Raw genomic sequence first — 57,671 nt, forward strand, 5'->3', positions numbered from 1 at the left:
CGGCCAGAACCCCATCGACCAGCTCAAGGTCGTCCGGCCAGAACCCCATCGACCAGCTCAAGGTCGTCGGAAAGGCCACCGACCGGATCGACGGCAAGTACAAGACCACCGGCACCGCCCCCTACGCCTACGACTGGCACGATCCGCAGGCGAAGCTCGCCTACGGGGTCGTCGTCGGCGCCACCATCGCCAAGGGCCGGATCGCGTCGATGGATCTGGGCGCCGCCAAGGCTGCTCCGGGCGTCGTCGCCATCGTCACCGCCGAGACGGCGGGCAAGCTCGGAAAGGGCAAGCTGAACACGGCGAACCTTCTCGGCGGTCCGCAGATTCAGCATTACCATCAGGCGGTCGCCGTGGTGGTCGCCGAGACCTTCGAGCAGGCCCGCGCCGCCGCGGCCCTGGTCAAGGTCCGGTATTCCACCTCGAAAGGAGCCTTCGATCTGGCCGTGGCGAAGGCCGGGGCGACAGATCCGGGCGATGTCCAAGGCAGTCCATCCGCCACCGCCGTGGGCGATTTCACGGGCGCGTTCGCGGCCGCGCCGGTGAAGCTCGACGAGCGCTACGCCACGCCCGACCATGCCCACGCGATGATGGAGCCCTGTGCGTCCGTCGCGTCCTGGGATGGCGACAAGGTCACGGTCTGGACGTCGAACCAGATGATCGACTGGGGCGTGCGCGATCTGGCGCTGACCCTGGGCGTTCCCAAGGAGAACGTGCGCCTCGTGTCGCCCTTCATCGGCGGCGGCTTCGGCGGCAAGCTGTTCCTGCGGTGCGAGGCGCTGCTCGCGGCGCTCGGAGCCCGCGCGGCGGGACGGGCGGTGAAGGTCGCTCTGACGCGTCCGCAGATGTTCAACAACACGACGCATCGGCCGGCGACCCTCCAGCGCATCCGCATCGGTGCGACCCAGGACGGCAGGATCACGGCCATCGGTCATGAAAGCTGGTCGGGCGATCTGCCGGAAGGCGGTCCCGAGGCGGCGGTCCTGCAGACCCGCCTGCTCTACGCGGCACCGAACCGGATGACCGCCCTGCGCCTCGCCGTGCTCGATCTTCCCGAGGGCAATGCCATGCGCGCGCCGGGCGAGGCTCCCGGCCTGATGGCCCTCGAGATCGCCATGGACGAGATGGCGGAGAAGCTCGGGCTCGACCCCATCCGGTTCCGTGAGATCAACGACACCCAGGTCGATCCGGAGAAGCCGTCGCGTGCGTTTTCGCAGCGCAGCTTCGTCGAATGCCTGCGCCAGGGCGCAGAGCGCTTCGGCTGGGACAAGCGGGGCAAGCCGGGGCAAGTCCGCGACGGGCGATGGCTCGTCGGAATGGGCGTGGCCGCAGCCTTCCGCAACAACATGGTGCTGAAATCGGCCGCCCGCGTCCGGCTCGATTCGAAGGGCATGGTCACGGTCGAGACCGACATGACCGACATCGGCACCGGCAGCTACACCATCATCGCCCAGACGGCCGCCGAGATGATGGGGGTCAGCCTCGACAAGGTGATCGTCCGGCTCGGCGACTCCACCTTCCCGGTGTCCGCCGGTTCGGGCGGGCAGTTCGGCGCCAACTCCTCGACCGCCGGCGTCTACGCGGCCTGCGTGAAGCTCCGCGAGGCGGTGGCGGGCAAGCTCGGGGTCAATTCGGCCGACGCCGTGTTCGCGGACGGGCAGGTCCGTTCTGGCAACCGCGCCGTTCCACTCGCTGAGGCGGCGACCGCGGGAGATCTCGTCGCCGAGGACGCCATCGAGTTCGGCGATTTCGGCAAGACCCACCAGCAATCGACCTTCGGCTCGCATTTCGTCGAGGTCGGGGTCGACGTGGCCACGGCGGAAGTCCGGGTACGCCGGATGCTCGCGGTCTGCGCCGCCGGCCGCATCCTCAATCCGAAGACCGCCCGCAGCCAAGTGATCGGCGGGATGACCATGGGGGTCGGCGCCGCCCTGATGGAGGAACTCGCCGTCGACACGAAGCGCGGCTACTTCGTCAACCACGATCTCGCCGGCTACGAGGTCCCGGTGCACGCCGACATCCCGCATCAGGAGGTGTTCTTCCTCGATGAGGTCGATCCGATGTCGTCGCCGATGAAGGCCAAGGGCGTGGGCGAACTCGGCATCTGCGGCGTCGGCGCCGCGGTGGCCAACGCGATCCACAACGCCACGGGCATCCGCGTGCGGGACTACCCCATCACCCTCGACAAGCTCTTGAACCGCATGCCCGACGCGGCCTGAGCGCCGCGACGGGAGACAGCATCGCAACAGGCTCAGCGCAGGGTTCGGTGGCATGAAGTTCGAGACACCCGCGGGCCAGAACCCCATCGACCGGCTGGTGGTTGTGGGGAAGCCGACGGACCGGATCGACGGTCCGTTCAAGACGACGGGGACCGCCCCCTACGCCAACGACTGGTACGATCCGCAGGTGAACCTCGCGCATGGCTTCGTCGTGGGCGCCGGTATCGCCAAGGGCCGGATCCGCTCCGTCGACACGTCCCGTGCGGAGGCCGCCAGCGGTGTGCTGGCGGTCGTCACGGCGCGGAACGCCGGCCCGCTCGACCGGGGGGCGTTCTACGTCGCCCGGGCGCTCGCGGGGCTGGACATCGACCATTACCATCAGGCCGTCGCGGTCGTGGTCGCCGAGACCTTCGAGCAGGCCCGCGCGGCCGCTGCCCTCATCCGGGTCGATGCGGTCGCCACCCCGGGCCGCTTCGATCTCGCGGCGGCGAAGGAGACCGCCCCGGTGCCGAAGCCTAGCCAGTTCGGCGGGCCGACCGAGACGCAGGTCGGGGATTTCGAGGGTGCCTTCACCGCGGCGGCCTTCCGGGTCGACGAGACCTACACGACGCCCGACCAGACCCACGCGATGATGGAGCCGCATGCCTCCGTGGCGTCTTGGGACGGCGACCGCCTCACCCTGTGGACCTCGATTCAGCAGATGAACTGGGGGGTGCGCGACCTCGCCAAGACCCTGGGCATCCCGAAGGACCGGGTCAGGTTGGTCTCGCCCTACATCGGCGGGGGCTTTGGCGGCAAGGGGACGATCCTCGCCGACGCGGTCCTGGCGTCGCTCGGGGCCCGGGCGGCCGGACGCCCCGTCAAGGTCGCCCTGACGCGGCCCCTGATGGCCAACAACGTCACCCACCGTCCGGCCACGATCCAGCGCGTCCGCATCGGCGCGACCGCGGACGGGCGCATCACCGCCATCGGCCACGAGAGCTGGTCCGGCAACCTCGCAGGCGGACGCCCGGAGGCCGCCGTCGTTCCGACCCGGCTGCTCTATGCGGGCGCGGCCCGGATGACGCGCCTTCGCCTGGCGCAACTCGACCTCCCCGAGGGCAGCGCCATGCGGGCGCCGGGCGAGGCCCCCGGCATGATGGCCCTGGAGGTCGCCATGGACGAGATGGCGGAGAAGCTCGGGCTCGACCCCGTCGCTTTCCGCGTCCTGAACGACACCCAGGTCGATCCCGAGACGCCGGAGCGCGCCTTCTCGCAGCGGCAGCTGGTCGAATGCCTGCGTCAGGGCGCCGAGCGCTTCGGCTGGGACCGGCGCGTGGGCAAGCCCGGGCAGGTGCGGGACGGGCGCTGGCGCGTCGGCCTCGGCATGGCCTCGGCCATCCGCGGGGCGCCGGTGACGAAGTCCGCCGCGCGGGTTCGGCTCGATGGCCGCGGCGTGGTCACGGTCGAAACCGACATGACCGATATCGGCACCGGCACCTACACCATCATCGCCCAGACCGCGGCCGAGATGATGGGTCTGCCCCTGGACCGTGTCGTGGTTCGGCTGGGGGATTCGTCCTTTCCCGAAAGCTCTGGCTCGGGTGGTCAATGGGGGGCCGCCTCCTCGACCGCCGGCGTCTACGCGGCCTGCATGCGCCTGCGCGAGACGGTGGCGCAGCGCCTCGGCATCAATTCCGCCGACGCGGTGTTCGCGGACGGCCTCGTCCGGTCCGGCAATCTGAGCGCACCCCTCGCCGGGGCCGCGAGCGGAGGCGATCTCGTGGCCGAGGACGCCATGGAGTTCGGCGACCTGACCAAGCGATTCGCGATCCAGACCTTCGGCGCCCACTTCGTCGAGGTCGGGGTGGATGTGGACACCGCGGAGATCCGGGTCCGGCGGATGCTGGCGGTGTGCGCGGCCGGGCGCATCCTCAACCCGAAGGCGGCGCGAAGCCAGATCATCGGGGGCATGACCATGGGCATCGGGGCCGCCCTCATGGAGGAACTCGCCGTCGACACGAAGCGCGGCTTCTTCGCCAACCACGATCTGGCCGGGTACGAGGTCCCGGTCCATGCCGACATCCCGCACCTCGACGCGATCTTCCTCGACGAGGTCGATGCCGCCGCCACACCGCTGAAGGCCAAGGGCGTGGGCGAGCTCGGCATCTCGGGAGCCGCGGCGGCGGTCGCCAACGCCATCCACAACGCCACCGGCGTTCGGGTGCGGGACTATCCCATCACCCTCGACAAGCTCCTCGCGCGCCTGCCCGACGCGGCCTGAGGAGAGGCGCAAAAAACGGCGGCAGATGTCGGGACGTCGGGTTGCGATCCGGGCCGAAAGTCGACCTTTCGGACCGGGCGCCGCGGGTCATGGCCAGCGAACCGCGTGCTATCTGACAGGACCGTAACCCGAGAACAGGCGAAGGCCCGCCATGCGCCCGAGAATCATCTGTCACATGGGAAGCTCCATCGACGGCCGGCTCCACCCGAGCCGCTGGACACCGCCGGCCACGGGTATCGCGGACGGCTTGGTCCACCGATACTACGAGGAGACCGCCGCACGTCTCGGGGGCGAGGGATGGATCGTGGGCCGCACGACCATGGCGGAGATCGCCAAGGGACATCCCCGCATGCCGTCGGCCATCCCGGCCAGTCTGCGCCGGACCCATCTCGGCGACCGCAAGGGCCGCGATCTGGCCGTCGCCATCGATCCGCACGGCAAGGTCCATTACGGGCGGGACGATGCCGGCGGCGATCACGTGGTGGCGGTTCTCGGCGAGGGCGTCTCCGACGCCTACCTCGCCGAGCTTCGGGAAGACGGGGTCTCCTACCTGTTCGCGGGGCCGGAGGGCCGGGACCTGTCCGCCGCCATGGACACCCTGGGTGCGGCCTTCGGCGTACGGACCCTGCTTCTCGAGGGTGGCGGCATCATCAACGGCGCCTTCCTCAAGGCCGGCTTGATCGATGAGGTCAGCCTGCTCGTCTCGCCGGCCCTCGACGGCCTCGCGGGCGTGCCCACCATCTTCGAGTATCACGGCGAACCGGGCGAGCGACCGGCGGCCGGAAAGGCGCTCCGGCACCTGCAGACCGAGACCCTGGAAGGCGGCACCGTCTGGCTGCGCTACCGGGTCGAGGACGCCGAAGACGCCTGATCGCCGCGCTCGGGGGAAGGCCGTGCGCCTGGGCGGACGGGGCCGTCTGCGCCGCGCCAGCGGGCTCAGGCGGCACGGGCCAGCGACGGGCCCGCATCGTCTTGCAGGCAGACCTGCACGCAGGCACGGGCCAGGGCTTCGGTAGCATCCACCAGGGCCGTGCCCAGGGGACCTTCGACGGAGGCCAGCGCAACCGGAATTTCCGTGCATGCCATGACGATCCGACTGCACCCGGCCGACATCAGCGCCTCGGCCTGCCCGGCCAGGATCGTGTGCGCTTCTGCCAAGTGCCCGGCTTTTGCCGAGTGCCCGGCTTTCACGAGGCGGATCGCGCGCGTCACTTCGGCCTGTCCCGCGGCATCGGGTGCCCGGCACGTGAACCCGCGCGCGGCCAGACGCTCCCGGTAGATGCCCGCCGCGATCGTGCCACGGGTCGCCAGCACACCGATGCGATCGCCCATTCCGCCTGCGAGGGCGTCCGCCACGGCGTCGACGATGTGGAGGATGGGCAGCGACGTTTCGGCCTGCAGGGCGGCGTGCCAACGATGCGCCGTGTTGCACGGGATCGCGATCCGGCGCGCACCCGCCGCCTCGAGCCGCCGCAGGGTGTCGCGCATGGCCGGGAAGGGATCGGGCCCCTCGCCGAGGATCGCGGCCGTGCGGTCGGGGATGTCGGCCGCCGAGCAGACGATTATCCGGATATGGTCCTGATCGCAGGCGGCCGGGGTGTTGCGGACGACCTTGCCCATGAAGTCCACGGTCGCCATCGGACCCATCCCACCAAGTACACCGAGCATCGCGATCTCCCCTTGTGCGGATACGATGCGCCGCGTCGGGGCCTGGGGTCCAATGCCGTCTCGGACAGCCCTATTCCGATCCCGCATGAGGACCGGCCGGCGCAAGCTCGCGGCACCGGATGGGGGCGGGGTGGGCCGCCCCGCGATGCCCGCCCGGATCAATCCGGCTGCGAAAAGACGCTGGCGCCGATGAAGGCCATGTCGCGGTCCGGCTGCGGCGGGTCCTTCCGTGAGCCATAGGCGAAGAACAGCCGCCGGCTTCGCCCGTCCTCGCCGATGAGCGTCAGGGTGTGGTGGTCGAGGGCGTAGCGCCCGCCCTCGGGGGCACCGCGTCGGCTCATGGCCGAACCGGCACCGGAGGTCGCACCCGAATTGACGGCCCCCACGGCGCCGCCGCGCCCATACGTTCCGTCCGCACGAAACGCGTACCGGCTCGCCACGGAGATCATGACGTCGCCCCCCATGGCGCTGTTGCCGCCGCCCGACAGGCGCCGGTAAGTCCGCGCGATGGCCCGCTCCCCCGCATCGGCCGGATAGGCCTTGAAGAACGAGCCGCCCTGAAGCGTGTTGTCCTGCGGTTTCCCGTCCGCCCCGGTGAGGACGAACCGATTGCCCGAGCGGGTCCAGCGCCCGAACCGGCGGGGTTCGGCGATCCGCTCGGCCGTCAGGTCGACATCCTCCAGGGCCGCGTCGTCGATCTCGTAGCTGCTGCCGTCGCGAAACAGGATCAGCGGCTCATACTCGATGACCACCATGCCGCCGACGCCGACGCCCGTGGCGGCCCGGAAGTACACGCCCTCGACGGCGGACCAGTTCGCGGTGTGGCGCGGCTCGGCCAGGGGCGCGGGGCTAGACACAACCGCGTCGGCAGCGGGGACGGGCCGCGGCGCGGTGGCGCCGGCCCGGCCCCCGGCCGAGTCCGCATCCGGGGCTGGTCCGGCGGAACCGGGCCGGCGCCCTTTCGGAACCAGCCCCTCGTCGGTGATGGCGACGCTCCGCAGGGACGCCACCGGGATGAAGTCCTTCGACAACCCGGCCAGGAAATCGGGCACCAGCCCCAGGCGCCGGGCCGCCTGCCAGCCAGCATGATGAAGGACCGTGCGCAGCTTCACCTGTTCGGCGAAGGCGGCGCGGGTGGCGGGTCGCGACAGGGGCGGCTTGCCCGCAATCGGCTCGACCATTCGGCGCCGGATCGCCCGCAGGGCAGTGGGGCTCGGGTCGACCTCGACGTTGTTCGCCACCATCCACTGCAGGACGATGAAGGCCGTGAGCACGTCGCCGGCATCGTCTGCCCGCAGATCGGTCTGGGTGAGGAAACTGCGAAAGATCGCGTCGTAATCGTGTTTGGCCATCTCGCGTGCGACTTCGACCGCGGCGATGGGGTTCGTCGCCCGCAAGGCCTGGATGTGCCGGCCGATCGTGGCGGCCCGCAGCTCGGCGCTGGTCGTGAACGGAAGGGCCGCGCGGCGGACCGGACGTTCGGCATCCCCCCGGGGCAACCGTGCGGTGTCCTCGACAGACTGGGCGCCGATCGCCACATCGAGCCCCTGAAACTGCTGCTGCTGGAGTCCCTGCAGGATGCTCGCGCCGACATCCTGCGCGAGGGCCCCGGACGGGAGCAGCGGGAGGAGGGCGCAGACGAGGCGGATCGTAGGGGTCATGACGGGCTCCGTGTTCGAGATCGGGCGTTCCGACGTCCAATCGGCGCGTCGCCGGGCCCCGCGAGTGCCACGGGTTCGGGCGTCACGGGTTCGGGCGTCACGGCCGCCCGCGCGCGTCATCGGTGCAACGGCGCCAGGCCCGCTGGTACCCGGCGTCGCCGGGCCGCCCGTAGCACCAGCCCTCCGCGATGAGCCGTCGGTCGACGACGTCGCGCCGCGCACAGGCATCGAGGGTTCGGGGATCGTCGCCGCGCCCGCCCCGGCAGGCCGCGTTGAGGGCCGCCCAATCCTGGAGAAGCGGCGCGCGCGCATCGGCCGCCTGCCAGGCGCGGGCGTCGGCGGCACCGAGCGAGGCGATCAGGAGAACGAGCCATCTCATGGGGGCGTCCCTCTTCCTCGACGTCAATCGATTCCAGCCAAGTCGCCGAGCTCGGCCGTTCGGCGCGCATCATGCACGCGCAGGCAGGTCAGCACGGCTTGGTTGCGGCCGGTCCCACCCGTGAAGGCGACCGGGACCTCCGCCTCGCAGCGCAGGCGCGCGTAGATGCGCCAGGCGCGCTGGGTCCGCTCGAGGGTTTCACGCGCCGCGGGCCGTTCGGCGTCGGAGATCGTGGGACTGCGCGCGATGGCCGCCCGCGCCTTCGCCAGGGCCTGCCGGAGCCGCCGGGCGCTTCGCTCCGTCAGGGTCTGCAGGCAGGCGATGCGGCTCTCGGCCTCCCGGCATTGCGCCGTCGTGCCGGGGATGTCGGTGAGGTCCGCCTCTGATGCACCGGTTGCGAGGACTGCCGTTCCGAGCCACAGGAACGAGCCCGTGAGAAGGATTGCCGGACGGATCATGACGATGCTTCTCGGGTTCAGCGCACTGCGATGGACGCGGCGATGCGATCGATCCGCGCGAGAACGTCCCGCTGGTCCGCACCGGCGAGGCCGATGACCCGCAGGTACCCTGCGCCATCGAAGCGGATCGTCTGGTGCACACCCATCATCCGGCCGGACCGTGTGTCGCTGCCGGTCCCGCGCAGGCGGACCACGGCCGCACCTCCGAGGGTCGAGTTCTTCTCGTCCGTGACCGCGATGTCCCGCACCTCGCGGATGGTGCCCAGGGCCTTGCGGGCGAAGGCGCCTTCCTGGCCGGGCGCGACCGGAACCTGGCCCAGCGAGGGCGCCACGATGACGATCGCCTGCTCGCCCTCCGGATCGATGTCCTTGGGGCCGTCGGTGAGCAGAAGGGCGTTGCCCATCAGGGTGCGGATCGGGCGGAAGCCCGCCAGATCGCCGACGGAGTAGGGCAGGGCCGCGATCTGGTCGGCGACGTTGCCGGGTGCCCGGAACGCGATCGTCCCGAGTGCCGCCTCCACGGCCTTGTCGGGCACCTGCCGGCGGGCGGCCTCCGGGACCTGGACGGTGACGAGGCCGGTGCCGGCTCCGCCCCGCACCACCGCGATCCACTTGGTGTAGGCGAGGCCGTTGGCCGATTGGCTGCCGCGCAGGAGCCGGCCCTCGCCCCCTGTCACGGACAAGCCCTCGCCCGTGCCCTTCGCGACGAAGCCGGTCGGTCCGAGGGCCTCGGGCGTGAATTTGGCGACGAGCTGTCCGTAGGCCTCCGCCGGCATCTCGATGATGACGATCGAGGCGCCGGAGGGGTGCTCGAACCCAGCGAAGGCCTTGGCCGGAACCATCCCGGGCGGCGGGACGAGACCGACCGCTCCGGTGGGCGGAAACGTCGCCTCGGCGGCATGGGCGGGAGCTGCGAGAAGGCCCAGGAGGGCGAGCAGCCGCAGGACGGCGTGGCGGGAGCGCGGAAACGACATGGGCGGGACTCCGGGGCTTCAGCGCGTCGCCACACGGCTGATGACGAAGATGTTGCCCGAGAACTGCACCTGGCCCGGCGCGCTCATGTGCTCCAGCATCAGGCGCAGGTTGCGGCCGAGACGCGCCGAATCCGAACGGGTCTCGTACCAGTACTCGGCCGACGCGCCGCCGGAGCGCACCGGACGGTGGTGCTCGTAGCAGCGGAACGCCGCCATGTATTCCTCGGCCGCCTGGACCTCCTGGGCCGAGAAGCCGCTCAGCTTCACGGTGTAGGCCGTCGGCAGGCCGCCGCAGGCCTCGCCCCCCGGAACCGCCGCGGGCGCACCGCCCGCGAGGGGCGGGGCGGTGAAGGCGGGGCCGCCCGCGTCGGTGCCGCGCCGGGGCGCGACGACACCGTCGAGCTTCGCCGTCAGGGCCGCCGCGACATCGGCCGCGATGGTCTTCGCCTCGGCCCCGACCCGCTCGAGGAGGCATTCCCGGTCGCAGCCCTGAGGCAGGGGCGGCAGCTGCACGCCGGCGACCTCGAAGGCACCGAGCGACTGACCGGTCCGCACGTTGAGAAGGCGACCCGGAATGCGCACCTCCGGCCGCACGATGTCGGAGTAGGCGGACTTCGAGGCCGAGGCGTAGACCTGGAACACCGCCACCACGTCCACGGGCGGGTTCTGTACGGCGCGGGCGACCTCGATCAGCTCGGCGTCGCGCCGCCGGACACGGTTGGGCTGGGTGAAGCCCATGGCCACGGCGGTCTCGTCGTAGACGTTGTAGCCGCGCAGGTTCATCGTCTCGGACAGTTCGGTGATCACCCGCTGGAAGATGCGGTTGCCGCGCGGCACCGAATCCTCGTCGGCATCTTCGCCCATCACCACGATGTTGGGCTTTGCCTGCGCCTGGGCCGGCGTGACGAGCCCGGAGAGACCCGTCGAAAGGATCGCGGCGAAGGCGGCGGTGCGGAACACGGCGGTCCGAAGTAGCGGCATCATCTCTCTCCTGAGTCTCGGGGTCGGGGTCATTCGGAGCAGGCTGGCGGCGTCGGCGCCGCATCGAAATCGTCGAGGTCGAGAGCGACCCTGAGGCGCGGATCGGCGGGGGACGGGCCGCCGCAAGCCGTTTCGGCGACGGGCACCACGAAGCGCAGGACGCCGGTGCGAGCGGGCGCGATCAGGCTCACCTCGACGCGGCGGTTCACCCGCGCGAGCGGCGCGGTCGGGTCCTTCAGGCGGCTCGGTCCCCAGCCGTGGACGCGCAGGCGCCCCGGTGCGATGCCGTAGGTCTCGACGAGGTGGGCTTTCACCGCCCTGGCCCGGGCCAGGGAGAGACGCCGGTTGTGCGGGGCGGCCCCCGCCGCATCGGTGTGGCCGGCGATGAGAAAACCGTGACCGGCGAGATCCGGCGAACGCAGCGCCTGCCCCAGGGGTTCGAGCTGGATGCGCGCTTCGGGCGTCAGGCGCGCGCTGTCGTAGGCGAAGAATACGGTGAGATCGACCGAGCGGCCTGCATCGACACGCAGGGCCGGCCCGCCGTCATCGGGCACGACGGCCCGCACCGGGGCACCCGGGTTGCCGTCGGCGAAGGGCGCGAGGGACCGGATGATGGCGGTGGCATCGGGGTTGCGCACCGCCCCCTCCGCCCGCTCGCTGACCCCGTCACGCGGCGCCGCGTCGGGTCGGGCGCCTGGCACTTCCGTCAGCGGGTTGGCGCGGGCCGCCTGACCGAGCAGGGTGGCGAGGGTGAGGGCCAGGATCAGTCCCGCGCGTCCACAGCGCGCGCGGGCAGCGCGATCGAGGGCGGCGGCCTCGGTGAGCCGCACGGGCTCAAGGTGGCGGGCGGGCGCGTCATCGATCCGCATGGGGTCCGATCCTCTTCATATTCGGGGCCTTGCTCCCGCCCCGCACACCCTGTCCGTGGACGGACCAGAGCGGTTTTCGCCGCCCGGCCCGGTGTGATGCGTCGAATTTCCTAGCGGCGATCAACGACCGCGCAGGATCGCGTTCATCCGATCCGGATCGAGGGCGCCGTCGGCGGCGGCAGCCGGTGCCGCAGGCGGGCGAGGTGGGGTCGCGGCGGCGCTGGCCGCAGGGGTCGTGGCCGCGGGCGGACGCCCTTGCGTGGCGGCGATCTCCGCCAGGATGCGACTCTTCCCGAGGATCGCCGAGAGGCGCGTGGCGTTGTTGAAGCTCGACGGGTCCTTCGGGTCGAGCCCGCCTTCCTTGTGCAGCGCGACGCCCGCCACGGAGGCGTCGAACATCAGCGAGCCCGAGGAGCCCCCGAGTGTGTCGCAGCTGTGGCGCAGATCGGGTCCCTCGCCCTGATCCTTCACGGCGAAGCAGCGAAAGCGGCTCATCACCTTCGGCCGCCCGAGGGGATGATGGATGACGAGCATGGACCGGTTGCCCGACACCGCCGCACCGGAGAGCCGGGCGGAGCCGTAGATGGCGGTCGGGTTGCCGGCGACGCGGGCGAGGGCGAAATCGAGGCGCGGGTCGAATTCCAGGGGCTTCGGATCGAGGTCGAAGCGCCGCGAGCCCTGCCCGTCCAGGGTCAGGTAATCCATGAGGATCGACGCCTTCACCGGGGTCAGGTCGCCCGCCTGCGGCAGGCAATGGTGGTTCGTGAGCACGTAGTCGCCGGGCAGCAGCGTGCCCGTGCAGGAGGCGCCGACGGTCTGGCCGCTGCGGGTGTTGCGCAGGACGATGTCCACCCGGCCGATCGGGCGGGCAAGCGCCGCGAGCGCGTCCTTGGGGTCGAGTTCGGCGATGGGCTCGAACGCGCCCTTGTTGCGGTCGACGTAGGAGGCCGCATCGCCGGTGGTCTGTCGCAGAGGTAGCTGGGCGCGCCCATAATCGGCGGGATCGAACCCGACGCTCTGGGCTTGCGCGCCCTCGGCGACGGCGAACGTCAGGATCAGGCAGGTTCCCCGCAGGATCGAGCGGCGCGTTCGGCGGCTCTCGGCCATCCCTGTTCTCCTCTCGGCGACGGCGTTATGCCCGCCGTCCGACGCTGCGTCAAAAAGCGACGGCTGCGACCGGTGATTGCAGCATCACCGTCGCAACGCGTGTTCGAGACGATCCGACGCGCTCGGCGCGCCCGCTTCCGATAGGGCTTGGACCACGTAGACGAGGTTCTGGCGGCTGCCCTCCCGCAGGAAGTAGGCCTGCGCCCCGTCGGGAAGGCGCACCGGCGGCAGGGCGGCGGCGGCCAAGGCCGGGTCGACCGCGAGGCGGGCGCCGGGTCGCACGAGGCGGAAGGCGAGGCCGCACAGGTCCGGGGCGAGCCGGCTCGCGCGCAGGCGTCCGCTCGCTTCCGACGGAACGGCGCGACGCTCGGGCGGATCGGCACCGAACGCTACGCGCCGGCACGAGGAGCCCGCCGGCGCGACGAGTTCCTCGACCTCCACGCCTGGCGGCGGCGCGCCGCCATCCGGCAGGGTGGCCGGTCGAGCCTTGACCGCGTCGACCTCGGCAAGGGCCGGGGGGGCCTCCGGTCGCTCCTTCGTCGGATGGCCGTCGAGCGCCATGAGGATCGCGACCAAGGCCGTCGCGATCACGATACCGGCCGCGACGGCAGGCGGCGCACGACGACGCCGGCCAGCGGTGGCAACGGTCGGCAGGGTGCCGCGCACGAGCGCAGCGAGGGCGGCCGGGATCGATGCGGACGGCAGGATCGCCGAAGGACGCGCCCTCGGGAGAGCGCGGAAGATCCGTTCGGCCTGCGCGGCTTCGGGACCGCTGGGGAGAAGGACGTAGAGGTCGGCCCGCGCCGCCTCGGTCATCAGGTCGCGGGAGCGCTCGATCTTGTCGAGGAGCGCATAATCGGCGGCCAGGACAGCGAGGTCGAGATCGACGGCGCCGGTCGCCCAGACCACGAGATCCGCCTCGGACGGCTCGGGGGTCAATCGAAAGCCGTGTGCGACGAGGCCGTGGGCGAGGCAAACGGGCACCTCCCACGAGCGCCCGGCGTCGAACGACCCGCTGAGGCGCAGTTCGTAGGGCCCGGCGGTGATGCCGGGTAGGCGGGACAACGGGCCGCCTTCGGCCGCGAGCCGCGCGTAATCCCCGGACCAGGGCAGGGGGCGGTAATCGCCCACCGCGAAGGCGGCTGAAGTCGGCAGGCCGGGGCGCGCAGTCAAGCCGCGCAGCACAAGCGGGCCGCCGGTCGTCGGCACAACCACGAGAACCGAGGCCTGCGTCATGCCGGGGCGCCGATCATGCCGGGGCGCCGATCATGTGCGCGACATCATAGGAGGAAGGCCGCACAGGCCGGATCCCGCAGCATCTCCCCGAGGCGAACCGCCTCCGGGACCGCCGGATCGAGGGCGAGGAGGATCGCGCCCTCGATGGGGGGCGGCAGCGCGACCCGTAGGGTCTCGTCTCCCAGGATCACCTCGATGAGGCGTGGCGACCGGGCTTCGCTGCCCCGGAGGATCAGGAGCGGCGGAGCATCCTCCGTCGCGGCCAGGATTTCGAGGGTGAAGGCTCCGATGCGGCGCGACGCGACGGGGCCGTCCGAGGCCGCGACGGCGAAGGGGGCGTGCGCCATCGCTTGGCTGGCGAGGAGCGCGCGGTAGCGTCGGGCCGTCCCGGGGTCCGCCCGGATCGCCCGGACCGTCGCGAGATCGACCGGGCCGCCCGGATCGCGGGTGGCGTGAGCCCAGAGGGCGGCGACGCCCGGCCGGGTGGCGGGCGTCGCAGCGCGCGCCAAGGCACGCGCCAAGGCACGCGCGGCGTGGATTTCGGCGAGCAGCCGGGCCGCTTCGTCGTTCATGCCGTCGCTTCCGCCACGTAGGCTTGCGCGAAGGTTTTCGCGAAGATGTCCCGGTCTGCCGTGAAAGCCGGCTCCAGGGGACGGTGGCGCACCAATCCGGCGATCGCGCGCTGGAACCGGTCGATCTCTCCGGCGAGCCGCACGAGGGCCGAATCGGCGGCGGCGAAGCCTTCGGCCAGACGGGCGGGATCGTCGAACCCGGCGCGCCGGACCCGCCGGATATCGGCCCGAGCGGCGGCCAGCGCGTCACGCGTTTCCGGTGCGAGCCCTTCCGCCTCCGCCGGGACCCGGAGTGCCGCCGCGATGCGCAGCATCCGGTCGAGATGCGCCGCCAGCGCAGCGACCCTCTCCGCCAGGACCGAATAGGTCTCGGCCGCCGTGCAGGCGACCCGCTCGGCGAGATCGAGGCCGCCACCACCACGCCGCAGACGGTTGGACAGGCCCGCCTGGACCCGCCCGAAGCTCGTGGCCCGCAGCGCGGTGAGCGGACGGGTGCGGTGGAACGGCTCCAGGCGCAGGAGATCGGCGAGATCGTCGCGCTCGGCCCCCGTCAGGATCTTGGGGCCTTCCGCCAGGCCGGCGAGAAGATCGACCAGGGTCTCGGCCGGGTCGCCCGCGACGAGGTCGGCCAACGACGCATCGAGGCGCTCCTCCCACCCCACATGCGCTTCGAGGGAATCGGCCGCCGTCAGGTTGTCGAGGCCGTTGCGCAGGCCTGCCGCGGCCTCGAAGGTGACGAAGTGCTCGGCGATGGTGCGGAAGCCCGGCCGTTCGCCCTGTTCCATCTCGCTGCACCAGAACGCGAGGATGTCGTCGTCGTCGAACTCCGCTCGCCCGCGCAGGTAACCGAGGAGCCCGCGGAAGCGTCGCTCCAGGGGCGCGAGCGGCAGATGGGCGTTGCGGTAGGCGGCGAGGTGGCGGCCTAGGCGCTTGCCCAACAGGGGGGCCGCGTCGCCATCGGGCGTCTCGGCGAGCTCCCCGAACCAGCCGGACAGGAGAGCGAACTGCCCGAGATCCTCCGCCGTCAGCAGGAACTCGGCCAGCGCCAGCAGGCGTGCGAGCCCGGCCCAGGTGGTGCGCCAACCCGCGCCGTCGGCGAAAACGAGGCCGCGTTCGTCGGCGCAAACCCCGTCCGCTCGCGCCTCGCCGAAGCGCGCGGCGATGGCGTTCGGCCTGGCGAGACCCGGATCGAGGGCGAGGGAGACGAGGTCGCGTCCGTCCCGGGCGGACGTGAGCCGGGCGAGGGCACATAACGCGTGGGCGAGGTCCCAGAGCGGCTTGTCGCGGTTCGGCCGCACGGCGCCGGTCACGACGCGCGCGAGCCAGGCCCGATCCTCCCGGGACAGGTCGCGCCCCTCGCACACGTTGGCGAGGTCGGCCGCGCATCGCTCGTCGTATCCGCCGGTCATGTCCCCGCCCGATCCCTTCCGCGATGTCCCGGACGGTGCAGCGATACCGCCCACGCGTTCGGCCGTCATCCCCGTCAACGCACGCCCGTCAACGCACGCCCGTCAGCGCACGACGATGCGTGCCGCCGCCTCGGTCACGCCGGGTGTCGCCCGGATCCTGTCCACGAGATCGAGCACCTCGGGTGCCTGTAGGAGCCTGGCGTCGGATTCCGTGCCGGGGGCAACGGCCAGCCAGCGCGCCTCCAGTTCCGGCGGCAGGCCGCCCGAGACCCCGAAGCAGGCGAACAGGTTCTCGAACGGCGCACCCGCGACGATCTCGTCGAGCCCGTAGCCGCGTGGGTAGCGCCGGACGTCGCCGGCCTTGAGAGGAACGGAGGAGGCGGGATTGCCGCGCACCGGCAGGGCGACGAAGGCGGTCTCGTCGGGGGCGACGACCCAGCAATAGAGGCTCTGAGCGGCCTTCGATTCGATGCGCATCTCCAGGCGCTGCCCCGTCGAGAACGGCGTGGCGGTGGCGGAGACCGCGAGGCGTCCGCCGTCGGTCCGGGCCGTCGCCGCCAGATGGTCGAGGAAGGGGCGGGGGGTCGGGTCGCAGCCGAGCCCCTCGGTGCCGATGCGCCGTCGCCCGGTGGGCGCCAGTACGGCGTCGTCGCGCTGGAACTCCAGCTCCATCCAGGCACGGGCATTGCCGCCGGCGTCGCGATCCTGGGAGAAGCGCCCGCGGGCGGTGACCGGGCCCTCGCAGGTCGTCCCCGGCGGATTGCGGCGGACATCGAGGCGGGCGCCCTTCAGGATGCGGTTGGCCGAGCGGGCCTCGGCGTCCAGGGCGATGACGAGGCGGTCGGTCAGCGCGCCCGCGCAGGTCGAATGGCCGCCCTCGGCCACGAAGGGACAGATCGCGACGGCGCCGGCATTCGGCGCTGCCTGCGCGAAGGCCCGGACCGCCAGCTCCATCACCGCATCGATATCCGCGACGCCTGCGCCGACCCGGATCGGTACGACGACGGGCTCGCTGGTGGCCTTGCAGGTGGCGCTCCGGGTGATGGCCTGGAGTCGGAACGCGGCTGTCTCGCCGGCCCGGCGGGGCTCCACCAGGAACACGCTGGCGTCGCCCGCGAAGGCCTCGCGGATCTGCGCCTCGGCCTCGGCGCCGGAGAGACCGGTGGTGCCCTCGCGCAGGGCCTTGATCCGCACCACGTCGGCCGCCGCCGCGAGGCGCACCCGGCCCGTCGCCTGGAGCCGACTCTCCACGGCGAGGCGCACCTCCTCGGCCTGCTCGCGGGAAAGCGCGGTCTGGCCGGGCTCGACGCCGACCACGGCCAGCCGGAGGTCGGCCCGGCCGGCGCAGGCGGCGACGGCATCGAGGAACGGCGCCAGGGCGGCGGTGCCCGGATCGGCGGCGGCGGGCGTGCCGACCAGGGCCGCGAGGAGCCCGAACGCGCGAGCGCGTCTCATTCCGCCTCGTTCGCCTTGGCGTATTGGTCGAGGGCGCGCACGAAGACCGGGTTGAAGCGTCCGTCGAGGGCGCCCGAATAGTAGTCGGCCTCCTTGATGGCGCGCTGGACGGCGCGGATCGTCTCGGGCTTCAGCTTCTGGGCGCCCGTGTCGGTGGCCGAAACCGAGGCCGCGCCGAGTTCGCCGCGCTTGAGCGCCCGCAGCACCAGGCCGGAGGCGCTGACCCCCGGGAAGTACCGGCCGAAACCGTTGTCGATCAGGGCCGCCATGGTCGCCATGGCGACGGGATCGCCCTTGTCGGCGGCTTGCCGGAACAGGTCGAAGCCTTGTCGCAGATCCTTCGGAAACCCGTGGGCGCCGGTGGCGTAGTGCGGCACGAGCTTCGAGATGGAGGCGACGTCGCCGGCTTCCGCCGCGCGCTTGTAGAGCGCCACGGCCTGAGCCTCGTTCTTCGGAATGCCGTTGCCGTATTCGAGCATGCGGGCGGCGTTGGCGAGGGCGACCCGGTTGCCGCCCTCGCCGGCCTGCCGGTAGAGGCGGAACGCCTCCGCCTGCGCGCGCTTCACGCCCTGGCCGTTCTCGTAGAGCGTGGCGAGGTTGTTCATCGCCGAGACGCTGCCGGCCTTGGCCGCGCCGTCATAGGCCGCGAAGGCCTCCTTGTAGCGGTCGGACTTGTCGTAGGCGCGGCCGAGCTGGTAGGCGAGGCGGCGCAGGGTCGGGTACGAAGCGGCGGCGGCGCGACAGGCCTCGATGGCCGCGCTGGCCTCGATCCGCCCGAGCTTCACCCCCGTCACGCCCTTGGGTCGGTCGGGGTCGTCGGTGCCGGCGGCGAGGTCGTCGCAGCGCTTCACGCGCGGATCGCCGTTCGGGTCCGAGCCGCCGAGATAGCCCTCCGCGAGGCTGCGGTAGGCACAGACCTCGCCGCAGGAATCGAGATAGGCCTGGTACTGCCGCTGCTGGCCGAACCGAGCCCAGTTCTCCTGGTCGATGGCTGCCGCGTCCCTGCGCTTACCGGAGAGCAGCCTTTCCATGGCCTGGGGCCTGTGGGCGCAGACCTCGCCGCAGGTGCCCACATAGGCCTCGACGGCCTCGCGGGTGCCGAGGGTCTCGGCACGGCGCCACGCCGCCTCGTCGCGGACCGCCGCGACGCCCTTGGCGACGGCCTCGACGGGCAGGGAGGCCTTCAGCACGATGGGCGCATCGTCGATCTCCGGCACCTGCTCGCGGCCGCTGGCGCGGCGCGCGGCCTCCTCGACCTCCGTGCGCAGGTAGCGCTTCAGCTCGGGCCATTGCACCTGCCCGTCGCCGTTGCCCTGCCGATCCGTCGCGTCGGCCAGCCCAGAGACGCCCATGAGGAAGCGGCTGGTGAGGAGGCCGAGCCGGTTCGCCTCGTCCCAGTTGGCCGGCGTCGCACTGGATGTGGCGACCATTCGCACGATTCCGGTCTCGGCCTTCGGCCGGGACGGGGCGAAGCCGGGTGCCGAGACGGCGAGCAGGCTTTCGCCCTTGCGGCCGGTCTCACCGGTGAAGCAGGCATCGACCATCACCACGAGCTGGCGCTCGGCGCCGATCTTGCGCTTCACGAGGTCGAGGTTGCGGTAGAGGGTCTCCAGGCTGTAGCCGCTCTCGCCCTGGTTGGGGTTGCCGTCCTCCGGCAGCAGGAAGGGCTGTTTCGTGGCCAGATCCGGTACGCCGTGGCCCGAGTAATACACGAAGACGTTCGAGCGGCCCTCGCGCACGCTGCGCCAAAGCCGGCCCGATTGCGGGTTCCGCTCGGTGCCGAAGGCCTGATTGAACTCGTTGAGAGTCGCGTCCTTGAGGACGAACACGTTGGTGTCGCGGTAACCGAGCCGCTGGACGAGGTAGGCCCGCATCGCCTCGGCATCGTTGTGCGCGAAGTCGACCGGCACCGTCTGCTTGTAGCTGCGGTTGCCAATCACGACGGCGACGGAATCGGCATTGTCGGAGAAGATGGCGGGATCGGGCGCGGCCCGGACCGGCTCGACGGCACCGGCGAGGAGCGTGATCTGGGCGAGAACCCCCACGAGCCAGCGGGTGGCGCGAGCCCGCGCATTCCGGACCGTTATGTTGTTCCTCATGCACGGGCTCTCCTTGCCACATGGAAGAAGACGGGTTCCGACGAACGCTCGGTGGGTATCCGACCGGACGTCGAGGGCAAATTCGGCCGGAGCATGGCGCGCCGGGCCATTACCTTGCAACCAGCGCGATGGCGAGGCTGAGGACCGCCAAGTGAAGAGGCGAGAGGGCGATCAGCATGATGGCGCTCCCTACGGCAGGTAGAGACCGCGTCCGCACCGGCGCATGCGGCGCGCCTCGACATAACCGGTGATGCGGTCGAACACCTCGACCGTCCGGTAGACGCAGTACCGTCCCGAGTTGCGGCCGTTGTAGTAGACCCCGCCATTGTCGAGATCGACGCCGAGGAACTCCTGATTGCCGCCTCCGCTGGCAGCCCTGTCGGTCCCCTGGGCGAGAACCGGAGCCGCGCCGCCGAGCAGGCCGACGAGGACGAGAATCGAGATCGAGCGCATGTGACGTCTCCCTGGTTGGGCGGCGCCGGCCGCCCTCCCCGGGCTCATGGGTCGGCCAGACCCGGTTTTGCGCGGCGGCCGGCCCGGACGATCGACTTTCATGTCCCCACGATGGTCCACGGGCGGCCTCAGCGAAGCCCACATCCGCATCGCGAAGCGATCAACCGGTATGACGCGCTACGGTCCCGATGCCTTGACATATATCTAATTCGCATCTTAGTTATACGCAGATTAAATATATGGTGATGCCATGTCTGAGCACGCGTTCCTCGCAGCGTACGATCCGAACGCCTTCGCGCGCCCGGCGCTCACCGTCGATCTCGTGCTGATGAGTATTAATGCCGACCGCCCGGCGGCCCTGCTGCTGAAGCGGACCGAGCACCCCCATGCCGATCGCTGGGCGCTGCCCGGCGGTTTCGTCGGGATGGACGAGACCCTCGACGCGGCCGCCGAACGCGTCCTCCGCGCCAAGGCCGGCATCGCCGGGCCGCACCTCGAGCAGCTCTACACCTTCGGTGCCCTCGACCGGGACCCGCGCATGCGCATCGTCTCCGTGGCCTATCTCGCGCTCCTGCCGGAAGCCGCGTTCCGGCAGGCCCTGGACGGCGCGGCGGAGCTGTCGGCGGCCATCGTCGAGGTGCCGTGGGCCGGCGAGACCGGCGGCCCCGTCACGGCATTCTCCGCACAGGATCGGGAACGGCGGACCCCGCTGTCCCTCGCCTTCGACCACGCCGACATCCTGGCCCTCGCGATCCTGCGGCTGCGGGGCAAGCTCGACTATTCCGGGATCGGCTTCGCCCTGCTGCCGGAGCACTTCACCCTGCGCCAATTGCAGGACGTGCACGAGGCGATCCTCGGCATCCCCCTCAACAAGCCCGCCTTCCGCCGCCGGATGCTCGACCGCGGCTGGCTGGCACCGACGGGGGCCCGCGAGGCCGGCACCTCGTTCCGCCCCGCCGAACTCTACCGCGTTCGGAAACCGCTCTGAATCCGCGTCCATCCTGGAGGAAGATTCCATGGCCACGATCCGCAATTTCGGCCCGATCGCGCAATTGAAGAGCGAGGCGAGCAGCCACGTCATCCGCTACCGCAACGGCCGCGTCCGGCAGAGCGGCCGGGGGCTCGTCTTCTGGTTCCGGCCGGAGACCGCGAGCATCAGCGAGGTGCCGATGGACGACCGCGAGATGACCTTGTTCGTGCGCGGCCGCAGCCGCGACTTTCAGACCGTCGTGGTCCAGGGGACTATCGGTTGGCGCGTCGTCGATCCGGACCTGCTCGCCGGCCGCGTCGATTTCTCCCTCGGACTGCACACCGGCAAGCCGCGCGGCGAACCCATCGAGCGCATCGAGGCGCGCCTCAGCGGCATCGCCGGCCAGGCGGTCCTGCAGGAGATCGGCGGAAACCCCGTCGGCGCGCTGCTGGACGCCGGCCCCGAACCCCTGCGCATCGCCCTCGAGTCAGTGCTGGGAGCGGCCCCCTCCCTCGCCGAGATCGGCGTCGCCGTGGTCTCGGTGCGGCTCACCAACCTCGCGCCCACGAGCGAACTGGAGCGCGCCCTGCAGACGCCGACTTTCGAGTCGCTTCAGCAGAAGGCGGACGCGGCGACCTTTGCCCGCCGCGCCCTCGCCGTCGAGAAGGAGCGCGCCATCGCAGAGAACGAGCTGGAGACCCGCACGGAACTCGCTCGGCGCGAGACGGTGCTCATCGCGCGCGAGGCGGAAAATGCCCGCGACCGCGCGGCCGGCCTGGCCGAGGCCCACGGGCTGGAGGCGGCGGCCGAGGCCGAGCGCATCCGCCTCGTCGAGGGTGCCAGGGCCGAGGCCGAGCAGCGGCGCGCGGCCATCTATCGCGACCTTCCGCCCGCCGTGCTGCTCGGGCTGGCCGCCCGTGAACTCGCGGGCAAGCTCGAGACCATCGAGCACGTCAACGTCACGCCCGACCTTCTCGCGGCCGTCCTGGGCGAGTTCCGCAAGCCGGGCCCATTGGTGGCGCCGCCGGCCTTCCCGCGCTGAGGACACCATGTCCGTCGTCCCCCCGCGCGCCGTTTTCGTGATCCGCGACACCGACTACGAAGCCCTCCTGGCCCGGCACGCCACCCGTGGCCAGGCCCGGTTCTTCCTGGCGAGCCGCGGCCAGAACCTCGCGGAGATGGAAGCGCGGCACGCCCGCTTCCACGCGGTACTCGGCCAGGCGCGCGCCGCCGTGCCGGGGGCGTGGCGGCAGGCTCTGGCACGGCGCGGCGACCTCGACCGGTTCCTGTTCGCCCCCGATGACGTGATCGTCGCGGTCGGACAGGATGGCTTGGTCGCCAACGTGGCGAAGTACCTGCGCGACCAGCCGGTGATCGGCGTCAATCCGGCGCCCGATCTCCACGACGGCGTGCTGGCCAGCGTCGCGGTGGAGCGCCTGGGGCCCTTGCTCGCGGCCAACGTCGCCGGGGCGGCGCAGATCGAGCGACGGACCATGGTGCGGGCGGTGCTCGACGACGGGCAGACGCTACTCGCGCTCAACGAGATCTTCGTCGGCCACCGCAGCCACCAATCCGCGCGCTATCGGATCGAGGCGGACGGTGTTTCGGAGGACCAGTCGTCGAGCGGTCTCATCGTCGCCTCGGGCACCGGTCTGACCGGCTGGGCCCGCTCCATCGGCGAGGCGACCCATCTCACCCTACGGATCGGCGTCGAGGAGGCGGCGGTGGGCTACTGGGTGCGCGAGCCGTTCCCCAGCGTGACGAGCACCACGGAGCTCCGCGCGGGCAAGCTCACCGGGGCGTCCCTCGCGGTCACGTCGCGGATGAACGACGGCGGCGTGGTGTTCGCGGACGGGATAGAGCAGGATTTCATCGCCTTCGAATGGGGCCGGCGCGTGCAGCTCGCGCCGGCCACCCACGCCCTCAACCTCGTGGTCGCGTAGGGTGGCGGCTCGGGCGCGCGTTCACGGACGGGGGTTTACGTAACACCCTCGCGATCGCGCGCCCTTGAGAAACCGCCCTGGACCGGGGCAGTCTTCGGCCGGGTGAGGCGGCACTGCGGTGCACCTCGGCGGGGGAGGCGGCATGGCGAAGGTCGAACGAGCGAGGACGGACGGCGAAACCCGCCAGCGGCCCCCGGCGGAGGTCGTGCACGCGGCAGAGCTCACACGGCTGCGAGCGGAGGATACGGCACCGCGCCCGCCCGGCTGGCAGCTCTCGCTCCAGGGCGTGAAGCGATTCATCTGCGGCGATGGGGCAGGGGAGCCGAAGGTCGTGTGCTCGCCGGCCCTGGTCGAGCGTGCCATGGTCACCCTGGCGACGTCGCGGGCCTTGCTGCTCATCGGCGAGCCCGGCACCGCGAAGAGCCTGCTGTCGGAGCTGCTCGCCGCCGCGATCAGCGGCGGCTCGACCCTGACGATCCAGGGCGGCGCCTCGCTCACCGAAGACCAGATCCGCTACGGCTGGAATTACGCGCTCCTCGTCGCGGAAGGGCCGAGCGAACGCGCCCTGGTGCCGGGGGCACTCCATACCGGGATGCGCGCGGGTCGCATCGTGCGGTTCGAGGAGATCACCCGCTGTCCGTTGGAGGTGCAGGACAGCCTGCTGTCCGTGCTCTCCGACCGCGTGCTCGCGGTGCCGGAACTGACGGGCGATGCCGGCATGGTCTATGCCCGCGAGGGCTTCAACCTCATCGCGACGGCCAACACCCGCGACCGGGGGGTCAACGAGATGTCGGCGGCCCTCAAGCGCCGCTTCGGCTTCGAGACGGTGTTTCCCATCGCGGACGCGGCGGCCGAACTCGCGCTGGTGCGCCGGGAAGCCACCGCACTCCTCGTCCGGTCCGGCGTGCCGCGCGCGCCCGACCCCGAAATCCTCGAACTCCTCGTGACCTGCTTCCGGGAATTGCGCGAGGCCGTGGATCACGAGGGCACCGGCCTGGAGCGGCTCTCCTCGGTGATGAGCACGGCGGAGGCCGTCAGCGTCGCCCACGCCATCGGCGTCAAGGCGCATTTCCTGCGCGGCGACGCGGGACGGCCGGAGGACATCGTCGCCTGCCTCGCCGGAACCGCCGCCAAGGACGATGCCGAGGATCTGGCGCGCCTGCGCCGCTACCTCGAACAGCGCGTCGGCCGCCGCGACGGCGCGGCGTGGCGCGCGCTCTACGCCGCCCGTCACCTCCTCACCCCGCAATGAACGGCCCCGAGACCGGCGAGCCGCTCACGGTCGTCGGCGTGCGTCACCATTCGCCGGCCTGCGCGCGCCTTGTGCGCCGTACCATCGAGACGGTTCGCCCAGCCCTCGTGCTCATCGAGGGGCCGTCGGACTTCAACCCGCACCTCGCCGACCTCGCCCTCGACCACGCCCTGCCGGTGGCGATCTTCTCGTTCCGGGCCACGGAGCACGCCAGCCACGCCTCCTACACGCCGTTCTGCGCCTTCTCGCCGGAATGGCAGGCCCTCGTCTCGGGCCGGGCCGTCGGCGCCGAGACCCTGTTCTGCGACCTGCCGGCCTGGGATCCGGCCTTCGGCCAGCGGAGAAACCGCTACGCCGACCCGCACGGCCCCCGGGCCGAAGCCGCCGAACGGGCGCTCGCCTCCGCCCTCGGCGCCGAGGATCAGGACGCCCTCTGGGACATGCTGGCCGAAGCCGCCCCGAAGCACGAGCTGCCGGACCGGCTCGCGCGCTACTTGGCCCTCCTGCGCCCGCCCGGCACGGACGATCCGGCCGAGGAGGCGCGCGAGCGCTTCATGGGCGCCCACGCGGCCTGGGCCCTACGCGCGGCCGGGGGAAAGCCGGTGGTGCTGGTCTGCGGTGGCTGGCACGCGGAAGCCATCCGACGCTACGCGGCTCGGGCCGACGGCGCCCGGCCCGAACCGGCACCGCCGGATCAGGGCGAGCGGACCGGCAGCTACCTGGTGCCCTATTCCTATGCCCGCCTCGACCGGTTCTCCGGCTACAGCGCCGGCATGCCCTCACCGGGCTACTACGAACACGTCGCCGCCGAGGGGCTCGACCCGGCGGCGGATTGGGCCGCCGGCACCATCGCGACCGCCCTGCGCGAGGCCGGGCAGGTGGTCTCGACCGCCGACCGCATCGCCTGGGCGGCGCATGCGGGTGCGCTCGCGCGCCTGCGCGCCCACCCCGCGATCCTGCGCGCCGACCTGATCGATGCGGCCCTGGCCACCCTGGTCAAGGACGCCCTCGATGCGCCGCCCGCCTGGACGGCGTCCGCCGCCGCCCCACGCCACGCGGCCCTGGCCGCGATGCTGCGGGCCCTGGCCGGCCACCGCGAGGGACGGCTCGCCCCGGGCACCCGACAGCCGCCCCTCGTCGCTGATGTGGAGGAGCGACTGCGCGCCGCCGACCTGGAACCCGGTCCGTTACGCCGACGCGTGCCGATCGACTGGGCCGAGCCCGCCGACCGCGCGCGGGCGCACCTGCTCCACCAGACCGTCGTCCTGGGACTTCCGGGCATCGGCCGCGAAGAGGGCCCCGACCTCGCCGAACCAGGACTGCCCCGCGAAAGCTTCGCGATCGCACGGCATCCCGACTGGCCCGGCGCCCTGATCGAAGCCTCGCTCTGGGGCGGCACGCTCGCCATGGCCGCCACGGCTCGGCTCGCCGCGCGGATCGAGGCCGACCCGGACAGCCTGCACGTGCTGGCCCTCGCTCTCTCCGACGCGCTCTTCGCCGGCCTCCCCATCGAGGGTGACCTGCTCGGGCGGTTGAGCCGGGGCATCGCCACGGCGCACGCTGTTGCCGACCTCGGAGGTACCGGGCGCCGGCTCGTGCGCCTCCACCGCTTCGGCGCGGCCTTCGGGGAAACGGCGGCCCCGGCCCTCGCCCAACTCTGCGTCGCCCTGGGGGAGCGCGCGCTGCCGCTCATCGAGACCATCGTGGATGCCCGCGAAGGGCTCGGTGCCATCGAACTCGTCCTCGCCTGCCGCGACCTGTTCCGCGATTGCCGGGACACCGTGCCGGGCCTCGCACCGTTGCGCCCGCCCTTCGTCGCCATGCTGGGGCGGCGGCTGGCCGACCCGGACGCACCGCCTGCACTCGCGGGGGCGGCCCTCGGGTTCCTGGTCGCCTGCGGCGAGATCGGAGCGGGGCCGGACGAAGCCGCGCGCCGGCTACGCCGCTTCGGCCTGCCCGATACCCTCGGCGATTTCCTCGCCGGCCTGTTCGCCCTCGCCCGGGAAGAGGTCGCGCAGGATGCGACGCTGGCGGCCGTCGAAGCACTGGTCAGCGCCTGGGACGACGCGGATTTCCTGCGGGCATTGCCCGCGCTGCGCATGGCCTTCGCATGGTTTCCACCGCGCGAGCGCGAGCGCATCGCTGCCGCGATCCTACGACGGGGCGGTATCGGCCCCGCCCAGGCAGAGGCCGAAGCGCTGGCCTGGATGCGGCAGGGCGCGATGCCCATCGACCAGGCCAAGGCCCTCGCGCAGGAGGCGAGGGTCGCGGACAGACTCGCGCGGTACGGGTTGACCTAGATCAGTGCGACGGGGTCTATCTCTGCGCGGAAGGGGGGGAACGGTATGCAGCGTTACGAACTGACCGAAGGATCGTCGTCCAAGTTCTGGGACGTGGGCGTCGAGGGATGCGACCTCACCGTCCGGTTCGGGCGGATCGGGACCAAGGGTCAGTCCAAGGTCAAACCTTTCCCGGAGGCCGACGGTGCGCGGCAGGAACGTGACCGGTTGATCCTGGAAAAGACCCGCAAGGGGTATCGCCCCACGACCGGTGAGACCGACGCGACACCCGCCCCGGCGGCGATCGAGGTCCCACCGGAGGCCGGTCCCGTCTCCGCGAGCGCCATGCCCGAGGCAGTGCAGGCCGATCGGGCGATCTTCTCCGGCACGTCCCTGCCGACCCGAACCCGGCCCGGCCCGGCCCTCGATCCCGCGGCCGACTGGGCCGCTTTCGTCGCGGCGATCCGCGACCTGCTGGACTCTGCGCCGGAGAGCGCCGAAGCTGAGGCCCTCGCGGCTCGTCTCGACCGCGAGCCGCCGGCCCTCGACGCGGCGCAGGCGCGCGATTGGTTGAATCTGCTTCGTGCCGCCTGTCCGACGATGGACCAACGGTTCTGGGGCCGGAAGCTCGGCCCCCGGGGTCCGGCGACTCCGGCCGCGTTCATGCATTTCGCCCGCTGGCTCGTGGCACGCTCCGGCATCGCCCCCCTGGTGAGCCTCTTCGACCAGCTTCGTCCCCGTCCGACCAGCAAGTACGGTACGATGCCGGCGTCGGTCTGGGACATCCCGAACAGCCTCGGGGTGCGCTCCGCCTTCACGGCGGCACCGGACGCGGATTTCGACGCCGCACTCGCCGCCTGCCTCCGGCTTCACGCGGAGGACCCGGATCCACATCTCGGCTTCTGGCTCACGTCTGTCCTGGCCGACGACCGCGCCGGGGCCGACCATGCGCTACGCGCCGCCGCCATGCTGGACCGTCACGGGACATCGCGCCTGTTCGTCCGCCAGGGTTACAGCGCCATGCCGTTCATCGTCGATCTACCGCCGTCGCAGGCCGCCTCGTGGCAGGCCGATCCCATGCACAAGGCAATCCTCGCAACCCGTGACGTGACCGCCGCCGAGGTTGCCGCGACAATGATCGCCGTGGCGCACGCGGCAGGCGAATCGGCAACGACCAGCCTCGTGTGGCTCCTGCGCGACGCCATCGGCGTCGACCGGACCATCGTGGCGAAGGCCCTCCTCGACACCGGTGCCGAAGAGGGCCTGATGGCGCTCCTGCCCTTCACCGGCGCGAAGCTCGTCCGCGATGCCCTGGACGCGGCGGACATCGCCTTCCCCGACCGCATGCTCCCCGCCTATCTGGAGGCGATGGAGGGCAAGGGACAGGCGAAGGGCGGCCCGGCCTACGCGCCCCGCGCCATTGCCCTGGTCGGCCGTCACGGCGCGGAGGCGGCACGAGCCTGGGCCGCCTCCGGCGGCGGCAAGCTCTCCGGACGGCTCGACCGATTGCTCGCGGATGACCGGCCGCCCGCGCCGCGCGAGGCATGGCCGAGCATCCTGCGCGATCCCCCCTGGCGGCGCGGGGCCGCAGCGCGCGGGCGCATCGCTCTTAACCTGGCGCCGATCCCGACACCCTTCGCGCACGAATTCGACGCCGCGGAGGCGATGGATGACGCGACTTACGGCTACCGGGCGGGCTTCATCGTCGAGGGCATGGACCGCTTGGTGGAGCGGATTCGCGAGACCGAGGCCGAGGGCGAGGCGAAGTACACAAGGCCGATCCCGCCGCCCGTCACACCGGTCCCGGCGGTCGGAACTTCCCCGGAGGCCGCCCTGGAATGGCTCGACCGCCGGCTCGATCGGGACGGGTTCGGCGGATTTTTCTGCTACATCTACGATTCCTGGTTCACCGGCGTCACCTGGCAACCGGAACCGCTGGCGCTCATCCTCTGGGAGAAGACAGTCCCCCTGCTGGCACTCTCCGGGGTCCGGCACGACCAGACTGCCGCGATGGTCGTCCGCTTCGGCGAACGCGCCCTGCCGGGCCTCGTCGCCATCGTGGCGGCCGAGCCGGAGGATAAGCTTCCGCATGTGCTCAAGGTGGATGCGGCCGCCCTCACGCCCATCGCCGCGCGGGCCTTTCATCGGACCAAGCGGGCGCGGCCAGCGGCAGTGGCGTGGCTGCGCGCCCATCCCCGCACCGCCGCCCTGCGGCTCCTGCCCGATGCCCTCGGCGCCCCGGGCCCGGAACGCGACGCGGCCGATGCGGCGCTGCGCTTCCTCGCCTCCGAGCCCGCGGGCCGGGCGGCTTTCGACGCGGCGGTGGCGGCCTATGCGGCGATCGATCCGCGCGTGCCCGAGGCGGTGGTATCCGGCGTCGACAGCGATCCGCTGGATCAGGTGCCGGTCAAGCCCCCGAAGCTGCCGCCCTGGCTCGTACCCGCAGCCCTTCCGCGTCCGGTCCTACTCGCGGGCGGTACGCTGCCCGATGCGGCGATAACGGCGTTCTGCGAGATGCTCGCCTTCTCGTCCCCCCTGACCCCGTATGCGGGGATCGCGCCCGTGCGGGCGGCCTGCACGCCGGAGAGCCTCGACGCCTTCGCCCTCGCGGTGTTCCAGTCTTGGCTCGCGGCCGGCGCCAACGTGGCCGGCGAATGGGCGATGCGGACCCTCGCGCTCATCGGCGGCGACGCCTGCGCCCGCGATCTCACCCGTCAGATCCGTGCCTGGGGCCAAGCGGGCCTCAAACCCCGGGGCAAGGCCGGCATCGCCGTCCTCGCCGGCATCGGCAGCGACGCGGCCCTCATGAACCTCAGCGCGTTGGCCGAGAAGAACCCGCTGCTGCAGCTGCGCGAGGCGGCGCGCGACGCCATCGCGGACGCCGCCGAGACGCGCGGGCTCGATGCTGTCGAACTCGCCGACCGGCTCTCCCCCGATCTCGGCCTGGACGCACGCGGCGGCCTCGACCTGTCCTTCGGCACACGTCACTTCCGTGTCGGCTTCGACGAGACTCTGAGGCCCTGGCTACGGAATGCGGACGGCCAGCGGCTTCCCGCCCTGCCGCGCGCGACCAAGACCGACGACCCCGAACTGGCCAAGCAGGCGTCCAGGCTGTGGGCAGGGCTGAAGAAAGACGCGGAGGATGCGGGCCGGCTCCAGATCTCCCGGCTCGAGACCATGCTGGCGACGGGGCGGCGCATCGGGCCGGACGTGTTCCAGCCGTTCTTCGCGGGGCATCCGCTGATCCGCCATCTCGCCGGCCGCCTCGTCTGGGGACTCTACGAAGACCGGCTGGCAACGACCGCGCCGCGGGTCGCCTTCCGGCTGGCCGAAGACCTGACCGCAACCGATGCGGAGGATGCCGGACTCGACCTCGACCTCGCAGCCCTCGACGGCGTGGTCGGCCTCGTCCACCCGCTGCACCTGACCCCCGGCACCCTGGCGGCCTGGACCGCGCTGTTCGCCGATTACGAGATCGCCCAGCCGTTTCCCCAGCTCGCACGGGAGATTTACGCCTTCACGCCGGCCGAGGCGGCGGCCTCCGCCACGGATCGCTTCGACGGCGTGCGGGTCGCCGGGCGGCGCCTGCGCGGTCTGCGGTCTCAGGGCTGGTCGTCGGATACGGCAAGCGAGCATGTCTGTTCGGTGCAACGGCCTACCCCTCTCGGCGGAGCCGACCTCTTCGCCGTGCTCCGCTTCGAGGACGGTCTGTGGCATCGGTCCGGGCCGGACGGCGACGAAGTCCAGACCCTGAGGGCGCTGACCCTGACCGAGACGGGCTGGGGTGCATCCACCGCGCATCGTTTCGGTGATCTCGATCCGGTGACCGCGAGCGAAATCCTGCGCACGCCCAGCCTGCTCGCGGCGACGGGCGGAGAATAGGGAGGGGAACCGACATGGACCGTTACGAACTGGTCGAGGGCTCGTCCGCCAAGTTCTGGGAAGCCGATGTCACCGGGACGACGCTGACCGTGCGCTTCGGACGCCTCGGCACCCAGGGTCAGAGCAAGGACAAGACCTTTCCGGACGAAGCCGCCGCCGTGAAGGAGAAGGACAAGCTCGTCCGCGAGAAGGCGGCGAAAGGTTATGCCCGGGTCGGTGCGGCACCGGCCGCGGCGGTCGAGCAGGCCGCGCCGGCCAGTGCTACGGCCGGCAAAACGACGGCCAGTAAGGCGACGACCGGCAAAATGACGACCGGTAAGGCGACTCCGAAGGCTTCGAAGGTCGCGCCGCCCGAGGAAGCGCCTCCCGAACCGCCGGGCGATCCGGTCTCGCTGGCTGCCGAGCCGGAAGCCGCATCCGTGGCGAAGGCCGCAGCGGGCCCTTCGGCCCCGACGCCGTCAGGTGCGGTGTTCGACGGCACTCCGCTGCCGACACGGCTCAGGCCCGGCCGACACCTGACCGGCGAGGAGGCGTTGCGGGCGGTCCGCGCGACCCTGCCCGCCCTCGTGGGCGACACGGAAAGCCTCCGTCTCATCGAAACGATGCCCACACCGGACGGCATGGGCGACTGGATCCGATCCATCTGGGATCTGGCCGAGGACGAGACCGAACATCGGAGCTTCCGCGCAGGCACCCATCACGCTGCCGACCTCCTCAGGTTCATGGATGCGGCTCTGCGCTTCCTCGTGGAAAGCGGGGGGGCGATGGAGGCGGCACGGTTCGCCGACCGGATGCGGCCCGGCACGCGCAGGCAGGGCCACTATCAGAACCTCGCCTGGGCGGCGCCACTTCAGCTTGCGACGCGCGCGGCCCTCGTCCACGCAACGGACGCGGATTACGACGCGGCGGTCGCCTTCCTGAACGACCGGATCGCCGAGACGCCGGACTGGCCGACGGCGGCCGCCTTCGCCTTCATCCTCGCGGACGACCGGCCAGCGAGGCACGGCCTGCAGCCCCTCGCCGTGCTGGAAGCCGCCACGGCGGCCGGCATCGATGTCGCCGCGGACAGGAACTTCCTGCCCCTCGTGGCGGATTCCGATCCGGCCGCGGCGGCGCCCTGGCGCACGAAGCGCAGCTATCACATGTATTTCGGCGACGGCGTCAATGAGTCGGACGCCGCCGCCACGCTGATCGCGGTGGCCCGCTCCACCGGGCAGCCGGCCCTGCCGGGGCTCGACTGGATCCTGCACTACGCCCTCGACGAGCAGCGGACGGCGGTCGCGCGGGCGATGCTGTCGACGGGCGAGCCCGGTGCCCTGGCCACCCTGCTGCCACACCTGTACGAGAAGCCGATCGCGGCCGCCCTCGACGCGGCCCTGGCGGCAGACCCGGCCGTGATCGTCCCCCGCTGCCTCGCGGTCCTGGCCGGCGGCCGGGCCGAGCCGGCGCTCCGCGCCCGCGCGGTGCGCGCCCTCGACACCCACGGCCCCGACACGATCCGGGGCTGGATCGGGGACACCGACGGGCGCGCCGCGCGCTTCCTCGACGGGCTCGTGCAGGCCCGGGCCGTTCCCCTCGCGGAGCGGGCCGCGTGGCCCCGTGTGCTGCGCGATCCGCCGTGGCGGGCCCGGATGCGGGGTGCGGACGATCTCGTCCTCGACCTCGCGCCGCTACCGACGCCGTTCGCCTTCGAGGCGATGGAGGTACCGGACAATCACTGGCGCGCCTATCGCGCCCGCATCCTCAACGACATGAGCGAACTCCCCGCCTTCATCGAGGCGGCCGAGACGTCTAAACCGGAGCAGGACTGGGTCCGGATCCCGCCGGCACTGTCCCCACCGCCGCTCGACGATCCCAACGCCCTGCTCGAATGGCTCGCCGCGCGTCTGCGGCAGATCGATCAGAGCTGCCGTTACTGGGTGTCGTCGCCGTATCATGGGCTGGTCGGAAGCACGGAGAAGCAGCCGGCCCCCCTGGCTCTCAAGCTGTGGTCGCTCACCGGAATCCGCGTGGGTCACAGCCACATCTCGCTCTGGCCGGAGATCGTCACGAGGATGCTGTCGCGGTTCGGCGAGACGGCGATGCCGGGCCTCATCGCCCTGATCGAAGCCGATCCCGTCGGATTGCTGCCCACCGTCCTCGCCATCGATGCGGAGGGCCTGGCTCCGCCCGCGGCGCGCGCCCTCGTGAAGCTCAAGAAGGCCCGTACCCCGGCACTGGCCTGGCTGCGTCGGCACCGCAGCACGGCGATCACCCGCCTCGTGCCCGACGCCGTCGGCAAGCCCGGGGCGACCCGCGACGCCGCCGAACACGCCCTGCGGGTCTTCGTATCCGACCGCCCGGACGGGCGTGCCGCCATCGAAGCGGTGGTCGCAGCCTATGCGGACCGCGAGCCGCGCGTCGCCACGGCGGTAGCCCAGGTGCTCGATCGCGACCCCCTCGGCCGCGTGCCGGCCAAGGTCGGCAAGCCGCCGGCCTGGGTCGTGCCGGGAGCGCTGGCGAAACCCTGCCTGCGCGCGGGCGGGGCGCTCCCGGACGAGGCCGTGGGGACGCTTTGCGAAATGCTGTACTTCACCAACCCCGATGCCGTCTATGCCGGGGTGCCGATGGTGCGCGAGGCCTGCACGCCCGAGAGTCTCGCGGCCTTCGCCTGGGATCTCTTCTCCGCCTGGACCGCCGCCGGCACGCCCTCGAAGGACGGCTGGGCCCTGCGCACCCTGGGCTGGTTCGGGGACGACGGCACGGCGCGCGACCTCACGCGCCTCATCCGGCGCTGGCCGGGCGAGGCGGCCCATGCCCGCGCGGTCACGGGCCTCGACGTGCTCGTCGACATCGGCTCGGACGTGGCGCTGATGAACCTCAACGGCATCGCCGAGAAGCTCAAGTTCAAGGGCCTTCAGGAAAAGGCACGCGAGAAGATCGCGCAGCTCGCCGAGGCACGGGGCCTCTCACCGGAGGAATTGTCCGACCGGCTCGCCCCGGACCTCGACCTCGACGAGCGCGGCGGCCTCGTCCTCGATTTCGGTACCCGGCGGTTCCGCGCCGGCTTCGACGAGGTGCTGAAGCCCTGGGTGCGGGATGCGGCGGGCGCACGGCTCAAGGACCTGCCGAAACCGATCAAGTCCGACGACGCCGAGAAGGCGGCAGCGGCCAACGCCCGCTGGAGCGCCCTGAAGAAGGATGCCCGCGCGGTGGCGAGCCTGCAGGTGGCACGGCTGGAGGCGATGCTCGTCACCTCGCGCCGGGTCCGGCCGGAGGTGTTCGGCCCGTTCTTCTCCGCTCATCCCCTGGTCCGCCACCTCACCCAGCGCCTCGTCTGGGGGACCTTCGCCGACGCCGACCCGCGGACTCTGCCCACCGCGACGTTTCGCGTCGCCGAGGACCTGAGCTTCACGGACGGGGTGGACGCACCGGCCGAGATCGACCTCGCGCCCGAGGCGGCGGGCCTCATCGGCCTCGTCCACCCGCTGCATCTCGACCCCGACGTGCTGACCGCCTGGGGCACGCTGTTCGGCGACTACGAGATCGCGCAGCCCTTCCCGCAGCTCGGCCGCGAGACGTTCGCCTTCACCGAAGCCGAACGGGGCGCGGCCAAGACGAAGCGGTTCGAGGGTGTGGTCGTCGAATCGAAACGCCTGCGCGGCATGCCGGCGCGCGGCTGGCGCCTCGGCGATCCGCAGGACGGCGGCGGCATCTGGTGGATCGAGCACGCCTTCCTGTTCTCCGGTGGGGCACCGGGCAAGGCGTCGCTGACTTTCGCCGACGGCCTGTTCACCGGGGCGCCCGAGTTCGAGGAAGCCTCGCAGACCCTGGGCGAACTGACCCTGGAAAGCCCATGGGGGGCGCCGTCCACGGGAGCGAACCAGCGCGGCTTCGGTGATCTCGACCCGGTCACCGCGAGCGAGTTGCTGCGGAGTCCGAGCCTGCTGGCCGAGACGCGCCTGCGATGAGCCTCGATCCGGCCACGCGCTGGCGCCTGATCCTCGGCGAGGCGGCGGAGTCCGCCTGCGCCGGCGCAGGCTGCCGCCTCTCCGGCCGGGCGGCGGCCATGGACCGCGCACTCGACTGGCTCTACGGCCGCGATGGCGGCGGCGCGGAACGAGGCGAGCGCCGACAAGGCGGCCGCGAGGGCTCGGCCCTCACCGTGCCGGACTGGATCAACGCGGTCCACACTCTGTTCCCGCAAGAGACCATCGAGCGGTTGGAGCGCGACGCCATCGAACTCTACGCCATCGACGACGTGATCACGAACCCCGAGGTGCTCGCCCGCGCCGAACCCAACGAGACCCTGCTCAAGGCGGTCCTGCGCACCAAGCACCTCATGGCGCCGGACGTGCTGGTGATGGCGCGCCGGCTCGTGCAGGAGGTGGTGCGCCGCCTCATGGAACAGCTCGCCCGCGATCTCGCGGTCGCCTTCGGCGGCGTCCTCGACCGGCGCCGCCACACCCGGCTCCCCGGCGCCCGGGACCTCGACATCAATCGCACCATCCGGGACAACCTGCGCCACTACGACCCCGAGCGACGGCGCATCACGGTCGAGCGCCTGCACTTCTTCGCCCGCAACCGGCGCCGGATGCAGCCCTGGCAGGTGATCCTTCTCGTGGACCAGAGCGGGTCGATGCTCGATTCGGTCATCCACGCCTCGGTGATGGCGGCCTGCCTGTGGAAGCTGCCGGGTATCGAGACCCATCTCGTCGCCTTCGACACCGCCTTGGTCGACCTGACCCGCGACTGCGACGACGCCTGCGCATTGCTCATGAAGGTCCAGCTCGGCGGCGGCACCGATATCGGCGGCGCCGTCGGCTACGCGGCCGGGCTGATCACCGCTCCCGAGCGCGCCATCGTCATCGTGGTCTCGGATTTCTACGAGGGTGCGAGCGAGGCCGTGCTCGTCGCCCGGGTGCGGGCCCTCACAGGCCAGCGCACCAAGGTGCTCGGGCTCGCCGCCCTCGATTCGCAGGCGCGGCCGGCCTACGACCGGGCCATGGCGCAGCGTCTGGTCGAGGCCGGGGCCGAAATCGCCGCGATGACGCCGGGCGAACTGGCCGGCTGGCTCGCCCACGTCATCCGGAGCTAGCGGCGGATGGCGCGCGCCGACCTCCTGGCACTCACCGACGCGAGCCTGACCCAGCTTTCCAACGCAGGCCTCGTGAAACGGGCGGTGCGCGAGGTCACGGCCGGGCAGGGACCGGTCCTCGCGGAGGCGCCGGACGGCACCGTCGAAGCCCGCTTCGCCGACGGAACGCTGACCCGCCTCGACCCCGGCCAGCCACCGGGGCAGGCGACCTGCACCTGCCCGGCGAGCGGAATGTGCCGCCACCGCGTCGCCCTCGTCGTCGCCTACCGCGCCAGCGCGAATGCGGGCGCACCCGCTTCGCGGGCGGATGGGGAAGCGGGACCTTGGGACCCCGGCACCCTGGACGGCCAGGCATTCGAGGCCGGCCTCAGCTCCGCTGCCGCAGCCGAGCTGAAGCGCCTGCTTTCCGCTGGCGTGACCGTGGGGCTCGATCATGGGGCGGTCCCGGCGGCGCGTCTGCCCACGGCGAGCGTGCGCTTCCTTGTTCCCGACGCCGTCGGCTACGCGCGCTGCGATTGTGCGGCCGGCGGCGGCTGCGCCCATGTGGCGGTGGCGATCCGGGCCTTCCGTGAGGCCGGGGGCGGGGCGGAGGTGCGGCTCGGGGACGACAGAGTTCCCCTCGATCACGGAACGGACGACCTCGCGGACGCCGTGGGCGAACTCGTCGCCGGACTTCTCGACGCCGGGGTCACGGCCGGGCCGGAGGCCCATGCGGCGGCCCTCGGACGGCTGCGTCGGGCCGCACAGGCGCGGGGGGCCACGCAAATCCTGCTGGCGGAAGCCGACCTCACCGCGCAGATCGCAGCTTACGCGACCCGCAATGCAACGCACGACGAGGTCAGGGTGCTGCAGCTCGTGACCGAACTCCTGGCGCGGGTCCGGGTGGGCGGTGCCGCCGCCCTCGGCCTCGGCCAGCCGTACGAAACGCCCATGGCCAAGACGCGCCTCGTCTCCCTCGGCGCCCGGCTGGAGACGCGAGGGCGCGAAGTCCTGGCGCGGGTGGCACTCGCCGACACGGATACGGGTGCGACCCTCGCGCTGGAACGCACCTACGCGCCGGCCGAAGACGAGACGGACTTCGTCACGCATCTGCCTGGGCGCGCCCTCACGCCGGGCCTGTCGCTCGGCGGCCTCGGCCGGGGTCAGATTCTCACCAGCGTGGCCCGGCGGCGGGCCGATGGCCTGTTGGCGCTCGGCCAGGGCGCGCGCGGGCGGACGGCACTCCTGCCGCGCGAGCCCTTGCTGCGCCTGCCCGCTCCCCTCGCGGCGACCCGGACGGGTGAGATCCTGCGCCGCCTCGCCCAGCGCCCACCGGGCTTCCTGCGGCCGCGCGACCGGCTCGATGCCTTCCACGTCTTCGACGTGGCGGAGGTCGTGGGCCAAGCGTGGTCGGCGGGCGCGCAGATCTGGCAGGCGGCGGTCGATCTTCCCCATGGTGGCGGTACGCTGCGCCTCGCGCGCACCTACGACCGAACCGCGCCCGGCGCCCTCGACACCCTCGCGGGCGCCTTTTCCGAACGGTGGGGCCCCGTACGGCAGGTCGCCGGCCCCGTATGGATCGTGGACGGCGCCCTGGTCTGCGATCCTTGGTCCATCGGAACCGATCGACTCCTGGTGCCCGACCTTGCGGCTCCGGACGCCGCCGGAACAGCGTTCGTGCCCGGCGCGATTGCAGGCGCTCAGACCATCCTCGAAGAGGCCGCGGCCCTGCTTGCCGGCGCGCTCCACGGTGGGCGGCGCAGCTTCGCGGCAGTCGCCGGGGCGAGCGCCCCCCGCCTCGTGGCGCGGTTGCGAGACGGCGGCCATGCGATGACAGCGGTACGCCTCTCGGAAATCATGGGGTCGCGAGGGGAGGGCGGTGCGGCGTTCGGCCGGGCCGCCCTGTGGATCGCCGCGATGCTGGAGGATTCCGGACCGTACGAGGCCGACGCCTGACCGGGGTCCCGGTGAGCATGTCCCCCGGGGCTCGCCCCGCGCGAACGCCTCCATGAATACCGAGATCGAGGATCGCAGGGCTTGCGCATAGGGGCCGGTCTCGGTGCGAGCGACCGCGTCGCGTCCTCGGCGCGGCCTGTCACACCATCCTCGTCCGTGCCTCTGTGGAAAAGCGGGGCAAAAGGATTCCGGTCCAACATCGAGGGCTTTCCGAGGGCACTTCACCTCCAATCGACGCTCTATAAAGATAATGCTTTCGTTGACCCAAGAACAACGACTGTGCAGACTCAATCTTCTTCGCAAGGCAACATTGCGAAGAAGATTCGATCGAAAAAGGCGCGGACGATGACAAAGCAACGCGGCGCGCTCTCGCGTCGGAACGCCGTGGGACTGGCCGCAAGCCTTGCGCTGTCCCTGGCGAGCTTCGGCGGGGCGAGGGCGGACGAGGGCCAGCTGCGCATCGCCAAGCAGTTCGGTGTCGTCTATCTGCTCCTCAACGTCGCCGAGGATCAGAAGCTCATCGAGAAGCACGGCAAGCAAGCCGGTCTCGACATCAAGGTGGACTATGTCCAGCTGTCGGGCGGCTCTGCCGTGAACGACGCCCTGCTGTCGGGCAACATCGAGATCGCCGGCGCGGGCGTCGGCCCCCTCTTCACCCTGTGGGATCGCACGAAGGGACGGCAGAACGTCAAGGGCGTCGCCTCGCTCGGGAACTTTCCCTACTACCTCGTGACCAACAATCCCGCCGTCACGAGCATCGGTGACTTCACCGAGAAGGATCGGATCGCGGTGCCGGCGGTGGGCGTCTCGGTGCAGTCGCGCATCCTGCAGATGGCCTCCGCCAAGCAGTGGGGCGACAAGGACTACGCCCGGCTCGACAAGATCAGCGTCGCCATTCCCCATCCGGAGGCGGCGGCCGCCATCATCAAGGGGGGCACGGAGATCTCGGGCCATTTCGGCAACCCGCCGTTCCAGGATCAGGAACTCGCCGAAAATCCGAAGGCCCGGATCGTCCTGAACTCCTACGCGGTCCAGGGCGGCCCGGCCTCGTCCACGGTGCTCTACGCGACCGAGAAATTCTACAAGACCAGTCCGAAGACCTACAAGGCCTTCCTCGACGCCCTCGACGAGGCGGCCAAGTTCATCACCACGCAGCCCGAAAAGGCCGCCGAGATCTATCTCAAGACCACCGGCAGCAAGATCGATCGCGACCTGCTGGTGAAGATCATCAAGAACCCGGAAGTGACCTTCAAGGTGGCGCCGGAGAACACCATCGGTCTCGGCAAGTTCATGCACCGGGTCGGAGCGATCAAGACCGAGCCCAACGCCATCGGCGACTACTTCTTCGCCGATCCGCGCATCGACACCGGCAGCTGAAGGCGGCGCGCACCATGACGTTCGCCGCCACACGATCGGACCTTGCTCTTCTCGAGCGGGAACCGGCTCGCCCCGTCGCCCACGGGACGCGCGCGATATCGCCGCCGCAGGCACGCCCGGAGCCGGACCCGTCGCCCCTCCTGCGCCTCGCCGGAGTCACCCTGGAATACCGGACGCCGGAGCGAGTGGTGCGCGCGACGCACCGCATCGATCTCGATGTCTACGAAGCGGACCGTTTCGTGCTGCTCGGCCCATCGGGCTGCGGCAAGTCCACCCTCCTCAAGGCGGCGGCCGGCTTCATCCGTCCCGTCGAGGGTGAGATCGCCCTCGACGGGGTGCCGGTGCGCGAGCCCGGTCCAGACCGCATCGTCGTCTTCCAGGAATTCGATCAGCTGCCCCCGTGGAAGACCGTGGCCCAGAACGTCGCGTTCCCCTTGCGGGCGACCCGTCTGCTGAGCCGACGGGAGGCCGGGGAACGTGCCCGGCACTACATCGACAAGGTCGGATTGTCGCGCTTCGCCGACAGCTACCCGCACCAGCTCTCGGGCGGCATGAAGCAGCGCGTCGCCATCGCGCGGGCGCTCGCCATGCAGCCGAAGGTGCTGATGATGGACGAGCCGTTCGCGGCCCTCGACGCCCTGACGCGCCGCCGGATGCAGGAGGAGTTGCTGAACCTGTGGGACGAGGCCCGCTTCACGCTGCTGTTCGTGACCCATTCCATCGAGGAGGCCCTGGTGGTCGGCAACCGCGTGGCCCTGCTCTCCCCCCATCCCGGTCGCGTCCGGGGCGAGTTCAACAGTCACGCGTTCGATCTCGGCAGCCTCGGCAGCCGCGAATTCCAGTCTGCGGTGCAGGGGCTGCACGCACGTCTGTTCGAGACGGACCCCGCATCCGCACCGGCGGTCGCATGATGGGCCGGACGCTCACGCCGCCCATTCGCCCGGAATACGACCGGGTCCTGCCGCCGTTCGTCGAGGCACCGGTGGAGCGCCTGCTGCCGCTGTCCACGCGTCTTTGGCAGCAGGACTGGCTGCGCAAGGGTCTCATCATCGCCGTGCTCGCCGTGGTCTGGGAGGGGCTGGCGCGCTGGCAGGACAACGACCTGCTGCTCCCCGGCTTCGTCGCCACCCTGTCGGCCCTGATTGAGGGCCTGATCGACGGCGAGTTGCTCGACCGGGTGTGGATCTCCCTCTCCCTCCTGGTGCAGGGCTACGTCTGCGGGATCGTGCTCGCCTTCGGGCTGACGACGCTGGCCGTCTCGACGCAGTTCGGCCGAGACCTGCTCTCGACCCTGACGGCGATGTTCAATCCGCTTCCGGCGATCGCGCTCCTGCCGCTGGCCCTGCTGTGGTTCGGCCTCGGTTCCGGCAGCCTGATCTTCGTGCTGATCCACTCCGTGCTGTGGCCGATGGCCCTCAACACCTATTCGGGCTTTCAAGGCGTGCCCGAGACCCTGCGCATGGCGGGGCGCAATTACGGCCTGCGCGGTCCGTCCTACGTGCTGCAGATCCTGATCCCGGCCGCCTTGCCGGCGATCCTGTCCGGGCTGAAGATCGGCTGGGCCTTCGCGTGGCGCACCCTGATCGCGGCGGAACTCGTCTTCGGCGCCGCGTCGGGACGCGGCGGGCTCGGCTGGTACATCTTCCAGAACCGCAACGAGCTCTACACCGACCGCGTCTTCGCGGGCCTCGTTCTCGTGGTGCTCATCGGCCTGTTCGTGGAGAACGTCGTCTTCGCGACCCTCGAACGCTTCACCGTTCGCCGCTGGGGCATGGCGCGCTGATCCATCCGGCGTGACGCCCCTGAAGGCCCGACGCACTGGTGTTCGGCGCCCCGCAGAACCGCACGGCTTCCCCCGTATTCCGTATCCTCGTGCAGGCGCCCTCGGGGGAAGCGGAGCAATGGCATGAGCAAAACAGACGATCTATCTTGGACATTGCCTGAAATCGGGATACAATAAAGACCTATACAGAATAAATACTACAAATCCATAAGACTAAAGCAAAACAAACTCCGGACAGACGCCGAAACGAAAAAAAGTATCACACCCCGGATTTCGCTTCGCCGAATCGGGGCCAGGGAGACGACACCATGACTCAGGGCGATCAGGTTGTTTTCGCACGGCTCGACGTGGCGGAGGCGCTGGGCATCTGGCGCCACGCCACGGGCCGGGTCATTGGCATCCATCCGGCGCCGGGCGAGGCCTTGGCCGTCGACGTCGAGTTCGCCGGGCACGGCGTCCTCGTCGGCTACAGCGCGTCCCTGTTCACACGCATCGCCTGATCCGGCGCACGTCTCGTCCGGTCGCGGCTCCATCCCCACCGCAGGATCACATCGAATGACGAGCGCCCTCCAAGCCGGCATCGCCCGCGCCGGCTTCACGCGGCCGCCCCTACGCAGCGTCAGCCACACCGATGCGGAATCCGAGGTCTGGCGGGCCATGCGGAGCGAGGCCGAGGCGGCGATCGTCGAGGAACCGCTCTATGCCGGCATCATCCAGGCGACGATCCTGGACCAGCCGAGCCTGTCCCACGCCTTCGCGTATCGTCTCGCCCACCGCCTCGGCGACGGCGACCTCGCGCGCCTGTCCATGCGCGACCTCTGCCTCTCGGCCTTCGAGGCGGATCCGCATGCCGGAGCACACGCCGTGCGCGACCTCGTGGCCATCCGCGAGCGCGACCCGACCTGCCGGCGCTACCTCGATCCGTTCCTGTTCTACAAGGGATTGGCCGCACTCGAGGGCTACCGGGTCGCCCATTGGCTCTGGCACCAGGGCCGGGCGACCCTGAGCCTGCACGTTCAGAGCCGGATCTCCGAGGTGTTCGGCGCCGACATCCATCCCGCCGCGCGGATCGGCTCGGGGGTGTTCATCGACCACGCCACCGGCGTCGTCATCGGAGAGACCACGGTGATCGCCGACGACGTCTCGATCCTGCAATCGGTGACGCTCGGCGGCAACGGCAAGGAGAGCGGCGACCGCCACCCCAAGATCGAGCGCGGCGTGCTCCTCAGCGTCGGCGCCAAGGTGCTCGGCAACATCCGAGTCGGGGAGGGGGCGAAGGTCGCCGCGGCGGCCGTGGTGCTGCACGACGTGCCCGCCCACACCACGGTGGCAGGGGTGCCGGCCCGGGTGGTGTCGCGGCTCAAGACAGCCGAAGTCCCTGCCATGAGCATGGATCAGTTCTTCGGGGACGGGATTTAAAAAAATTCTTTCAGTCCAGCTGTTCTACGCGAGACAGCAACACGAGATGATTTTTTTGCCCATCCCTTGCTGCCTAGCCAGTTCTATCTACGAGACACCAATGTACAATGCATTGAACTCCTTCAGTGCCAATATATAGAAGAACGTTTTGTTGACCTTTGTTAATCGCGAAAGCTAAACCGAAATCGCTCCCGCACCGAAGCCGTTCGAGCGGCGGGCCGCAAACATAACCACCGAGAGCGGGCACGTCAGGCGCGGTTCCGATGCGATTCCATTCGCGTCGCGCGCATTCCCATGCCTCTGCCCGAAATACGGAGACGACCCCTAATGAGTGGACCCGGTCTGAGCGTGAGCGCTTCTGCGGCACGCAATCTCGCCACCGCGACCGTCACCTCGGTCCAGAACGCGGCCAACACTCCGCGCTGGTTCCATCGCCTGCTGCCCTTCGTCGATGTCGCCGGCGGCGTCTACCGGGTCAACCGCCGCGCCGTGGTGCTGGCGAAGCCCGGTCGGATCGAGCTGTCCAACGACGACGGTGCCCGCCTGGTGCGCCCGGCCTCCCTGCGCCGCATCCCCCTGTTCAGCCGGCTCGGCGACGCCGAGCTCTCGGCCCTGGCCTCCCGGTTCACGGCCTCCCAGCACAAGGCCGGCGACGTCATCGCCGAGGAAGGCTCGTCGGACCGCAGCCTGACCGTGGTGGCCGAGGGCACCGTCGAACTCACCCTGTCGGGACCGTTCAAGGGGCGCCTGCGCCAGGGGCTGGCCACCGGTGGCGACTATTTCGGTGACGGCGACCTCGTCGGCGAGAACACGCCCGCGCCGGCCGTGAAGGCGCTCTCGGCGGTGACGCTCCTGACCCTCGACCGGGCCGCCATCGAGGACGAGGGCATCCGCTCGCGCATCACCCAGTACGTGGAGGAGCGCGACCGCCTCAAGGGGCACACCAATTCCCACGGCGAGCAGGGCATCGAGCTTCTGGCGGTGCATACCGGCGAGCCGCGCCTGCCCACCACCTTCGTCGACTACGAGATCGATCCGCGCGAGTACCACCTCTCCACGATCCAGACGATCCTCCACACCCACACCCGCGTCACCGACCTCTACTCCAACGAGATCGACCAGCTGCGCGAGCAGATCCGCCTCACGGTCGACGCCGTGAAGGAGCGCGAGGAGTGGGAACTCTTCAACAATTCCGAGTTCGGCCTGCTGCACGAAGTCAGCCAGCGCCAGCGCATCCCGACCCGCGGCGGCCCGCCCACCCCGGACGACCTCGACGAGTTGCTGACCCTGGTCTGGAAGAAGCCCGCCTTCTTCGTGGCCCATCCCCGCGCCATCGCGGCCTTCGGCCGGGAAGCCACCCGGCGCGGCGTGCCCCCGGTGGTGATCCACCTGTTCGGCTCGCCCTTCCTCACCTGGCGTGGCGTGCCGATCGTGCCGAGCGACAAGCTGCCCATCGACCGCGATCCGGTGACCGGCGCCCAGACCACCTCGATCCTGCTCCTGCGCGTCGGCGAGCACGAACAGGGCGTCGTCGGCCTGCAGAAGTCCGGGGTCACCGGTGAGATCGAGACCGGCCTGTCGGTGCGCTACATGGGCACCAACGACCACTCCATCGCCTCGCACCTCGTGACCCGCTACTTCTCGGCCGCCGTCCTGGTCGAGGATGCCATCGCGCGCCTCGATAACGTGCTCCTGGGCAACTACCATGACTACGCCTGACGCGCCGTCCGCCGGTCTTCCCACGGGCAGTCTCCCCACGGGCGTGTTCGGCGATGCGGTGCATTCGGATCTCGTCGGGCGCCTCGCCCGCGAGATCTACGGTCAGGGGCAGGCCGCAAGCGCGCCCCTGACCCCGAACCTGCCGCAGACCCCGCAAGCCCCGCAGGCTCTGGAGAATCTTCCCCAGGGCTTCGGCCACCCCCAGGCCCCGAAGGCGGATCTGGGCACGCCCTCGATCCCGTCCGGCTCGGGTCCGTCGGGCCTGCAGCCCGATGTCTCGACGCTGGGGGCGCGCGCGTTCGGCACGCCACCGGTCGGCCTGCCGGGCCTGTCCGGGCCGGGTTTCGCCCAGCCGTCGGCATTTCCGTCGGTCCACCCCGAGGCGCAGGGCCCGGGGCGGGCCTTGCCGGAGTTCTTCGTGCCGAGCGTGCCCGAGGTGGCCGCCACCTTGCCCGGTGGCGTCGACCTCCACCGCACCGTCGCCAAGGACCATCCGCGCGCCAACGGCTTCGCCCACGGCCTCGCCCCGTCCCTGGTTCCGGCAGCGCCCGGCAGCCACGGCAAGGACGAGGCCCAGGAGACGTTCTCGCGCACCGGCCGGCTCTCGCCGGAGCCGGCCGGCCGGGAGTCGCCCCATAAGGTCGAGATCGGCGACGAGCCGTTCTCGCAGGGCGAGTACTACTTCCTCGCCGACCGCAGCCGGCCGGGCAGCGCGTCGCCGCGGGTGCAGCCGGGCCGTGGGCGGGGTCACGGGCATGCGCCGCATGTCTCGACCCAAGGGGCGAGCCCCGTCGCCGCGCCGTTCGACGTGGAGCGCGTCCGCAAGGACTTCCCGGCGCTGCACCAGAGCATCAACGGCCATCCCCTGATCTGGCTCGACAACGCGGCCACCACGCACAAGCCGCAGAGCGTCATCGACGCCACGTCGGAGTTCTACGCCCGCCACAACTCCAACATCCACCGGGCCGCCCACACCCTGGCGGCCCGCTCCACGGATCTGTTCGAAGGGGGCCGCGAGAAGGTGCGGCGCTTCCTCAATGCGCCCTCCAAGGACGACATCGTCTTCCTGCGCGGCACCACGGAGGCGATCAACCTCGTGGCCAATTCCTACGGCCGCGCCAATGTCGGTCCGGGTGACGAGATCATCGTCTCCCAGATCGAGCACCATGCCAACATCGTGCCCTGGCAACTCCTGACCCAGGCCACCGGCGCCACCCTGCGGGTGATACCGGTCAACGACCGCGGCGAGATCATCTTCGAGCAGTTCGCCGCCCTGCTGTCGGGCCGCACCAAGATCGTGTCGGTGACCCACGTCGCCAACGCGCTCGGGACCATCAACCCGGTGGCGGAGATCATCGCGCTCTCCCACGCCTACGGGGTACCGGTGCTGGTCGACGCGGCCCAATCCTCGCCGCACATCCCCCTCGACGTGCAGGCGCTGGATGCGGACTTCCTCGTGTTCTCCGGCCACAAGGTGTTCGGCCCAACGGGCATCGGCGCCCTCTACGGCAAGAAGCACCTGCTCGAGGCGATGCCCCCGTGGCAGGGCGGCGGCCACATGATCGAAGACGTCACCTTCGCGCGGACCGTCTACAAGGGCGCGCCGGAGAAGTTCGAGGCGGGCACGCCCGACATCGCCGGGGCCGTGGGTCTCGGCGCGGCGCTGGACTACCTCGAAAGCGTCGGACTGCCGGGCATCGCCGCCTACGAGCACGACCTGCTCGAGTACGCCCAAGCGGGCATCGCCGAGGTGAAGGGCCTGCGCCTCATCGGTACGGCCCGGCAGAAAGCCAGCGTCATGTCCTTCGTCGTCGACGGGCACGAGAACGAGGCGGTGGCCCACCACCTCGACGCACGCGGCATCGCCGTGCGGTCGGGGCATCACTGCGCCCTGCCGGCCCTGCGCCGGTTCGGCGTCGATCAGTCGGTGCGCGCGTCGCTCGCCTTCTACAACACCCGCCACGACGTCGACGTGCTCCTGAAGGCGCTGCACTCCCTGCCGCGCCGCTAGACTCCCCAACCGGCGGCGGCCCACGGGCCGCCGCGATGAACGAGCGAGCCTCCCATGCGTCACCTCAAAGCCGTTCCACGCCGCACGCTTCTCGCCATGGCCTGCGGCGCCCTCGCGCTCCTGGCGGCCCCGTGCCTGGCGCTGGCGGCCGAGGTGAAGGAGGTCCGCCTCGACTGGGCGACCTACAATCCGGTGAGCCTCGTCCTGAAAGAGAAGGGCTTCCTCGAGGAAGCCTTGAAGCAGAAGGGCATCGGAGTGCGCTGGGTGCAGTCGCTCGGCTCCAACAAGGCGCTGGAATTCCTCAATGGCGGCGCCATCGATTTCGGCTCCTCGGCCGGGGCCGCCGCCCTGCTCGCGCGGATCAACGGCAACCCGGTGAAGGCGATCTACGCTTTCTCGCAGCCCGAATGGACCGCCCTCGTCACCCGAAAGGACAGCGGCATCGCCAAACCCGCCGACCTCAAGGGCAAGCGCATCGCGGTCACCCGCGGCACCGATCCGCACATCTTCCTCATCCGCGCCCTCCAGGGCGCCGGCCTCACGGAGAAAGACGCCAAGCTCGTCCTGCTGCAGCATGCCGACGGACGTACCGCCCTGGAGCGCGGCGACGTCGATGCCTGGGCCGGCCTCGACCCGATGATGGCGGCGGCCGAGATCGAGGGCGGCAGCGTACTGTTCTTCCGCGATGCTTCGGCCAACACCTGGGGCGTCCTCGACGTGCGCGAGGATTTCGCGAAGGATCATCCCGACCTCGTGGCCACGGTGATCGCCGCCTACGAGCGCGCCCGCACCTACGCGCTGGCCAATCCGGCCGCCGTGCAGGCAGCGCTGATCGCGGCGACCAAGCTGCCCGAGGCCGTCATCGCCCGGCAACTGACCCGCACCGATCTGAGCCAGCCCGCGATCGGACCGGTCCAGGCGGCGAGCATCCGCGCCGCCGGCCTCGCCCTGCAGCAGGCGGGCGTCATCCCGGCCGAAACGGATGTGGCTGCGGCCGTCGACGGCCTCATCGACACTCGCTTCTCGCCCGCAACGGCCCAGCGCTGAGCATGGCTGCGGGGCTGACCGACACGGCGGAGGCGGATGGTCGGGAGGCGCCCGCCTCGGGGCTCCCGCTCCGTGGCGATCGCGTGGGCCGCGCGGTGCTGGGGTTGCTCCTCCCGCTCGGTCTGGCGATCGGGTGGGAGATCGCCGTCCGGGGCGGCCTGGCGCAGGGGCGCCTCGTTCCGCCGCCGAGCCGGGTTCTCGCCACCCTGTCGGACCTCGCCGCCTCGGGCGAGCTGTGGCTGCACGTCCAGGCCACCCTCGTGCGCGTCGCCTCTGGCTTCGTCCTCGGGGCAGGCCTCGGCATCGCCCTCGGCGCGGTGACCGGCACCCTGCCACTGGCGCGCCACCTCCTCGATCCGGCGTTCCAGGCCCTGCGGGCGGTGCCGTCGCTGGCCTGGGTGCCCCTGTTCATCCTGTGGCTCGGTATCCTGGAGACGCCCAAGGTGGTTCTCATCGGCGTCGGCGTGTTCTTTCCGGTCTATGTCGGCGTATCGGGGGCCATCGCCTCCGTCGACCGCAAGCTGGTAGAGGTCGGGCGCATCTTCCGGCTGTCGAAACCGGCGCTGGCCCGCCGCATTCTGCTCCCGGCGGTCCTGCCCGCCACCATCGTCGCGCTCCGCACGGGCCTCGGCCTCGGCTTCCTGTTCGTGGTGGCGGCCGAGCTGATGGGCGCGTCCGAGGGGCTCGGCTACCTCCTCGTGGACGGCCAGCAATTCGGCAAGCCCGAGCAGATCCTCGCCGCGATCCTGACCTTCGCGCTGCTGGGCAAGGCGGCCGACACGATCCTCGTCGTCCTGACCCGACCGCTCCTGCGCTGGCAGGACGTGGCGCGCGACATCCTCTAGGGGCGGATGTGCTCACCTTCCGGAACGTCTCCAAGACCTACGCCGACGGGACGCGGGCGCTCGCGGGCATTTCCGTCGAGGTGGCGCGTGGCGAAATTCTCGCCCTGGTCGGCGGCTCGGGCTGCGGGAAGACCACGCTCCTGCGCCTCGCCGCCGGCCTCGATACGGCAAGCGGCGGAACGATCCGCCTCGACGGCGAGGTGCTCGACCGGCCCCATCCCGGCGTCGGACTCGTGTTCCAGGAGCCGCGCCTGCTGCCCTGGCTCACCATCGCGCAGAATGTCGGCTTCGGCCTCGCCGATCTTTCCGCACCGGAGCGGGGCAGGCGGGTCGCCCATGCCCTCGAGCGGGTCGGCCTCGCCGAGCACGCGGACCGTTGGCCGCGCGACCTCTCCGGCGGTCAACAGCAGCGGACCGCCATCGCCCGAGCCTTCGTGGCGCAGCCTAAGGTTCTCCTCCTCGACGAGCCGTTCTCGGCCCTCGACGCGGTGACGCGCCAGGATCTGCACGGCCACCTTCTCGGCCTCTGGGCCGAGACGCGCCCGACCATCGTCCTCGTCACCCACGATGTCGGTGAGGCCGCCGTGCTGGCCGATCGGGCCGTGGTGCTCCGCCCGAAGCCCGGCCGCACCCACGAGATCTTCGCGATCGCCACGCCCCGGCCGGGCGATCCGGATGCCAATGCGTCCACCACCCGCCAGCTCAGGGCAATCCTCGGCGCCTCGCTGCGGGCGAGCGGGTGAGGCTCACGCTTTACGGGTCGGGGGGTGCGTCGGCGTTGCCCTCGGCCCGGTCGCGGTAGGTGGCAGCGCGGCCGAGCAGGATCAGGGTGACGGGCGTAGTCACGGTGAGGAACAGCCCGATCAGGAGATCGCGCAGGACCAAATGCCCCTCTGCTACCGAGAAGTACAGCACGGAGCCCGTGACGATCAGGGCCATGCCGAGGGTCGCCCCGAGGGTCGGCGCATGCACGCGCTCGTAGAATGTCCGCAGGCGGATCAGGCCGACGGCGCCGGTGAGCGAGAAGCCGGCCCCGGCGAGCGCCAGGGCGACCACGAGCCAGGCGGCCCAGGCGGGCAGGTCGGCGCCGGTCACTGGATCACCTCGCCCTGCATCAGGAACTTCGCCAGTGCCAGGGTGGCGGCAAAGCCGAGCAAGCCGATGATCAGCGCCGCCTCGAAGTAGAGCCCGCTGCCGGTGCGCAGGCCGTGCACCACGATGGCGAGCATGCCGTTGAGGTAGACCGTGTCGAGGCCGAGCACGCGGTCCTGCGCTCGGGGACCGCGCAGGACGCGCCAGGCGGCGAGCACCATCGCGAGGACCAGCATCGCCTGCGCCAGCCCCAGGCCGTAGGTGAGGACGAGGGTCGGGCTCACGGAAAGATCTCCATCAATGGGCGCTCGTAGCGATCCTTGACCCTGCGGACCCATTCGTCGCCCTCGACGAAGTCGAGAACGTGAAGGAGCAGGCGCCCGGTGTTGGAATCGTACTGGATCCACAGGGTGCCGGGCGTCGCCGTGAGGATGATCGCCAGCACCGCGAGGCCGTAGGGGCTGCGCAGGTCGAGGGGAATCGACACGAAGCCGGTGTGGCGCGTGCCGCGGCGCAGGCCCAGGATCACCTTCGCGACGTCGATGTTGGATCGCACCACGTCGCCGAGAACGCGCCCCGCCAGCCCGAGGATCGTGCCCGGCGCACGCACGCGCACGGCCTCGGGCCGCAGGGCCCGCATGACGAAGGGCACGAGCCATCCGACGACGACGCTAAGAAATGCCGTCGCGACGGTCAGCGGCGGGTTCAACAGCAGCCACGTCGCGACAAGTGCGAGGGAGAGCAGGGGATAGGGCAGGAACCGGTTCATGGCGCGCCCCCGGGGAGGACCGCGCGGACATAGGCGGTGGGGTCGGCGAGCCACGCCACCGTGCGATCGGTGTAGGCGAGCCCGAGCCCGCCCCAGAGTGTGAGGCCGAGGCAGACGGTCATCAGTCCGGCCAGGGCCGCGAATTCGAGCCGCCCGATCACCGGATCGGGACCGTCGTGCGGCACCCAGAAGCCCTGGATGCCGAGGCGCACCAGGGGCATCAGGGTCCCGAGGCTGGAGACCGTCAGGACGAGTATGAAGCTCCAGGCCATGGGCGCCATCGCACCGCCCGCGAGGCCTGTGAACATCGCGAGCTTGCCGATGAAGCCGGCCAGCGGAGGCAACCCGGCGAGCATCAGGGTGCAGAGCAGGAACCCGCCGCCGACGATGGCCACGGCCGCCGGGATCGCCCGGCCGGTCTCGGTGGCACCGTCGTCGTCGAAGGGATCGTGGTACTCGTCGGCGAACACGGCCAGGGACGCCGCGGCCGGGTCGCGGCCGCGCTGGAGGATCTCGGCCAGCAGAAACAGCGCCCCCGCCGCCAGGGTCGAGCCGACGAGGTAGAACAGGGCGCCCGACAGGGCGGCCCGGCTTCCGGTTCCGAGGGCGGCCAGCACCGTGCCGGACGAGATCATCACCGCGTAGGCCGCCGCCCGCGTGAGGTCGCGCGCGGCGAGGATCCCGATGGTGCCGTACGCGATGGTGGCGAGGCCGCCGGCGAACAGCCAACCCTGGCCGAACCCCGCAGAGGCGCCGGTGCCGAACAGCAGCAGGCTCAGGCGCACGACGACGTAGATGCCGACCTTGCTCAGGATCGCCAGGATGGCGGCGGCGGGCGCGCTCGCGGCGGAGTAGGTCGGGGCCAGCCAGAACCCGAGGGGCCAGGCGCTGCACTTGATCAGGAAGGCGACGCCGAGCACCGCGCAGCCGGCCTCGAACAGCCCGGCCTCGGCTCCAGCCGGCCCCGACAGGCGGCGGGCGAGGTCGGCCATGTTGAGGGTCCCCATGGTGCCGTAGATCAGGCTGACGCCGACGAGGAAGAACAGCGACGCGATGAGGTTGACGGCGATGTAGGTGAGCCCGGCCCTGATCCGCGTCTCGCCCGAGCCGTGCAGCACGAGGCCGTAGGACGCGGCCAGCATCACCTCGAAGAACACGAACAGGTTGAACAGGTCGCCGGTGAGGAAGGCGCCGTTCACCCCCATCAGCAGCAGCAGGAACAGGGCGTGGAAGCGCGGCCCCGCCCGGTCCCAGCGGGCGACGGCGAAGACCAGGGCCGCGAGGCCGAGGATTCCCGTCAGCACCAGCATCATCGCCGCGAGCCGGTCGGCGACGAGAACGATGCCGTAGGGGGCGGCCCAGTTTCCGAGGCGGTAGACCTGGGGAGCCTCCAGCGTGCCCCAGGCCAGGATGAGGGCGGTGGCCAGCAGGACCGTGGTCGTCGCGAGGCTGATCGCCGCCTTAAGGCGGCTGCGCCGCTCGTCGAGGAGCAGCATCAGGCCCGACGCGGCGATGGGCAGCACGATGGGCAGGACGACGAGGTGATCGCTCGGTGCGCTCATGCGCCGGGCTCGCGGCCATCGACATGATCGCTGCCGGTGATGCCCCGTGCGGCGAGCAGGACGACGAGGAACAGCGCCGTGAGGGCGAAGCTGATGACGAGGGCGGTGAGCACCAGGGCCTGGGGCACCGGATCGGCGATCCGCGCCGCATCGGCGCCGGCTTCGAGAACCGGCGGGGCGCCGATCGTCAGGCGGCCCATGGCGAAGATGAACAGGTTCACCGCGTAGGTGAGCAGCGACAACCCGAGAACCACCTGGAAGGTGCGCGGCCGCAGGAGCAGCCATACGCCCGAGGCGGCGAACAGGCCGATCCCCAGGGATAGAACGATCTCCATCAGGCGTCGGTCTCCAGGTCGGCGGCCGCTTCGCGGGCGCGGCGCAGGGATTGCCGCGCCAGGGCGACGAGCATGAGCACGCTGGCCCCCACCACGAGCACGACGACGCCGAGATCGAAGGCAACGGCGCTGGCCAGGGGAATTTTCCCCAGGACCGGCACGTCGGCGTACTGGAAGGCGGCGGTGAGGAAGGGGCGGCCGAACAGCCAGGGCACCGCCCCCGCCAGAACGGCGACGAGGAGCCCGAAGCCGATCCAGGCGATCGGGCGGATGCGCAGGCGCTCCTCCACCCATTGCGCCCCGTGGGCCATGTACTGGAGCACGAACGCGATGGTGAGCGCGATGCCCGCCGCGAAACCGCCGCCGGGCCAATCGTGCCCGCGCAGGAAGAGGTGAAGGGCCAGCACGGACACGAACGGGAACAGCCAGGTGATCACCACGGAGGGGATCAGCAGGGCGTCGGACGCGGTGTCGCCGACGCTGCGCTCCGCGTGGGCGAGGTCGGCGGCCTCCTGCCTGAGCTGCTGCTTCGGCCGCTCCAGGCTGTCGGCGGCCGGACGGAAGCGGCGCAGGAGGGCGAAGACCGTGAGACCGACGATTCCGAGCACGCAGATCTCGCCCATGGTGTCGAAGGCGCGGAAATCCACCAGCAGGACGTTGACGACGTTGCGACCGCCGGCTTGGGGATAGGCCTCCTCGACGAACCAGCGGGCGATGCCCTCGGGCGACGGACGGGTCATCACCGCGTAGGCGAGGCCGGCGAGAGCGATGCCGACGGCGCCCGCGACGACGAAGTCGGTGACCCGGCGGCGCCGGGCGCGGCGGTTCTCGGCCGCCGGTGCCAAGATGGCCTCATCGCGCTTGGGCAGCCAGCGCAGGCCGAGGAGGAGCAACACCGTCGTCACGATTTCGATGAGCAGTTGGGTGACGGCGAGGTCGGGTGCCGACAGCCAGACGAAGGTGAGGCTGCTGACGAGGCCCGCCCCACCGGTGAGGATCACGGCCGACAGGCGATGGTACTTGGCGCGCTCGGCGGCCCCCACGGCACAGGCGCCGCCCACCAGCCACAGGAGCGCGAAGGCGGGATCGATCCCGGAGGGATCGGGGACGGGCAGGGCGGGCAGGCCGCGCGCGAGCACGGCCGACAGGCCCGCGATGAGGGCCACGAGGAACAGGGCGCGCAATTGCACCTGTACGCGCGTCGCCCCGAGCGCCCGTTCGAGCCCGCGGGCCGCATGCACGAGGCCGGTCATGGCGCGCTCGAACATCCAGCCGCCGTCGAGGCGGTGCATGAGCCAGGGGCCGCCGCGGGGGTTGGTGTTGATGCGCCGGCCGAACGCCAAATAGAGGCCGACACCGCCGGCGAGCGCCCCCATGCTGAGGGCGAGGGGTGCGTTGAAGCCGTGCCAGATCGCGAGGTCGTAGGCTGGGCCGGCCTCGCCGAACACCGAACGCGAAGCGGTCTCCAGGGCCGGCCCGATGGTGAGGTTGGGCACGAGTCCGACACTGATGCAGGCCAGCACCAGGACCTCGATGGGCAGGCGCACCCAGCGCTCCGGCTCGTGCGGCGCCTTCGGCAGATCGTGCGGCGGTGCCCCGAAGAAGGTCTGGCGGATGAAGCGCAGGGAATAGAGCACCGTGAAGGCGGAGGCCAAGGTCGCCAGAACCGGCAGGGCGAGTTGGAGCGGATGGTCGCCGACGTTGTCGACGGCCTCCGACAGGAACATCTCCTTCGACAGGAAGCCGTTCAGCAGCGGCACGCCCGCCATGGCGGCGGCGGCGACCATGGCGAGGGTCGCGGTGTAGGGCATGGCCCGCCACAGGCCGCTGAGGCGGCGCATGTCGCGCGTGCCGGTCTCGTGGTCGATGATGCCGGCGGCCATGAACAGCGACGCCTTGAAGGTGGCGTGGTTCACCGTGTGGAAGATCGCCGCGACGACGGCCAGCGGTGAGTTGAGGCCGAGAAGCAGGGTGATCAGCCCGAGATGGCTGATGGTGGAGTAGGCGAGCAGGCCCTTGAGGTCGTGCTGGAAGATCGCGCTCCAGGCACCGATCAGCATCGTCGCCATGCCGGCGGTGCCGACGATCCAGTACCAGGCGTCGGTCTCGGCCAGCACCGGCCAGAAGCGGATCATCAGGAAGATGCCGGCCTTCACCATGGTGGCCGAGTGCAAATAGGCGCTGATCGGCGTGGGTGCCGCCATCGCCCGGGGCAGCCAGATGTGGAACGGGAACTGCGCCGATTTCGTCAGCGCCGCCGCCAGGATCAGCACGAGGGCGGGCAGGTAGAGCGGGCTCGTCCGGATGGCATCCCCCGACGCGAGCACCACGGCGAGATCGTAGCTGCCGACGATCCGCCCGACGATCACCATGCCGACGAGGAGACACAGGCCGCCGAGGGCCGTGATGGTGAGGGCCATGCGCGCGCCGTCCCGCGCCGCGCGGTTGTCGTACCAGTAGCCGATGAGCAGGAACGAGAAGACGCTCGTCAGTTCCCAGAACACCACGAGCTGGATCAGGTTGCCCGCGAGCACGATGCCGAGCATCGCGCCGACGAAGGCGAGGAAGAACGAGAACAACCGCGGCACCGGGTCCTGCGCCGACATGTAGTAACGCGCGTAGAGCACCACGAGGGCGCCGATGGCGAGGACGAGGACGGCGAACAGCCAGGCGAGGCCATCCAGTCGCAGCACCAGTGCGACCCCGAGGGAGGGCAGCCAGTCGAGGGTCTGCACCACCGGCGCCCCGCCGATGCGGGGATACAGCGCTCCGATACAGGCGAGACTTGCGAGTGTGACGAACCCCGCGAGAAGGGCCGCGGCGTTGCGCGCGTCGCGGGGCAGCAGGGCCGCCGCCACGCTGCCGAGGAAGGGCAGGAGCGCGGCCGCGACGAGGAGGGGCTCGGCAGGCATCAGGGGCAGGGGCCTCGAAAGCGGGGTCCGGCTGGGTGCTCTGGACGATTTTTCGTGGTTTGTCGCCCCGGCACCCGGAATGGAACCGCGATGAACCGGACCGCACGCCCGCGCATTGAGACCGTGAAGCCCGTGTCCCGGCGCCTGGAGTCAGCCATGAAATCGTATCGGTGGAGCGCCGTACTCCTTGCCGCCATCCTGTGCGGACCCGGCGCCCTGACCCTGAACGCACCCGCACGCGCCGCCGATGAGGCGAGTGCCGCGAAGCCGGCTCAGTTCCGGACCGCACCGGCCCCAGGCACCATGCGGGTTTCGAAGGTGATCGGGGTCGGCGTCGTCGGGATGGATCACGTCCGGGTCGGTACCATCGAGGATGTGCTGCTCGCAGCGGACGGCCGGATCGAGACCGTCGTGATCGGCGTCGGCGGCTTCCTGGGGATCGGTGAGAAGTACGTCGCGGTCCCCTTCGAACTGCTGGCCTGGAACGTCGGCGACGTGCCACTCACCTCGGGGCCGACCTCGGTCGCCACCCCCCAGAATGCCGCGTCGACGGCCGAGGCCGCCCAGGCCGGGCCGCAGACGATGCCAGGGAGCGACACCACCCGCGACGTCCTCGGCGCCGTCGAGGACAAGCACAGCGGGCGGGTCACCGACGCAACGGGTTCCACGGGCGCGCAGACGCCCACGGGGGAACGCGCGACCGTGCTCGCAGGCGCCTCCGGCAACGCACCCGTCCGGGCGGAGCTGCGGCTGACGAAGGCCGAGCTCGCCGCTGCGCCGGCTTTCACATTCGACGGTACGGCCGGACGGCAACCGTGAGGATCGAGCGATGAACCGGATACTTTCCGTACCGATTTTGCTCGGCGCCGTGGGCGAGGCCGTCGCACAGTCGATGAACCCGGCCCCGCCGATCCCGGAGACCGGGCCGGCGGGCTCCAACTCCAGCGCCAACACCCTGGCGGCGATGGATTTCAATTGGGTTTGGGTAAGCCTCGTGGCGATCGTGCTCGGGGCCGCCCTCTGGTACGTCGTGCGCCAGCGTCAGTCGCGCTGAGGGTCACGGCGCGCGAACGGTCCCGGCGCTCGGGAAGAACAGCTGCTCGCCGCCGATCCGATACGCTGCGATGGAGTCTTGGCCCTGGGGCGAGACGAGCCAGTCGATGAAGACCTGCCCCTCCTTCGCCTTCACGGTGGGATGCTTGTCCGGGTCGACCAGCATCACGCCGTAGGGGTTGAACAGGCGCTTGTCGCCCTCGACCAGGATCGCGAGATCACCCCGGTTCTTGAACGCGAGCCACGTTCCGCGATCGGCCAGGATGTAGGCGCCGAGGGCGGAGGCCGTGTTCAAGGCCGGTCCCATGCCCTGGCCGACATCGCGGTACCACTCGCCCTTCACCGCGGGCAGATCGATCCCGGCCTCCTTCCAGCTCCGCAGCTCGGCGCTGTGGGTTCCCGAACGATCACCGCGCGAGACGAAGGGCGCCTTGGCCGCGGCGATCTTCCGGAGGGCGGCGGTGATGTCGGTACCCTTCGTGCCGGCCGGGTCGCCCTTCGGCCCCACCAGTACGAAGTCGTTGTACATCACGTCGAACCGCGCCTTGGCGAAGCCCTGCGCCACGAAGGCGTCCTCCGCCGCCCGGTCGTGGACGAGAACCACGTCGGCGTCACCCCGGCGCGCCGCGTCGAGGGCCTGACCGGTGCCGAGCGCCACCACCTTCACAGTGATGCCGGTCTTCGCCGCGAAGGCGGGGAGGATGTGCTTGAACAGGCCGGACTGCTCCGTCGAGGTGGTCGAGGCCACGACGATGGAGGCCGGCTCGGCGCTCGCGGGGAAAGCCCCCAGGGGGGAAGCCCCCAGGGGGGAAGCCCCCAGGAGTGCGAGCAGACCGAGGGTCAGGACGCTGCGGCGAGGGAAGTCCAAGGCAGTTCTCCATCGAAATAGGCGCGCGCTTCGGGCGTGCGCGGGGACAGGAGGGTGGTCCGGGTCGGGCCGTGCTCGACGGCGCGGCCCCGGGCGAGGACGATCACGTCGGCGGCGAGCCGCGCGACCTGTGCGAGATTGTGGGAGACGAGCACCACCTTGGTGCCTTCCGCCGCCATCTCGGCGATGAGGGCTTCCACGAGCTCGGTGGCACTGGGATCGAGGTTCGCCGTCGGCTCGTCGAGGAGGAGGAGGTCGGGCCGGGCCGCCCAGGCGCGGGCGAGGGCGAGGCGCTGCTGCTCGCCGCCGGAGAAGCGGGTGGCCGGGTCGCCGGCCCGGTGTGCGAGGCCGACGCGGGCGAGCGCCGCGCGGGTGCGCTCCCGGCGCTCGGGCCGAGACAGGCTCAGGGGCACGAGGCCGAGGGCGACGTTGGCGGCGGCACTCGCCCGGATGAGGGCCGGCTTCTGGAACACGAAGGCCCGGCGCGCCGCACCCGGCACCCGCAGGCTGCCACCCGTCGGAACCAACAGCCCGTCGATCACCCGCAGGGTCGCGCTCTTGCCCGCCCCGTTGGGGCCGACGAGGGCGGTGATGCCGGAGGGCGGGATCGCGAGGCTCAGGCTGTCGAGGATCGTGGTGCGATTGAGGACGAGGCGGATGTCCGTGAGGGTGATGCCCGCCATCGCGCTCACCCGTAGGCGCGGGCGGCGTGGCCGCGCAGGAGGGCCGCCACCGCGTTCACCGTGACCACGAGTCCGATGAGGACGAGGCCCAGCGCCAGGGCGAGGCTGAGATCGCCCTTCTGGGTCTCCAGGGAGATCGCCGTCGTCATGGTGCGGGTGTGACCGTCGATGTTGCCGCCCACCACCAGCACGGCGCCGATCTCCGAGATCGCCCTTCCGAATGCCGCGAGTGCCGTGGTCACGAGGGAGAAGCGGGTGTCGTGGATGAGTACGCCCGCGCGGCGCGGAGCGGAGAGACCGAGTGAGCGCAACTGCTCGCCGAGATGGTCCTCGGCGTCGGCGATCACTTGGCGGGTCAGGGCCGCGACGAGGGGGGTCGCCAGGACCGCCTGCGCCGCCACCATGGCGCCCGGGGTGAACAGCAGGCCGAGCGACCCGAACGGTCCCGAGCGTGACAGGACGAGGTAGAGCACGAGCCCGACGATCACCGGCGGCAGCCCCATGAACGCGTTGAGCAGCCCGACGAGCGCGGACCGGCCCCGAAACCGTGTCACGGCAAGGAACGCACCCAAGGGAATGCCCATAACGAGGCCGATGGCCACGGCCGACAGGCTGACGCGCAAGGACAGCCACGCGATGGCGACGACGTCGCGATCGAGGGTGGCCAGCCGTGCGAACGTCTCGTGAAGGGTCTCGGTCATGCGCGCCGGAAGCAGGGGTTCGGCTGCGATGCAACGCCCGGGCGGACGAGCGCAATAAGAAGTTCTCTTCCGATGCAGAGCGGCGTCTTATCCCCGACCGTAACTGATCGGGGACGCGCTACCAGAGTACGGCGTGGGGATAGAACGCGACGGTGTCGCCGGGCGCGACGCCGATGACGTCGTCCGGAAGTTCGGCGAGGCCATCGCTTTGGGTCAACGACGTGAGAAGGCCTGCGCCCTCACGGGGGAACTTGTGTACCTCCATCACCCCGTCGGGGCCGGGTGCCAGGGTCACCCGGACGAACTCGCGGCGTCCCGACTTCTTGCGATAGGCGAAGGCGGCGCGGACCTTCT

At 71.1% G+C, this 57,671-nt stretch carries 48 protein-coding genes (1 of these 48 running past the window's edge); 24 read left to right on the forward strand and 24 right to left on the reverse strand.

Annotation, left to right across the window (positions count from 1 at the left end):
• Positions 1-47 precede the first annotated feature (47 nt).
• The 3 genes from paoC (ASF27_RS05300) to ASF27_RS05310 all read left to right on the forward strand — a co-directional run bounded on the left by paoC (ASF27_RS05300) (position 48) and on the right by ASF27_RS05310 (position 5,353).
• Positions 48-2,219 (forward strand): aldehyde oxidoreductase molybdenum-binding subunit PaoC, encoded by a 2,172-nt coding sequence (gene paoC / locus ASF27_RS05300; protein WP_056358442.1) that lies wholly within the window; start codon positions 48-50, stop codon positions 2,217-2,219.
• 52 nt (positions 2,220-2,271) lie between these two features.
• Complete coding sequence (paoC, locus tag ASF27_RS05305; protein WP_056358311.1) at positions 2,272-4,482, forward strand: aldehyde oxidoreductase molybdenum-binding subunit PaoC; 2,211 nt, start codon at positions 2,272-2,274, stop codon at positions 4,480-4,482.
• A 151-nt stretch (positions 4,483-4,633) separates the two neighbouring features.
• Positions 4,634-5,353, forward strand: coding sequence for a RibD family protein (locus ASF27_RS05310; RefSeq protein ID WP_082478835.1), 720 nt, complete (start codon positions 4,634-4,636; stop codon positions 5,351-5,353).
• A 65-nt stretch (positions 5,354-5,418) separates the two neighbouring features.
• On the opposite strand, the gene ASF27_RS05315 is transcribed toward ASF27_RS05310, so the two are convergent.
• The 14 genes from ASF27_RS05315 to ASF27_RS05380 all read right to left on the reverse strand — a co-directional run bounded on the left by ASF27_RS05315 (position 5,419) and on the right by ASF27_RS05380 (position 19,803).
• Positions 5,419-6,150, reverse strand: coding sequence for an amino acid racemase (locus ASF27_RS05315; RefSeq protein WP_056267524.1), 732 nt, complete (start codon positions 6,148-6,150; stop codon positions 5,419-5,421).
• A gap of 158 nt (positions 6,151-6,308) precedes the next feature.
• Positions 6,309-7,811, reverse strand: a complete 1,503-nt coding sequence (locus tag ASF27_RS05320) for a hypothetical protein (RefSeq protein ID WP_244480932.1) — start codon at positions 7,809-7,811, stop codon at positions 6,309-6,311.
• A gap of 97 nt (positions 7,812-7,908) precedes the next feature.
• A complete protein-coding gene (locus ASF27_RS05325) occupies positions 7,909-8,190 on the reverse strand; it encodes a hypothetical protein (RefSeq protein ID WP_056358314.1) in 282 nt (93 codons plus the stop codon).
• Between the two features lie 23 nt (positions 8,191-8,213).
• Positions 8,214-8,648, reverse strand: coding sequence for a lysozyme inhibitor LprI family protein (locus tag ASF27_RS05330; RefSeq protein ID WP_056167029.1), 435 nt, complete (start codon positions 8,646-8,648; stop codon positions 8,214-8,216).
• A gap of 17 nt (positions 8,649-8,665) precedes the next feature.
• The gene (locus ASF27_RS05335) at positions 8,666-9,622 is read right to left on the reverse strand and encodes a hypothetical protein (protein ID WP_056358317.1); all 957 of its coding nucleotides are present in this window, start codon (positions 9,620-9,622) and stop codon (positions 8,666-8,668) included.
• 18 nt (positions 9,623-9,640) lie between these two features.
• Positions 9,641-10,603, reverse strand: a complete 963-nt coding sequence (locus ASF27_RS05340) for a hypothetical protein (RefSeq protein WP_056358446.1) — start codon at positions 10,601-10,603, stop codon at positions 9,641-9,643.
• A gap of 29 nt (positions 10,604-10,632) precedes the next feature.
• Positions 10,633-11,472 (reverse strand): OmpA family protein, encoded by an 840-nt coding sequence (locus tag ASF27_RS05345; RefSeq protein WP_082478836.1) that lies wholly within the window; start codon positions 11,470-11,472, stop codon positions 10,633-10,635.
• Positions 11,473-11,592: 120 nt separating this feature from the next.
• The gene (locus tag ASF27_RS05350) at positions 11,593-12,579 is read right to left on the reverse strand and encodes a serine protease (RefSeq protein WP_056358321.1); all 987 of its coding nucleotides are present in this window, start codon (positions 12,577-12,579) and stop codon (positions 11,593-11,595) included.
• Positions 12,580-12,663: 84 nt separating this feature from the next.
• Positions 12,664-13,815, reverse strand: coding sequence for a hypothetical protein (locus ASF27_RS05355; protein ID WP_056358324.1), 1,152 nt, complete (start codon positions 13,813-13,815; stop codon positions 12,664-12,666).
• A gap of 44 nt (positions 13,816-13,859) precedes the next feature.
• Entirely contained in the window at positions 13,860-14,387 is a 528-nt protein-coding gene (locus ASF27_RS05360; RefSeq protein ID WP_056306522.1) for a hypothetical protein, read from the reverse strand.
• Complete coding sequence (locus tag ASF27_RS05365; protein ID WP_056358327.1) at positions 14,384-15,796, reverse strand: hypothetical protein; 1,413 nt, start codon at positions 15,794-15,796, stop codon at positions 14,384-14,386. Before ASF27_RS05365 ends, ASF27_RS05360 begins: the two co-directional genes overlap by 4 nt.
• Positions 15,797-15,898: 102 nt before the next feature.
• On the reverse strand, positions 15,899-17,251 hold the full coding sequence (locus ASF27_RS05370) for a hypothetical protein (protein ID WP_056358330.1): 1,353 nt from the start codon (positions 17,249-17,251) through the stop codon (positions 15,899-15,901).
• The gene (locus ASF27_RS05375) at positions 17,248-19,350 is read right to left on the reverse strand and encodes a caspase family protein (protein WP_056358331.1); all 2,103 of its coding nucleotides are present in this window, start codon (positions 19,348-19,350) and stop codon (positions 17,248-17,250) included. Before ASF27_RS05375 ends, ASF27_RS05370 begins: the two co-directional genes overlap by 4 nt.
• A 189-nt stretch (positions 19,351-19,539) precedes the next feature.
• On the reverse strand, positions 19,540-19,803 hold the full coding sequence (locus ASF27_RS05380; RefSeq protein ID WP_056358336.1) for a hypothetical protein: 264 nt from the start codon (positions 19,801-19,803) through the stop codon (positions 19,540-19,542).
• 250 nt (positions 19,804-20,053) lie between these two features.
• Between ASF27_RS05380 and ASF27_RS05385 the strand changes: the two genes are divergently transcribed.
• The 19 genes from ASF27_RS05385 (at position 20,054) to ASF27_RS05475 (ending at position 48,085) form a co-directional block, all read left to right on the forward strand.
• Entirely contained in the window at positions 20,054-20,791 is a 738-nt protein-coding gene (locus tag ASF27_RS05385) for an NUDIX domain-containing protein (RefSeq protein ID WP_056358339.1), read from the forward strand.
• A 28-nt stretch (positions 20,792-20,819) separates the two neighbouring features.
• Complete coding sequence (locus ASF27_RS05390) at positions 20,820-21,815, forward strand: SPFH domain-containing protein (RefSeq protein ID WP_056358342.1); 996 nt, start codon at positions 20,820-20,822, stop codon at positions 21,813-21,815.
• A gap of 7 nt (positions 21,816-21,822) precedes the next feature.
• Positions 21,823-22,716, forward strand: coding sequence for an NAD(+)/NADH kinase (locus tag ASF27_RS05395; protein ID WP_056358344.1), 894 nt, complete (start codon positions 21,823-21,825; stop codon positions 22,714-22,716).
• Between the two features lie 142 nt (positions 22,717-22,858).
• Positions 22,859-23,968, forward strand: coding sequence for an AAA family ATPase (locus ASF27_RS05400; protein WP_056167072.1), 1,110 nt, complete (start codon positions 22,859-22,861; stop codon positions 23,966-23,968).
• Positions 23,965-26,268: a DUF5682 family protein gene (locus tag ASF27_RS05405; RefSeq protein ID WP_056358347.1), complete on the forward strand. Its 2,304-nt coding sequence runs from the start codon at positions 23,965-23,967 to the stop codon at positions 26,266-26,268. The genes ASF27_RS05400 and ASF27_RS05405 overlap by 4 nt, the downstream gene beginning before the upstream one ends.
• A gap of 45 nt (positions 26,269-26,313) precedes the next feature.
• A complete protein-coding gene (locus tag ASF27_RS05410; RefSeq protein WP_056358349.1) occupies positions 26,314-30,129 on the forward strand; it encodes a DUF4132 domain-containing protein in 3,816 nt (1,271 codons plus the stop codon).
• 14 nt (positions 30,130-30,143) lie between these two features.
• Positions 30,144-34,079, forward strand: coding sequence for a DUF4132 domain-containing protein (locus tag ASF27_RS05415; RefSeq protein WP_056358351.1), 3,936 nt, complete (start codon positions 30,144-30,146; stop codon positions 34,077-34,079).
• A complete protein-coding gene (locus ASF27_RS05420) occupies positions 34,076-35,206 on the forward strand; it encodes a VWA domain-containing protein (RefSeq protein ID WP_056358355.1) in 1,131 nt (376 codons plus the stop codon). The genes ASF27_RS05415 and ASF27_RS05420 overlap by 4 nt, the downstream gene beginning before the upstream one ends.
• A gap of 6 nt (positions 35,207-35,212) precedes the next feature.
• Positions 35,213-37,141 carry an SWIM zinc finger family protein gene (locus tag ASF27_RS05425; protein WP_056358358.1) on the forward strand — a complete coding sequence of 643 codons (1,929 nt, stop codon included), beginning with the start codon at positions 35,213-35,215 and terminating at the stop codon, positions 37,139-37,141.
• A 345-nt stretch (positions 37,142-37,486) separates the two neighbouring features.
• Positions 37,487-38,518 carry an ABC transporter substrate-binding protein gene (locus tag ASF27_RS05430; protein ID WP_056306535.1) on the forward strand — a complete coding sequence of 344 codons (1,032 nt, stop codon included), beginning with the start codon at positions 37,487-37,489 and terminating at the stop codon, positions 38,516-38,518.
• Between the two features lie 14 nt (positions 38,519-38,532).
• Entirely contained in the window at positions 38,533-39,429 is an 897-nt protein-coding gene (locus ASF27_RS05435) for an ABC transporter ATP-binding protein (protein WP_082478837.1), read from the forward strand.
• The gene (locus ASF27_RS05440) at positions 39,429-40,301 is read left to right on the forward strand and encodes an ABC transporter permease (RefSeq protein ID WP_056167096.1); all 873 of its coding nucleotides are present in this window, start codon (positions 39,429-39,431) and stop codon (positions 40,299-40,301) included. The genes ASF27_RS05435 and ASF27_RS05440 overlap by 1 nt, the downstream gene beginning before the upstream one ends.
• A gap of 308 nt (positions 40,302-40,609) precedes the next feature.
• The gene (locus ASF27_RS05445) at positions 40,610-40,801 is read left to right on the forward strand and encodes a hypothetical protein (RefSeq protein ID WP_056167109.1); all 192 of its coding nucleotides are present in this window, start codon (positions 40,610-40,612) and stop codon (positions 40,799-40,801) included.
• A 55-nt stretch (positions 40,802-40,856) separates the two neighbouring features.
• Entirely contained in the window at positions 40,857-41,720 is an 864-nt protein-coding gene (gene cysE, locus ASF27_RS05450; RefSeq protein WP_056167112.1) for a serine O-acetyltransferase, read from the forward strand.
• Positions 41,721-42,047: 327 nt separating this feature from the next.
• The gene (locus ASF27_RS23360) at positions 42,048-43,439 is read left to right on the forward strand and encodes a family 2B encapsulin nanocompartment shell protein (protein ID WP_056167115.1); all 1,392 of its coding nucleotides are present in this window, start codon (positions 42,048-42,050) and stop codon (positions 43,437-43,439) included.
• Positions 43,426-45,450, forward strand: a complete 2,025-nt coding sequence (locus ASF27_RS05460) for a family 2A encapsulin nanocompartment cargo protein cysteine desulfurase (RefSeq protein ID WP_056358361.1) — start codon at positions 43,426-43,428, stop codon at positions 45,448-45,450. Before ASF27_RS23360 ends, ASF27_RS05460 begins: the two co-directional genes overlap by 14 nt.
• Positions 45,451-45,546: 96 nt before the next feature.
• Positions 45,547-46,497, forward strand: a complete 951-nt coding sequence (locus ASF27_RS05465; protein ID WP_156467463.1) for an aliphatic sulfonate ABC transporter substrate-binding protein — start codon at positions 45,547-45,549, stop codon at positions 46,495-46,497.
• A 2-nt stretch (positions 46,498-46,499) separates the two neighbouring features.
• Positions 46,500-47,342 (forward strand): ABC transporter permease, encoded by an 843-nt coding sequence (locus ASF27_RS05470; RefSeq protein ID WP_056167126.1) that lies wholly within the window; start codon positions 46,500-46,502, stop codon positions 47,340-47,342.
• 8 nt (positions 47,343-47,350) lie between these two features.
• On the forward strand, positions 47,351-48,085 hold the full coding sequence (locus tag ASF27_RS05475) for an ABC transporter ATP-binding protein (RefSeq protein ID WP_056358364.1): 735 nt from the start codon (positions 47,351-47,353) through the stop codon (positions 48,083-48,085).
• Between the two features lie 10 nt (positions 48,086-48,095).
• On the opposite strand, the gene mnhG is transcribed toward ASF27_RS05475, so the two are convergent.
• Genes mnhG through ASF27_RS05505 form a run of 6 tightly spaced genes read right to left on the reverse strand, consistent with a single transcriptional unit; the run spans position 48,096 to position 54,012 of the window.
• Positions 48,096-48,437, reverse strand: a complete 342-nt coding sequence (gene mnhG, locus ASF27_RS05480; RefSeq protein WP_056358367.1) for a monovalent cation/H(+) antiporter subunit G — start codon at positions 48,435-48,437, stop codon at positions 48,096-48,098.
• The gene (locus tag ASF27_RS05485; RefSeq protein WP_056167134.1) at positions 48,434-48,718 is read right to left on the reverse strand and encodes a K+/H+ antiporter subunit F; all 285 of its coding nucleotides are present in this window, start codon (positions 48,716-48,718) and stop codon (positions 48,434-48,436) included. The genes mnhG and ASF27_RS05485 overlap by 4 nt, the downstream gene beginning before the upstream one ends.
• On the reverse strand, positions 48,715-49,203 hold the full coding sequence (locus tag ASF27_RS05490; RefSeq protein WP_056167138.1) for a Na+/H+ antiporter subunit E: 489 nt from the start codon (positions 49,201-49,203) through the stop codon (positions 48,715-48,717). Before ASF27_RS05490 ends, ASF27_RS05485 begins: the two co-directional genes overlap by 4 nt.
• On the reverse strand, positions 49,200-50,765 hold the full coding sequence (locus tag ASF27_RS05495) for a monovalent cation/H+ antiporter subunit D (protein ID WP_056306540.1): 1,566 nt from the start codon (positions 50,763-50,765) through the stop codon (positions 49,200-49,202). The genes ASF27_RS05490 and ASF27_RS05495 overlap by 4 nt, the downstream gene beginning before the upstream one ends.
• Entirely contained in the window at positions 50,762-51,100 is a 339-nt protein-coding gene (locus tag ASF27_RS05500) for a Na+/H+ antiporter subunit C (protein ID WP_056167144.1), read from the reverse strand. Before ASF27_RS05500 ends, ASF27_RS05495 begins: the two co-directional genes overlap by 4 nt.
• Positions 51,100-54,012, reverse strand: a complete 2,913-nt coding sequence (locus ASF27_RS05505) for a monovalent cation/H+ antiporter subunit A (RefSeq protein ID WP_056358369.1) — start codon at positions 54,010-54,012, stop codon at positions 51,100-51,102. The genes ASF27_RS05500 and ASF27_RS05505 overlap by 1 nt, the downstream gene beginning before the upstream one ends.
• A gap of 156 nt (positions 54,013-54,168) precedes the next feature.
• Here ASF27_RS05505 and ASF27_RS05510 point away from each other — a divergent pair, with 156 nt between their 5' ends.
• Both ASF27_RS05510 and ASF27_RS05515 read left to right on the forward strand, forming a co-directional pair.
• A complete protein-coding gene (locus ASF27_RS05510) occupies positions 54,169-54,831 on the forward strand; it encodes a PRC-barrel domain-containing protein (RefSeq protein WP_056267580.1) in 663 nt (220 codons plus the stop codon).
• 10 nt (positions 54,832-54,841) lie between these two features.
• A complete protein-coding gene (locus ASF27_RS05515; protein ID WP_056358372.1) occupies positions 54,842-55,066 on the forward strand; it encodes a hypothetical protein in 225 nt (74 codons plus the stop codon).
• Between the two features lie 3 nt (positions 55,067-55,069).
• Here ASF27_RS05515 and ASF27_RS05520 read toward each other — a convergent pair whose 3' ends face one another.
• The 4 genes from ASF27_RS05520 to glp form a co-directional block, all read right to left on the reverse strand.
• The gene (locus ASF27_RS05520; RefSeq protein WP_056358375.1) at positions 55,070-55,933 is read right to left on the reverse strand and encodes an extracellular solute-binding protein; all 864 of its coding nucleotides are present in this window, start codon (positions 55,931-55,933) and stop codon (positions 55,070-55,072) included.
• On the reverse strand, positions 55,906-56,616 hold the full coding sequence (locus tag ASF27_RS05525; protein ID WP_156398959.1) for an ATP-binding cassette domain-containing protein: 711 nt from the start codon (positions 56,614-56,616) through the stop codon (positions 55,906-55,908). The genes ASF27_RS05520 and ASF27_RS05525 overlap by 28 nt, the downstream gene beginning before the upstream one ends.
• 5 nt (positions 56,617-56,621) lie before the next feature.
• A complete protein-coding gene (locus ASF27_RS05530) occupies positions 56,622-57,317 on the reverse strand; it encodes an ABC transporter permease (protein WP_056358383.1) in 696 nt (231 codons plus the stop codon).
• A gap of 118 nt (positions 57,318-57,435) precedes the next feature.
• Positions 57,436-57,671 carry the final stretch of a gephyrin-like molybdotransferase Glp gene (gene glp, locus ASF27_RS05535; RefSeq protein WP_056358386.1) on the reverse strand. The gene runs 1,018 nt beyond the window's last position, so only the last 236 of its 1,254 coding nucleotides appear in the window; its start codon lies beyond the right edge, outside the window; the stop codon is at positions 57,436-57,438.

Source organism: Methylobacterium sp. Leaf102, assembly GCF_001422425.1.
Classification (GTDB): Bacteria; Pseudomonadota; Alphaproteobacteria; order Rhizobiales; family Beijerinckiaceae; genus Methylobacterium.

Bases quoted from the DNA above. Each gene is read 5' to 3' on its own strand.
- ASF27_RS05440 (WP_056167096.1), top strand. From the start codon at position 39,429: ATGGGCCGGACGCTCACGCCGCCCATTCGCCCGGAATACGACCGGGTC.
- ASF27_RS05400 (WP_056167072.1), top strand. From the start codon at position 22,859: ATGGCGAAGGTCGAACGAGCGAGGACGGACGGCGAAACCCGCCAGCGG.
- ASF27_RS05405 (WP_056358347.1), top strand. From the start codon at position 23,965: ATGAACGGCCCCGAGACCGGCGAGCCGCTCACGGTCGTCGGCGTGCGT.
- ASF27_RS05370 (WP_056358330.1), bottom strand. From the start codon at position 17,251: ATGAGACGCGCTCGCGCGTTCGGGCTCCTCGCGGCCCTGGTCGGCACG.
- ASF27_RS05505 (WP_056358369.1), bottom strand. From the start codon at position 54,012: ATGCCTGCCGAGCCCCTCCTCGTCGCGGCCGCGCTCCTGCCCTTCCTC.
- ASF27_RS05355 (WP_056358324.1), bottom strand. From the start codon at position 13,815: ATGACGCAGGCCTCGGTTCTCGTGGTTGTGCCGACGACCGGCGGCCCG.
- ASF27_RS05415 (WP_056358351.1), top strand. From the start codon at position 30,144: ATGGACCGTTACGAACTGGTCGAGGGCTCGTCCGCCAAGTTCTGGGAA.
- ASF27_RS05330 (WP_056167029.1), bottom strand. From the start codon at position 8,648: ATGATCCGTCCGGCAATCCTTCTCACGGGCTCGTTCCTGTGGCTCGGA.
- ASF27_RS05325 (WP_056358314.1), bottom strand. From the start codon at position 8,190: ATGAGATGGCTCGTTCTCCTGATCGCCTCGCTCGGTGCCGCCGACGCC.
- ASF27_RS05375 (WP_056358331.1), bottom strand. From the start codon at position 19,350: ATGAGGAACAACATAACGGTCCGGAATGCGCGGGCTCGCGCCACCCGC.
- ASF27_RS05390 (WP_056358342.1), top strand. From the start codon at position 20,820: ATGGCCACGATCCGCAATTTCGGCCCGATCGCGCAATTGAAGAGCGAG.
- ASF27_RS05460 (WP_056358361.1), top strand. From the start codon at position 43,426: ATGACTACGCCTGACGCGCCGTCCGCCGGTCTTCCCACGGGCAGTCTC.
- ASF27_RS05320 (WP_244480932.1), bottom strand. From the start codon at position 7,811: ATGACCCCTACGATCCGCCTCGTCTGCGCCCTCCTCCCGCTGCTCCCG.
- ASF27_RS05350 (WP_056358321.1), bottom strand. From the start codon at position 12,579: ATGGCCGAGAGCCGCCGAACGCGCCGCTCGATCCTGCGGGGAACCTGC.
- ASF27_RS05345 (WP_082478836.1), bottom strand. From the start codon at position 11,472: ATGCGGATCGATGACGCGCCCGCCCGCCACCTTGAGCCCGTGCGGCTC.
- ASF27_RS05495 (WP_056306540.1), bottom strand. From the start codon at position 50,765: ATGAGCGCACCGAGCGATCACCTCGTCGTCCTGCCCATCGTGCTGCCC.
- ASF27_RS05500 (WP_056167144.1), bottom strand. From the start codon at position 51,100: ATGGAGATCGTTCTATCCCTGGGGATCGGCCTGTTCGCCGCCTCGGGC.
- ASF27_RS05335 (WP_056358317.1), bottom strand. From the start codon at position 9,622: ATGTCGTTTCCGCGCTCCCGCCACGCCGTCCTGCGGCTGCTCGCCCTC.
- ASF27_RS05490 (WP_056167138.1), bottom strand. From the start codon at position 49,203: ATGAACCGGTTCCTGCCCTATCCCCTGCTCTCCCTCGCACTTGTCGCG.
- ASF27_RS23360 (WP_056167115.1), top strand. From the start codon at position 42,048: ATGAGTGGACCCGGTCTGAGCGTGAGCGCTTCTGCGGCACGCAATCTC.
- ASF27_RS05515 (WP_056358372.1), top strand. From the start codon at position 54,842: ATGAACCGGATACTTTCCGTACCGATTTTGCTCGGCGCCGTGGGCGAG.
- ASF27_RS05365 (WP_056358327.1), bottom strand. From the start codon at position 15,796: ATGACCGGCGGATACGACGAGCGATGCGCGGCCGACCTCGCCAACGTG.
- cysE (WP_056167112.1), top strand. From the start codon at position 40,857: ATGACGAGCGCCCTCCAAGCCGGCATCGCCCGCGCCGGCTTCACGCGG.
- ASF27_RS05465 (WP_156467463.1), top strand. From the start codon at position 45,547: ATGGCCTGCGGCGCCCTCGCGCTCCTGGCGGCCCCGTGCCTGGCGCTG.
- ASF27_RS05360 (WP_056306522.1), bottom strand. From the start codon at position 14,387: ATGAACGACGAAGCGGCCCGGCTGCTCGCCGAAATCCACGCCGCGCGT.
- ASF27_RS05410 (WP_056358349.1), top strand. From the start codon at position 26,314: ATGCAGCGTTACGAACTGACCGAAGGATCGTCGTCCAAGTTCTGGGAC.
- paoC (WP_056358311.1), top strand. From the start codon at position 2,272: ATGAAGTTCGAGACACCCGCGGGCCAGAACCCCATCGACCGGCTGGTG.
- ASF27_RS05315 (WP_056267524.1), bottom strand. From the start codon at position 6,150: ATGCTCGGTGTACTTGGTGGGATGGGTCCGATGGCGACCGTGGACTTC.
- ASF27_RS05445 (WP_056167109.1), top strand. From the start codon at position 40,610: ATGACTCAGGGCGATCAGGTTGTTTTCGCACGGCTCGACGTGGCGGAG.
- ASF27_RS05530 (WP_056358383.1), bottom strand. From the start codon at position 57,317: ATGACCGAGACCCTTCACGAGACGTTCGCACGGCTGGCCACCCTCGAT.
- ASF27_RS05470 (WP_056167126.1), top strand. From the start codon at position 46,500: ATGGCTGCGGGGCTGACCGACACGGCGGAGGCGGATGGTCGGGAGGCG.
- ASF27_RS05385 (WP_056358339.1), top strand. From the start codon at position 20,054: ATGTCTGAGCACGCGTTCCTCGCAGCGTACGATCCGAACGCCTTCGCG.
- ASF27_RS05435 (WP_082478837.1), top strand. From the start codon at position 38,533: ATGACGTTCGCCGCCACACGATCGGACCTTGCTCTTCTCGAGCGGGAA.
- ASF27_RS05525 (WP_156398959.1), bottom strand. From the start codon at position 56,616: ATGGCGGGCATCACCCTCACGGACATCCGCCTCGTCCTCAATCGCACC.
- ASF27_RS05380 (WP_056358336.1), bottom strand. From the start codon at position 19,803: ATGCGCTCGATCTCGATTCTCGTCCTCGTCGGCCTGCTCGGCGGCGCG.
- ASF27_RS05340 (WP_056358446.1), bottom strand. From the start codon at position 10,603: ATGCCGCTACTTCGGACCGCCGTGTTCCGCACCGCCGCCTTCGCCGCG.
- ASF27_RS05430 (WP_056306535.1), top strand. From the start codon at position 37,487: ATGACAAAGCAACGCGGCGCGCTCTCGCGTCGGAACGCCGTGGGACTG.
- ASF27_RS05420 (WP_056358355.1), top strand. From the start codon at position 34,076: ATGAGCCTCGATCCGGCCACGCGCTGGCGCCTGATCCTCGGCGAGGCG.
- ASF27_RS05425 (WP_056358358.1), top strand. From the start codon at position 35,213: ATGGCGCGCGCCGACCTCCTGGCACTCACCGACGCGAGCCTGACCCAG.
- ASF27_RS05510 (WP_056267580.1), top strand. From the start codon at position 54,169: ATGAAATCGTATCGGTGGAGCGCCGTACTCCTTGCCGCCATCCTGTGC.
- ASF27_RS05395 (WP_056358344.1), top strand. From the start codon at position 21,823: ATGTCCGTCGTCCCCCCGCGCGCCGTTTTCGTGATCCGCGACACCGAC.
- ASF27_RS05310 (WP_082478835.1), top strand. From the start codon at position 4,634: ATGCGCCCGAGAATCATCTGTCACATGGGAAGCTCCATCGACGGCCGG.